The organism is Methylobacterium sp. J-092 (genome assembly GCF_022829325.1).
Lineage (GTDB): Bacteria > Pseudomonadota > Alphaproteobacteria > Rhizobiales > Beijerinckiaceae > Methylobacterium.
This window is the reverse complement of sequence record NZ_JAKSXU010000032.1, coordinates 1-44,890: the sequence shown is the minus strand read 5'-3', so window position 1 is coordinate 44,890 and position 44,890 is coordinate 1. Positions and strand designations below refer to the sequence as shown.

The 44,890-nt window shown below is 70.1% G+C and carries 42 protein-coding genes and 2 pseudogenes; 21 read left to right on the top strand and 23 right to left on the bottom strand.

All coding sequences use genetic code 11. The annotated features are described in order from the left end of the window. From MKK60_RS01025 to rnd, 3 genes and pseudogenes are all read right to left on the bottom strand, one after another. Positions 1-191: pseudogene (locus MKK60_RS01025) on the bottom strand (PQQ-dependent dehydrogenase, methanol/ethanol family); the annotation flags it as partial. A 684-nt stretch (positions 192-875) separates the two neighbouring features. Continuing rightward, positions 876-1,166, bottom strand: a complete 291-nt coding sequence (locus MKK60_RS01020) for a hypothetical protein (protein ID WP_243983536.1) — start codon at positions 1,164-1,166, stop codon at positions 876-878. Positions 1,167-1,293: 127 nt separating this feature from the next. Continuing rightward, a complete protein-coding gene (rnd, locus tag MKK60_RS01015; protein ID WP_147728090.1) occupies positions 1,294-2,448 on the bottom strand; it encodes a ribonuclease D in 1,155 nt (384 codons plus the stop codon). Between the two features lie 230 nt (positions 2,449-2,678). On the opposite strand from rnd, the gene aspS reads away from it, so the two are divergent. The 4 genes from aspS (at position 2,679) to MKK60_RS00995 (ending at position 6,959) form a co-directional block, all read left to right on the top strand. Then, a complete protein-coding gene (gene aspS / locus MKK60_RS01010) occupies positions 2,679-4,610 on the top strand; it encodes an aspartate--tRNA ligase (protein WP_243983535.1) in 1,932 nt (643 codons plus the stop codon). A 68-nt stretch (positions 4,611-4,678) separates the two neighbouring features. After that, positions 4,679-5,548 carry a glycosyltransferase family 2 protein gene (locus tag MKK60_RS01005; RefSeq protein ID WP_243983534.1) on the top strand — a complete coding sequence of 290 codons (870 nt, stop codon included), beginning with the start codon at positions 4,679-4,681 and terminating at the stop codon, positions 5,546-5,548. Beyond that, entirely contained in the window at positions 5,545-6,624 is a 1,080-nt protein-coding gene (locus tag MKK60_RS01000; RefSeq protein ID WP_243983533.1) for an acyltransferase family protein, read from the top strand. The genes MKK60_RS01005 and MKK60_RS01000 overlap by 4 nt, the downstream gene beginning before the upstream one ends. Further along, a complete protein-coding gene (locus MKK60_RS00995) occupies positions 6,621-6,959 on the top strand; it encodes a hypothetical protein (RefSeq protein ID WP_147859283.1) in 339 nt (112 codons plus the stop codon). The genes MKK60_RS01000 and MKK60_RS00995 overlap by 4 nt, the downstream gene beginning before the upstream one ends. On the opposite strand, the gene MKK60_RS00990 is transcribed toward MKK60_RS00995, so the two are convergent. Then, entirely contained in the window at positions 6,929-7,180 is a 252-nt protein-coding gene (locus MKK60_RS00990) for a DUF3297 family protein (protein WP_147726094.1), read from the bottom strand. The two genes, MKK60_RS00995 and MKK60_RS00990, sit on opposite strands and share 31 nt — an antisense overlap. A 53-nt stretch (positions 7,181-7,233) precedes the next feature. Next, complete coding sequence (locus tag MKK60_RS00985) at positions 7,234-7,854, bottom strand: CatB-related O-acetyltransferase (RefSeq protein WP_243983532.1); 621 nt, start codon at positions 7,852-7,854, stop codon at positions 7,234-7,236. A gap of 54 nt (positions 7,855-7,908) precedes the next feature. Between MKK60_RS00985 and MKK60_RS00980 the strand changes: the two genes are divergently transcribed. Both MKK60_RS00980 and MKK60_RS00975 read left to right on the top strand, forming a co-directional pair. Then, positions 7,909-10,239 (top strand): NADP-dependent malic enzyme, encoded by a 2,331-nt coding sequence (locus MKK60_RS00980; RefSeq protein ID WP_147726093.1) that lies wholly within the window; start codon positions 7,909-7,911, stop codon positions 10,237-10,239. 65 nt (positions 10,240-10,304) lie between these two features. Then, positions 10,305-11,750 carry an acetamidase/formamidase family protein gene (locus MKK60_RS00975; protein WP_243983539.1) on the top strand — a complete coding sequence of 482 codons (1,446 nt, stop codon included), beginning with the start codon at positions 10,305-10,307 and terminating at the stop codon, positions 11,748-11,750. 42 nt (positions 11,751-11,792) lie between these two features. On the opposite strand, the gene ppx is transcribed toward MKK60_RS00975, so the two are convergent. The 4 genes from ppx to MKK60_RS00955 all read right to left on the bottom strand — a co-directional run bounded on the left by ppx (position 11,793) and on the right by MKK60_RS00955 (position 17,799). Further along, positions 11,793-13,334: an exopolyphosphatase gene (gene ppx, locus MKK60_RS00970; protein WP_147726092.1), complete on the bottom strand. Its 1,542-nt coding sequence runs from the start codon at positions 13,332-13,334 to the stop codon at positions 11,793-11,795. A gap of 109 nt (positions 13,335-13,443) precedes the next feature. Beyond that, complete coding sequence (locus MKK60_RS00965) at positions 13,444-15,804, bottom strand: RNA degradosome polyphosphate kinase (RefSeq protein ID WP_243983538.1); 2,361 nt, start codon at positions 15,802-15,804, stop codon at positions 13,444-13,446. Positions 15,805-15,949: 145 nt separating this feature from the next. After that, the gene (locus MKK60_RS00960; RefSeq protein ID WP_243938414.1) at positions 15,950-16,660 is read right to left on the bottom strand and encodes a hypothetical protein; all 711 of its coding nucleotides are present in this window, start codon (positions 16,658-16,660) and stop codon (positions 15,950-15,952) included. A 47-nt stretch (positions 16,661-16,707) separates the two neighbouring features. After that, on the bottom strand, positions 16,708-17,799 hold the full coding sequence (locus MKK60_RS00955; RefSeq protein WP_243938412.1) for an AI-2E family transporter: 1,092 nt from the start codon (positions 17,797-17,799) through the stop codon (positions 16,708-16,710). A 182-nt stretch (positions 17,800-17,981) separates the two neighbouring features. Between MKK60_RS00955 and purM the strand changes: the two genes are divergently transcribed. Continuing rightward, on the top strand, positions 17,982-19,049 hold the full coding sequence (purM, locus tag MKK60_RS00950; protein WP_243983531.1) for a phosphoribosylformylglycinamidine cyclo-ligase: 1,068 nt from the start codon (positions 17,982-17,984) through the stop codon (positions 19,047-19,049). Continuing rightward, positions 19,049-19,705: a phosphoribosylglycinamide formyltransferase gene (gene purN, locus MKK60_RS00945; protein WP_243983530.1), complete on the top strand. Its 657-nt coding sequence runs from the start codon at positions 19,049-19,051 to the stop codon at positions 19,703-19,705. The genes purM and purN overlap by 1 nt, the downstream gene beginning before the upstream one ends. A 54-nt stretch (positions 19,706-19,759) precedes the next feature. On the opposite strand, the gene MKK60_RS00940 is transcribed toward purN, so the two are convergent. Further along, a complete protein-coding gene (locus MKK60_RS00940) occupies positions 19,760-20,122 on the bottom strand; it encodes a hypothetical protein (RefSeq protein WP_243983529.1) in 363 nt (120 codons plus the stop codon). A gap of 178 nt (positions 20,123-20,300) precedes the next feature. Continuing rightward, entirely contained in the window at positions 20,301-20,723 is a 423-nt protein-coding gene (gene ndk, locus MKK60_RS00935; RefSeq protein ID WP_243983528.1) for a nucleoside-diphosphate kinase, read from the bottom strand. Positions 20,724-20,953: 230 nt separating this feature from the next. Between ndk and MKK60_RS00930 the strand changes: the two genes are divergently transcribed. Then, positions 20,954-21,460, top strand: coding sequence for a DUF2147 domain-containing protein (locus tag MKK60_RS00930; RefSeq protein ID WP_147841661.1), 507 nt, complete (start codon positions 20,954-20,956; stop codon positions 21,458-21,460). A gap of 64 nt (positions 21,461-21,524) precedes the next feature. Here MKK60_RS00930 and MKK60_RS00925 read toward each other — a convergent pair whose 3' ends face one another. Beyond that, the gene (locus MKK60_RS00925) at positions 21,525-22,160 is read right to left on the bottom strand and encodes a glutathione S-transferase N-terminal domain-containing protein (protein ID WP_243983527.1); all 636 of its coding nucleotides are present in this window, start codon (positions 22,158-22,160) and stop codon (positions 21,525-21,527) included. A gap of 243 nt (positions 22,161-22,403) precedes the next feature. On the opposite strand from MKK60_RS00925, the gene MKK60_RS00920 reads away from it, so the two are divergent. The 6 genes from MKK60_RS00920 (at position 22,404) to MKK60_RS00895 (ending at position 27,113) form a co-directional block, all read left to right on the top strand. Further along, on the top strand, positions 22,404-22,703 hold the full coding sequence (locus MKK60_RS00920; RefSeq protein WP_243983526.1) for a hypothetical protein: 300 nt from the start codon (positions 22,404-22,406) through the stop codon (positions 22,701-22,703). A gap of 59 nt (positions 22,704-22,762) precedes the next feature. Beyond that, positions 22,763-23,203, top strand: coding sequence for a DUF4345 domain-containing protein (locus tag MKK60_RS00915; protein ID WP_243983525.1), 441 nt, complete (start codon positions 22,763-22,765; stop codon positions 23,201-23,203). Continuing rightward, positions 23,200-25,233 (top strand): FUSC family protein, encoded by a 2,034-nt coding sequence (locus tag MKK60_RS00910; RefSeq protein WP_243983524.1) that lies wholly within the window; start codon positions 23,200-23,202, stop codon positions 25,231-25,233. Before MKK60_RS00915 ends, MKK60_RS00910 begins: the two co-directional genes overlap by 4 nt. Before the next feature lie 25 nt (positions 25,234-25,258). Further along, on the top strand, positions 25,259-25,453 hold the full coding sequence (locus MKK60_RS00905; protein ID WP_147729829.1) for a DUF1656 domain-containing protein: 195 nt from the start codon (positions 25,259-25,261) through the stop codon (positions 25,451-25,453). Further along, positions 25,453-26,511 carry an HlyD family secretion protein gene (locus tag MKK60_RS00900; RefSeq protein WP_243983523.1) on the top strand — a complete coding sequence of 353 codons (1,059 nt, stop codon included), beginning with the start codon at positions 25,453-25,455 and terminating at the stop codon, positions 26,509-26,511. Before MKK60_RS00905 ends, MKK60_RS00900 begins: the two co-directional genes overlap by 1 nt. A 104-nt stretch (positions 26,512-26,615) precedes the next feature. Then, positions 26,616-27,113, top strand: a complete 498-nt coding sequence (locus MKK60_RS00895) for a DUF3280 domain-containing protein (protein WP_243983522.1) — start codon at positions 26,616-26,618, stop codon at positions 27,111-27,113. Positions 27,114-27,560: 447 nt separating this feature from the next. Here the strand turns inward: MKK60_RS00895 and gatB are convergent, their stop codons facing one another. The 5 genes from gatB to MKK60_RS00870 all read right to left on the bottom strand — a co-directional run bounded on the left by gatB (position 27,561) and on the right by MKK60_RS00870 (position 31,598). Then, entirely contained in the window at positions 27,561-29,033 is a 1,473-nt protein-coding gene (gene gatB / locus MKK60_RS00890) for an Asp-tRNA(Asn)/Glu-tRNA(Gln) amidotransferase subunit GatB (protein ID WP_147841655.1), read from the bottom strand. 64 nt (positions 29,034-29,097) lie between these two features. Continuing rightward, the gene (locus MKK60_RS00885) at positions 29,098-29,400 is read right to left on the bottom strand and encodes a hypothetical protein (protein WP_147727685.1); all 303 of its coding nucleotides are present in this window, start codon (positions 29,398-29,400) and stop codon (positions 29,098-29,100) included. After that, a complete protein-coding gene (gatA, locus tag MKK60_RS00880) occupies positions 29,397-30,887 on the bottom strand; it encodes an Asp-tRNA(Asn)/Glu-tRNA(Gln) amidotransferase subunit GatA (protein WP_243983521.1) in 1,491 nt (496 codons plus the stop codon). The genes MKK60_RS00885 and gatA overlap by 4 nt, the downstream gene beginning before the upstream one ends. Positions 30,888-30,984: 97 nt before the next feature. Next, the gene (gatC, locus tag MKK60_RS00875; protein ID WP_243939033.1) at positions 30,985-31,272 is read right to left on the bottom strand and encodes an Asp-tRNA(Asn)/Glu-tRNA(Gln) amidotransferase subunit GatC; all 288 of its coding nucleotides are present in this window, start codon (positions 31,270-31,272) and stop codon (positions 30,985-30,987) included. Positions 31,273-31,406: 134 nt separating this feature from the next. Continuing rightward, positions 31,407-31,598 carry a hypothetical protein gene (locus tag MKK60_RS00870; protein ID WP_243983520.1) on the bottom strand — a complete coding sequence of 64 codons (192 nt, stop codon included), beginning with the start codon at positions 31,596-31,598 and terminating at the stop codon, positions 31,407-31,409. Positions 31,599-31,715: 117 nt separating this feature from the next. Between MKK60_RS00870 and MKK60_RS00865 the strand changes: the two genes are divergently transcribed. Together MKK60_RS00865 and ruvX are read left to right on the top strand one after the other, a co-directional pair. Then, positions 31,716-32,297, top strand: a complete 582-nt coding sequence (locus MKK60_RS00865; RefSeq protein ID WP_147727684.1) for an SMI1/KNR4 family protein — start codon at positions 31,716-31,718, stop codon at positions 32,295-32,297. A gap of 22 nt (positions 32,298-32,319) precedes the next feature. Beyond that, on the top strand, positions 32,320-32,811 hold the full coding sequence (gene ruvX, locus MKK60_RS00860) for a Holliday junction resolvase RuvX (RefSeq protein WP_147727677.1): 492 nt from the start codon (positions 32,320-32,322) through the stop codon (positions 32,809-32,811). A 29-nt stretch (positions 32,812-32,840) separates the two neighbouring features. Here the strand turns inward: ruvX and dprA are convergent, their stop codons facing one another. Genes dprA through MKK60_RS00840 form a run of 4 tightly spaced genes read right to left on the bottom strand, consistent with a single transcriptional unit; the run spans position 32,841 to position 36,933 of the window. Further along, positions 32,841-34,019 (bottom strand): DNA-processing protein DprA, encoded by a 1,179-nt coding sequence (dprA, locus tag MKK60_RS00855; protein WP_243983519.1) that lies wholly within the window; start codon positions 34,017-34,019, stop codon positions 32,841-32,843. A gap of 21 nt (positions 34,020-34,040) precedes the next feature. Then, positions 34,041-34,673 (bottom strand): glycerol-3-phosphate 1-O-acyltransferase PlsY, encoded by a 633-nt coding sequence (plsY, locus tag MKK60_RS00850; RefSeq protein ID WP_243983518.1) that lies wholly within the window; start codon positions 34,671-34,673, stop codon positions 34,041-34,043. Next, the gene (locus MKK60_RS00845) at positions 34,670-35,980 is read right to left on the bottom strand and encodes a dihydroorotase (RefSeq protein WP_243983537.1); all 1,311 of its coding nucleotides are present in this window, start codon (positions 35,978-35,980) and stop codon (positions 34,670-34,672) included. The genes plsY and MKK60_RS00845 overlap by 4 nt, the downstream gene beginning before the upstream one ends. 5 nt (positions 35,981-35,985) lie before the next feature. After that, on the bottom strand, positions 35,986-36,933 hold the full coding sequence (locus MKK60_RS00840; protein ID WP_147727857.1) for an aspartate carbamoyltransferase catalytic subunit: 948 nt from the start codon (positions 36,931-36,933) through the stop codon (positions 35,986-35,988). Positions 36,934-37,076: 143 nt separating this feature from the next. Here MKK60_RS00840 and MKK60_RS00835 point away from each other — a divergent pair, with 143 nt between their 5' ends. The 3 genes from MKK60_RS00835 (at position 37,077) to topA (ending at position 41,807) form a co-directional block, all read left to right on the top strand. Further along, positions 37,077-37,931 (top strand): cytochrome b/b6 domain-containing protein, encoded by an 855-nt coding sequence (locus MKK60_RS00835; protein ID WP_243983517.1) that lies wholly within the window; start codon positions 37,077-37,079, stop codon positions 37,929-37,931. After that, the gene (locus MKK60_RS00830; RefSeq protein ID WP_147727858.1) at positions 37,928-38,839 is read left to right on the top strand and encodes a molybdopterin-binding protein; all 912 of its coding nucleotides are present in this window, start codon (positions 37,928-37,930) and stop codon (positions 38,837-38,839) included. The genes MKK60_RS00835 and MKK60_RS00830 overlap by 4 nt, the downstream gene beginning before the upstream one ends. A 205-nt stretch (positions 38,840-39,044) precedes the next feature. Beyond that, entirely contained in the window at positions 39,045-41,807 is a 2,763-nt protein-coding gene (topA, locus tag MKK60_RS00825; RefSeq protein WP_243983516.1) for a type I DNA topoisomerase, read from the top strand. A 51-nt stretch (positions 41,808-41,858) separates the two neighbouring features. Here the strand turns inward: topA and MKK60_RS00820 are convergent, their stop codons facing one another. After that, positions 41,859-42,044, bottom strand: coding sequence for a hypothetical protein (locus MKK60_RS00820; protein WP_147843597.1), 186 nt, complete (start codon positions 42,042-42,044; stop codon positions 41,859-41,861). 278 nt (positions 42,045-42,322) lie between these two features. Here MKK60_RS00820 and parE point away from each other — a divergent pair, with 278 nt between their 5' ends. Further along, positions 42,323-44,443 (top strand): DNA topoisomerase IV subunit B, encoded by a 2,121-nt coding sequence (gene parE / locus MKK60_RS00815; RefSeq protein ID WP_243983515.1) that lies wholly within the window; start codon positions 42,323-42,325, stop codon positions 44,441-44,443. A gap of 155 nt (positions 44,444-44,598) precedes the next feature. Here parE and MKK60_RS00810 read toward each other — a convergent pair. Then, a pseudogene (locus MKK60_RS00810) lies at positions 44,599-44,865 on the bottom strand (porin family protein); the annotation flags it as partial. Positions 44,866-44,890: the final 25 nt, after the last annotated feature.

Sequence of the window (44,890 nt, the reverse complement as noted above, 5' to 3'; positions counted from 1 at the left end):
GCCACCTGGAGGTTCTTGACGTTGCCCGCGTTGATCTGGTCGAGCTTCGAATAGCGCGTGTTGGCGTAGTCGACCGTCTGCAGCACCTGCTCGGCCGGGTTCGCCAGATGCTTCATCAGATCGTCGTTCGCGATCGCCGGGGCGGCAACCGCAAGGCTCGCGCCAAGCGCGAGAAGATGAACCGCTCTCATGTGTGTTCCTCCGACAAGTCTTGATGCCTTCCGGACACGACGCAGACCGCGTCGAGAAGACCTGACCTGACTCTTTGCGACAGGGATCGATTTGCTTCGGTAGCGGGCAGGAAATCGACGACTTTGGGTCGCCGAGCCAGAGGCCGCCATCCCTGAGGCGGCCCCCTCGAAACCGAAGCTTGAATGAACTCTAAGAGATTTTTGAGCCTCGTCAACTCGGTTCGGGCGCCTCCGATAGGGTTGTGCGCAAGTCGCCGCACCCTCGCGGGAAGACCAGGGTCGTTGACGCGCCGCAAAAACTTATTGTGCATCGCACAAAAAGAGGTCATGCCCAGGTGTTGTGCTTCGGCATGAGCGGCAAACACATGCGCCGTTTGCAGCTTGAGCTTCGACATTCGCGTTTTTCATGCGTTCGGTGCACGGTGCGCTGCCGTTTCGCGCGGCATGACGCGGCATCGCCTTGGCAATGGGCAGATGCGCTGCAAAATCCGGTCGCGACACCGCTGAGGATGCTTCGCGGTCAAGCTTCGGTGATTTCCTGCCGCTTCTGCGCGCTCTGGTCGCATGAAACCGCCGTCGGCGACCCAGAACGGCATTTTTCTGCGCCGACCGATGTCGAGAATCGCCGTCTCAACGGTGATCATCCGGGAAGGAGGATTGCCTCGCGGGCCGGCCGCGACGATCTCAGGCGAGGGTCCCGACGGCGCTGGTGCTCTCGAACTCGGCGGCGTCGCCGACGAGGTCGGTGAGCGAGATCGCGAGGGTCCGGCCGGTCTTCAGGCGCAGGGTGGAGTCCGGGATCAGCCAGATCGGGCGCAGGCCGGCATGGCTTCCGTGAAGGCTGCCATGGGCCGTGACGACGGATGCCCGCCGTTCCACGATCACCCGGTAGCGGACGCGGACGGTTCCGCAGCCCTCCGCCGAGACGGTGCCCCGCCCGGTCAGCGTCTGGAGGACTTCGTTGGGTTCGTGCATCGGATGCGACGTGGGGCCCTGGGACGTTTCGGCAATCGCATTGCCATTTAGTCCCGGTCCGTCCCCGTGTCACGGGTTCGCCTGCGATGGTCTCACGTCGATGACCGGATGCCGGCCGATCGCCGGTTCAGGCCAGCGACCGCACCACGATGCGCCCGCCCTCGGCGGAGAGCGCGAGGCGACCGTGCTTCAGGTCGAGCGCCTTGCTGCCGAAGAGCTCGCGGCGCCAGCCCTGGAGAAGCGGCACGTCGGCCGCGTCGTCGTCGGCCACCGCTTCGAGATCGTCCACCGTGGCGATGATCTTCGGCGCGACGCCCTCGGTCTCGCACACCGCCTTCAGAAGCACCTTGAGCAACTCGACCAGCGCCCCGTTGCCGCCGCTGCGGCCGCGGCCGCGCTCGGGCAGCGCGATCTCGCCGACGTCGCGGGCGAACCCGCGCTCGACGGCGGCGAGGATGTCGGTACCGGTGCGCGAGCGCTCGAAGCCCGCCGGGATCGAGCGCAAGCGGCCGAGCGCCTCGACGCTGCGCGGCGCCGAGGTCGCGACGTCGATCACCGCCTCGTCCTTCAGGATGCGCCCGCGCGGCACGTTGCGCGTCTGCGCCTCGCGCTCGCGCCAGGCCGCGACCTCCATCAGCACCGCGATCTCGCGCGGCTTGCGCATCCGCCCCGACAGGCGGCGCCAGGCCTGAGCCGGGTCGGCGCGATAGGTGTCGGGCGAGGTCAGCACCGCCATCTCCTCGTCGAGCCACTGCCCGCGGTCGTCGCGCACGAGGTCGGCGACCAGCTTCTCGTACACGGTCACCAGATGGGTGACGTCCGACAGGGCGTAGGAGAGCTGCGCGTCCGAAAGCGGGCGCCGCGACCAGTCGGTGAAGCGCGAGGACTTGTCGATCTTCGCCTTGGCCACATCGTTGACCAGCTGCTCGTAGGACACCGAGTCGCCGTAGCCGCAGACCATTGCCGCGACCTGGGTGTCGAAGAACGGCTGCGGCAGCAGCCCGCCCATCAGCCAGATGATCTCGAGATCCTGGCGGGCGGAATGGAACACCTTCACCACGCCCTCGTCCGCCATCAGGTCGACGAAGGGCTGGAGGTCGATGCCGTCCGCCAGCGGATCGACCAGCACGCCGGTCCCGTCCGGCGCCGCCATCTGGATCAGGCAGAGCTTGGGGTAATAGGTCGTCTCGCGCATGAACTCCGTGTCCACGGTGACGAAGCTCTGCGCGGCGAGGCGGTCGCAGGCGTCGCGGAGCGCCTGCGTCGTACTGATCAGATCCATGCCCCCGGCTATATCGGAGGTTTCTTGTAAAGGGGAGCCGGATGCGCCGGCATCCCCATCGATCCTCAGGTTCGACGTCCCCGAGGACCTGCGCCGTCTTCGCTGGGCCCGCGGTTCCGCCGGGCATCCGCGACGGCGATGCTCGGCACCCGGCCGCCCGGTCCTGCGGCGCGCCTTGACTTCGCCCCCCTCGCGTGAATGGTGCCGCGCTTCCATTCCAAGGTTTTGCGATGCACCGTTACCGGACCCATACCTGCGGGGCGCTGCGCCCATCCGATGTCGGCACATCCGTCCGCCTCTCCGGCTGGTGCCACCGCATCCGCGACCATGGCGGCGTGCTCTTCATCGACCTGCGCGACCATTACGGGCTGACGCAGTGCGTGGTCGATTCGGATTCGCCGGCCTTCAAGGCGGCCAACACCGTGCGCTCGGAATGGGTCGTGCGCCTCGACGGGCGCGTCCGCACCCGGCCGGCCGGGACCGAGAACGCCGAGCTGCTGACCGGCGCGGTCGAGGTCTACATCGACGAGCTCGAGGTGCTGGGCGCGGCCGCCGAGCTGCCGCTGCCGGTCTTCGGCGACCTCGAGTACCCCGAGGAGACCCGCCTGCGGTACCGCTTCCTCGACCTGCGCCGCGAGAAGCTGCACGCTAACATCATGAAGCGCGGCGCGATCGTCGACTCGCTGCGTCGGCGCATGCGCGAGGGCGGGTTCTTCGAGTTTCAGACGCCGATCCTCACGGCATCGAGCCCCGAGGGCGCACGCGACTACCTCGTCCCCTCCCGCGTCCATCCCGGGAAATTCTACGCGCTGCCGCAGGCACCGCAGCAGTTCAAGCAGCTGACGATGATCGCCGGCTTCGACCGCTACTTCCAGATCGCGCCCTGCTTCCGCGACGAGGATGCGCGCGCGGACCGCTCGCCGGGCGAGTTCTACCAGCTCGACATCGAGATGAGCTTCGTCACCCAGGAGGACGTGTTCCAGGCGGTCGAGCCGGTTCTGCACGGGGTGTTCAAGGAGTTCGCCGGCGACAAGCGCGTCACCGAGGTGTTTCCGCGCATCACCTACGCCGACGCGATGCTGAAGTACGGCGTCGACAAGCCCGACCTGCGCAACCCGCTGCTCATCGCCGACGTCACGGCCGAGTTCGCCGAGGACGCGGTCGAGTTCAAGGCGTTCAAGGGCGTGATCAAGTCCGGCGGCGTGGTCCGCGCGATTCCCGCGACGGGGGCGGCGACGCAGCCACGCTCGTTCTTCGATAAGCTTAACGAGTTTGCCCGCTCGGAAGGGGCGCCGGGCCTCGGATATATTATATTTGAGGAAGGGGCCGACGTGCCTCCCCTTACGGATATTGAGAAAGAACACATACAATTAAGGACCGCATATGATTTTGGCGATGAAGTTGACCTCTCAGCGATAGATTATGAAGAGGTTTTCGAGAAATATCGCCACATGATCGGGCGCGGCCCGATTGCTAAGTTTATTCCGCGTGACGTTCAGTTAAAATTAGCATTGAAAGTTGGTGCAGGGCCCGGCGACGCGGTCTTCTTTTCCGCCGGCACCGAGGCGAAGGCCGCGGCGCTCGCCGGCAAGGCACGCATCCGCATCGGCGACGACCTCGGCCTGTCCGACAAGGACCAGTTCGCGTTCTGCTGGATCACCGACTTCCCGATGTTCGAATGGAACGAGGACGAGAAGCACATCGACTTCTCGCACAACCCGTTCTCGATGCCGAACTTCGACCACGACGCCTTCCTGGCGCTCGGCGAAGGCGACGACGCCAAGATCCTCGACATCAAGGCGTTCCAGTACGACATCGTCTGCAACGGCATCGAGCTGTCGTCGGGCGCGATCCGGAACCACAAGCCCGAGATCATGGAGAAGGCCTTCGCGATCGCGGGCTACGGGCGCGACGTGCTCGAAGCCAAGTTCGGCGGCATGCTCAACGCGCTGCGCCTCGGCGCCCCGCCGCACGGCGGCATCGCGCCGGGTGTCGACCGCATCGTGATGCTGCTCTGCGAGGAGCCGAACATCCGCGAGGTGGTGCTGTTCCCGATGAACCAGCGCGCCGAGGACCTGATGATGGGCGCTCCCTCCGAGGCAACCCCGAAGCAGCTTCGCGAGCTGCACATCCGCCTGAACCTACCTGAGAAGAAGGCGTGACCCCACGCGTCCTTCCCTCCCCCCGCAGAGGGGGGAGGGAAAAGCGGTCGCCCCGGGGAGTCCGTTAAGTGCCCAGCCTCGTCGCCGTCGTCGTCGCGCATGACAGCGCCGAGGCTCTGCCGGCCTGCCTGTCGGCGCTCGCGGCCGAGCATGTGCCGGCGATCGTCGTCGACAATGCGAGCCGCGACCGATCGGCGGAGATCGCGGAGGCAGCCGGCGCGCAGGTGGTCCGCAACGCTCGGAACGAGGGCTACGGCCGCGCCAACACCCTCGGCGTCCGCGTTGCCGCGCAGGCCCGCTACGTGCTGATCCTCAACCCCGACGTGATCCTGCGGCCGGGCACGGCCGACGCCCTGCTCGCCGCCGCCGAGCGCTGGCCGGAGGCCGGATTGTTCGCGCCGCGCATCGTCGAGCCGGACGGCCGGTTCTTCTACCAGCCGCGCTCCCTGCTGGCGCCGTACCTCACCAACCCGCGCGGGCGCCGCGACCTGCCCGCGGGCGATGCCTGCGCGCCGTTCCTGTCCGGCGCGTGCGTGATGATCGAGCGGACGTTCTTCCTGGCGCTCGGTGGCTTCGACGAGCGGATCTTCCTGTTCTACGAGGACGACGACCTCTGTCGCCGCATCGCCGATGCGGGCCGCGCCCTCGTCCACGTGCACGGCGCCGAGGTCCTGCACGGGCGCGGGCGTTCCTCGGCGCCGGAGCGCGGCCGGGTGTTCCGCACCCGCTGGCACCAGGCGTGGTCGCGCGCCTACGTCGCCCGCAAGTACGGGCTCGCCGACCCCATCCTGCCGGGGCTCGCGGCCAACGCGCTCAAGGCCTGCCTGTCCCTGCTGGTCCTGCGGCGTGCCGGCGTCGAGCGCTACGGCGGCTCGGCCGCGGGCGCCTGGGCCGCGCTGCGGGGCCGGTCCGCGCTGGCCCGCGAGGGCCTCGAATGACCCGCGCCGCGACGGTGGCGGACGCGCTGGCCCGCCCGCACAACGGCTTCTCCGGCCTTCGCCTGGCGCTCGCGCTGGCGGTGGTGGTCTCGCATGCCTTCAGCGTCACCAGCGGCAACGCCCTCGACGAGCCGCTGGCGCGGGCGACCGGCTTCACTCTCGGCGAGCACGCGGTGAACGGCTTCTTCGCGGTGTCGGGCTTCCTCGTGACGATGAGCTTCGACCGGCGCGGCCTCGTCGACTACCTCATCGCCCGGACCCTGCGCATCCTGCCGGGGCTCGTCGCCGCGACGCTGCTGGTCGCCCTCGTCCTCGGCGCCGCGATGAGCACGCTGCCGCTCGGCCAGTATCTGCGCGATGGCGGCGTCTGGCGCTTCGTGCGGGGCACGCTGACCACCTTCAAGAGCAATGCGTCGCTGCCGGGCGTCTTTCCCGACAACCCGTATCGCAGCCCGCTCGGCACGGTCTGGACCCTGAAATACGAGACCCTGTGCTATCTGGGCGTCGTCGCTGCCGGCCTCGTCGGCGCGTTGCGGGCGCGCTGGACGGTGCCGCTGATCGCCGCCGGCTTTGCGATCGCGCTCCTGATCGCTGATGCGAAGCATCCCGACCTGCCGAAGGGCCTCGAGACGGCGTTGCGGCTGCCGCTGATCTTCGCGATCGGCGCGGCGCTCTACGCCGGAAGGGCATCCGTGCGCCTCTCGGTCGTCCCGCTCGCGATCCTGGCGCTGGCCTGCCTCCTGGCGCGCCACACCCCGCTCTACCGCACGCTGCTGTTTACGGCGGAAGGCTACGGCGCAATCTGGCTCGGGCTGTCGCCCTGGCTGGCGCGCAAGGCCTTCGACCCGGCCGCGGACCTCTCCTACGGGATCTATCTCTACGGCTGGCCGGTGCAGCAGAGCCTGCATGCTTCGTGGCCCGGTGCTTCCCCGGCGCTGCTGCTGATCCCGGCGCTCGCGCTCACGATCCCGGTGGCCGCGGCCTCGTGGTACGCCATCGAGCGGCCGGCGCTGCGGCTGAAGACGCGGACCCTGGGACGCCGCGCCCTCGGCACCATCGAGCCGGCCGGTCCGTGACCGGCTCGGGCGCACGCGCCCTGCCCCCGGCCGCGGCGCTCGCGCACGCGGCACGGCTTCTCGCCGAGCACGGTTTCCGGGTGACCGCGCGCAACGAGCGCGGTGACAGCCTGTACCTCCAACGCGCGGGATGCGGCTTCGCCCTGCGGCTCTCGAACCACGCCCGGACGGCCAAGCAGCGGCAACGCCGCACCGACGTGCTGGCGAGCCTCGTGGTCCGGGATGCGCGCAGCCCGGAGCAGGTCGCGGCCCTGGTCGCGGGTACCCTGCGCGATTTCGACCTGGCTCGCGGCCGGCGCGAGGCTCAGGCCTCGGGTGCGGCGTCGCGGAAGTAGGGCTCGACCGTGCCCTTGAGCTTCACCGTCATCGGGTTGCCGGCGCGGTCCAGGGTCTTGCCGGCGCTGAGGCGGACCCAGCCCTCGCTGACGCAATATTCCTCGACGTTGGTCTTCTCGACCCCCTTGAAGCGGATGCCGATGCCGCGTTCCAGAATGGTTTCGTCGTAGAACGGGCTGTTCGGGTTCACGGCGAGGCGGTCGGGGGGCGTCTGGGACATCGGTCGGACCTTCGGGCGGGCGCTCAAGTGCGATCGGCCCGCGGGTAAGGGATTCAGGCAGGCGGTGCAACGGCGCGGGCGGCGGCGATCAGCTCGGGGATGCGCCCGCTCTGCAGCAGCGGCACCAGCGTCGACACCGCCGCATGCGGCAGGTCCCACCAGGCGCAGGCGACGAGATCCGCCACCGTCGCCGCGTCGAAGCGGGTGCGCACGACCCGGGCCGGGTTGCCGGCGACGATTGCGTAGGGCGGCACGTCGCGCGTGACCACGGCGTGCGCCGCCACCACCGCGCCGTGCCCGACCGTGACCCCGGACAGGATCAGGCAGCCCGAGCCGAGCCAGACGTCGTGCCCGATCGACACGTCCCCGCGCGAGGCGTGGTACCCGGCCGGCGCGTCCGCCCCCGGCCACAGCCCGCGCATCGCGGCGAAGGGATAGGTCGAGGCCCAGTCGAGGCGATGGTCGCCGCCGAGCAGGATCTCGACCTTGTCGGCGATGGAACAATAGCGGCCGATCGTCAGCCTCCGCCCGGATTCGGCGAATCGCACCTTCGGGCGACCGTACGAATAGGCACCGATGGAGAATCCGTGGGCGCGCACCAGCTTTTCCAGGTGGATCCGCGTCTCGTTGTTCGGGTTGCGCCCGCTGCGCAGCCGGTGCAACAGGGCCTTCATGCGAGGGCGTTCGGCGCCACACGACGTACGCGCCTGATCGAGGGAGAATGGGCCATGGGCGACAACATGTCCGAGGATCTCAAGTCAGGGGCTCTCGTCTATCACCGCCTCCCGCGCCCCGGAAAGCTCGAGATCCAGGCGACCAAGCCGCTCGGCAACCAGCGCGACCTGGCGCTGGCCTACTCGCCCGGCGTCGCCGCCGCCTGCGAGGCGATCGCGGCCGACCCGCAGGAGGCCGCGACCCTCACCATCCGCCAGAACCTCGTCGCCGTGCTCACCAACGGCACCGCCGTGCTCGGCCTCGGCAACATCGGCCCGCTCGCCTCGAAGCCGGTGATGGAGGGCAAGGCGGTCCTGTTCAAGAAGTTCGCCGGCATCGACGTGTTCGACATCGAGGTCGACCAGCTCGACGTCGCCAAGCTCGTCGACGTGGTGTGCTCGCTGGAGCCGACCTTCGGCGGCATCAACCTGGAGGACATCAAGGCGCCGGAATGCTTCGAGGTCGAGGAGCAGTGCCGCGCCCGGATGAACATCCCGGTCTTCCACGACGACCAGCACGGCACCGCGATCATCGTGGCGGCGGCCGTGCTCAACGCGCTCGAGCTCGCCGGCAAGCAGCTGTCGGACGTCCGCATCGTCACCTCGGGCGCCGGCGCGGCGGCCCTGGCCTGCCTCAACCTGCTGGTCTCGCTCGGCGCGACCCGTGAGAACATCACGGTCACCGACATCAAGGGCGTGGTCTACAAGGGCCGCACCGAGCTGATGGACCGGTGGAAGGACGTCTACGCCCAGGAAACAGAGGCGCGGACGCTGGCCGAGGTCATCCCCGGCGCCGACGTGTTCATCGGCCTCTCGGCCGGCGGCGTGCTCAAGCCCGAATACCTCGAGAAGATGGCCGAGAAGCCGCTGATCATGGCGCTGGCCAACCCCTATCCCGAGATCATGCCCGACCTGGCACAGGAGAAGCGCCCCGACGCGATGATCTGCACCGGGCGCTCGGACTTCCCGAACCAGGTCAACAACGTCCTGTGCTTCCCCTACATCTTCCGCGGCGCGCTCGACGTCGGCGCGCGCAGCATCAACGAGGAGATGAAGAAGGCGGCGGTGAAGGCCATCGCCGCGCTCGCCCGCGAGACCCCCTCCGACGTGGTGGCCCGTGCCTATGGCGGCGAGGCCCGGCCGTTCGGGCCGCGCTCGCTGATCCCGAGCCCGTTCGACCCGCGGCTGATCCTGCGCATCGCGCCGGCCGTCGCCCAGGCGGCGATGGATTCCGGCGTCGCCGGCCGCCCGGTCGAGAACATCGCGGCCTACGCCGAATCCCTCGATCGGTTCGTCCACCGCTCCGGCTTCATCATGAAGCCGCTGTTCTCCAAGGCGAAGGAGAATCCCAAGCGCGTGATCTACGCCGAGGGCGAGGACGAGCGCGTGCTGCGCGCGGTCCAGGCCATCGTCGAGGACGGCGTCGCCAAGCCGATCCTCGTCGGCCGCCCGCGGGTGGTCGAGACCCGGCTCAAGCGCTTCGGCCTTTCGATCCAGGAGGGCCGCGACTTCGAGCTGATCGATCCGGAGGACGATCCGCGCTACCGCTCCTACGTCCAGACCTACCTCGACATCGCCGGGCGCCGCGGCATCACGCCGGATGCGGCCCGCACGCTGGTGCGCACCAACACCACGATCATCGGCGCCATCGCCGTGCGCCGCGGCGAGGCCGACGCGCTGATCTGCGGGCTCGAAGGCCGGTTCGAGACGCGCCTGCGCATCATCCGCGACATCATCGGGCTGTCGCCCGGCGTGACGCAATGCGCCGCGATGAGCCTGATCGTCACGAAGAAGGGCGCCTACTTCCTCGCCGACACGCATGTGCGCCAGGATCCGAGCGCGGAGGAGATCGCCGAGCTCGCCGTCGCCTGCGCCGGGCACGTCACGCGCTTCGGCATCACCCCGAAGATCGCGCTGCTCAGCCATTCCGACTTCGGCCAGTCCGACACGCCCTCGGCGATGAAGATGCGGGCAGCTCTGGGCCTGATCAACGACCGTGCGCCCGAGCTTCAGGTCGACGGCGAGATGCAGGCCGATTCCGCGCTGTCCGAGATCGTCCGCGATCGGGTGCTGCCGGGCTCGCGCCTGAAGGGCGCGGCCAACGTGCTGATCTTCCCGAACCTGGACGCGGCCAACATCGCCTACCAGTTCGCCAAGGTGCTCGCCGACGCCCTCCCGGTCGGCCCGCTGCTGATCGGCCCGGCCAAGCCCGCCCACATCCTGACGCCGTCGGTCACGGCGCGCGGCATCGTCAACGTGACGACCGCGGCGGTGGTCGAGGCCCAGGCGGGCGGCGGCCAGATGCTCGACTCGGCCGAGCCCGGCGCGGGCATGCTGTCGGAATAGCGGCCCGGGACTCTGGCCGTGTCCTTGCATTTCCCGATCCGAGTGGGATGCCGGGGGTCGAGACGATGTGCCAGGGCGACGATCCGAACTGCGCGGCGTTCGCGGAGCACCGCCGCCGCTTCCTCGGCGATCTCGCGCCCGAGCGACGCGCCTTCCTGAAGAGCGGCTTCGTCGCCACGGGCGGCGCTGCCGCGCTCGCGGCCGGCGGCTTGTCCCTGGTCACGCCCGCGCTCGCCCAGACCAGCGCGGCGCGCGGACCGCGGCAGGCGACGCACCAGATGCTGCCGGCCAACGCCGACACGGTGCACTGGGGCTACTTCAGCAAGAATCTGAAGCCGCAGGTCGAGATCGCGTCGGGCGACTTCGTCACGATCGAGACCCTCACGCACCAGGCCAGCGACGATGCCGAGCGGATGATCCAGGGCGATCCGGGTGCCGAGAGCGTCTATCTGTGGACCAAGGACAAGAAGGGCGTCGCGCGGCGCGGGGCGGGCCCGGAGGATGCCAAGCTCGGGCCGGGCGGCGGTCTCGGCGTCCACATCTGCACCGGCCCGGTGGCGATCCGCGGAGCCGAGCCGGGCGACGTGCTGGAGGTCCGCATCCTCGACGTCGCGCCGCGGCCCTGCGCCAACCCGAAGTTCAAGGGCCTGGCGTTCGGAAGCAACGCCGCCGCCTGGTGGGGCTACCACTACAAGGACCTCATCACCGGCGACCGGCCGCGCGAGGTGGTGACGATCTACGAGGTCGACGCCACCGGCACGCGCGACTGGGCGAAGGCGGTCTACAGCTTCCGCTGGCCCGGCGTGACCGACCCGAACGGGATCGCGCACCCGACGATCGACTATCCGGGGCTGCTGGTCGATCACACCGAGACCGAGCGCAACTTCGACGTCCTGAAGGGCATCCGCGTGCCGATCCGCCCCCATTTCGGCACGATGGGACTGGCGCCGGCCGAAGCCGACATGGTGAACTCGATCCCGCCGAGCTACACCGGCGGCAACATCGACAACTGGCGCATCGGCAAGGGGGCGACGATGTACTATCCGGTCGCCGTGCCGGGTGCGCTGTTCTCGGTCGGCGATCCGCATGCCAGCCAGGGCGATTCGGAACTCTGCGGCACCGCGATCGAGTGCTCGCTCACCGGCACGTTCCAGTTCGTGCTGCACAAGAAGCAGGACCTGCCCGGCACCGCGCTCGAGGGCCTCGACTTCCCGATGATCGAGACGCGCGACGAGTGGGTCCTCTCGGGCTTCAGCTATCCGAACTACCTCAAGGACCTCGGGCCGGCCGCGCAGGACGCGATCTTCCAGAAGTCCTCGATCGACCTCGCGATGCGCGACGCCTTCCGCAAGATGCGGCAGTTCCTGATGCACGCGAAGGGACTGACCGAGGACGAGGCGATCTCGCTGATGTCGATCGCGGTCGATTTCGGCATCACGCAGGTGGTCGACGGCAACTGGGGCGTCCACGCCATCGTGAAGAAGGCGATCTTCGCCGAGCGAACGGCTTGAGCCCCGACCGGAGCGCCACGCTCCGGTCCCGTACCCGGATTGTCACCCGACGCGGACGCGCCCTTCCAGGCCGGCGATGCGGGCGAGGCCCCGGACCCGGTTGAGCAGGCGGTCGCCGTTCAGCGCGTCCCATTCGGGCGGCAGGCTCAGGACGACGCGGCCGTCCTCGATGCTGAGCGGCATGCGGCGGAGCGCGCCTTCCATGCCGGCGGTCATCGGGAAGGCGACGCGCAGCAGCGCGCCGATGAGGCGGGCGCGCTCGAACAGGCGCGGGCCCGCGAGCGCCCGCAGCATCGGGTTCGCCTTCTCCGGGGCGACGCCCTCGTGGCGGAAGTAGATCGCCAGGGCGAGGAAGCCGCGGCCGGGATGGTCGATGCCGACGAAGGCCGCGTTCTGGATGATCGCGATGCTCTGCTCGCCGCGGTAGTCGGGATGCGCCCGCCAGCCGATGTCGGACAGGAGGCAGGCGGCGTGGCGCAGCCGGCGCTCGTCGGCGGTCTCCGGCCCGTCCAGCGCCGCCACGAACCGGTCGGTCCAGGCGATCAGCTCGTCGGCGTGGCGCGGCGAACGCGCGCGCAGCTGATTCAGCTCGGCGCAGGAGGCGAGCAGCGGATCGAGCGCCCGGGTCTCGCGGTCGACCTGCTCGTAGAGCAGGCCCTCGCGCACGCCGGAGGCCGAGATCGCGACCTCGCGCGGGCGGCCGACGCGGATGATCTCCTCCAGCACCACCGCGCCGTAGGCCAGGAGCGGTCGCCGCGCCTCGGAGATCGCCTCGACGTCCTGCAGCGTCGCGGCGTCGGATTGCTCGACAACTTGGAGGAAGCTCAGCTCGTCCGTCGGCTCGACGCTGTAGCCGTGCATCACGTGGACGGGATATTGCCGCGCGGCCTGGTGCAGGCGGGCGAGCGCCCGCCAGGTGCCGCCGACCGCGTAGAAGGTGCGGCCGCGCAGGGTCTCGAGCTGCGGCGCGGCCTTCTTCATGTGCTCGCGCACGATCTTGCCGGCCTTCTTCAGCGAGCCGCCGGAGAGGTCCTGCAGCGCGAGGCCGCCGAGCGGCATCGTCACGCCCTGCCCGACCACGGCGCCGCGCACGTCGACGAGTTCGAGCGAGCCGCCGCCGAGGTCGCCGACGACGCCGTCCGGCGCATGGAAGCCCGAGACCACGCCGAGCGCCGACAGCTCGGCCTCGCGCCGCCCCGACAACAGCTCGATGCGCGTGCCGCAGGCCGCCTCGGCGGCCTCGAGGAAGGCGGGCCCGTTGGAGGCGTCGCGGGCGGCGGCGGTGGCGAGGACGAACAGCCGCGAAACCCGCATGGTCTCGCACAGCACCCGGAAGCGGGCGAGCGCGGCGAGCGCCCGGCGCACCGCCTCGTCGTTGAGGCGGCCGGTGGTGAGGACGTTGCGGCCGAGCCCGCACAGGACCTTCTCGTTGTAGAGCGGCGTCGGGGCCCGGCTCAGGCCGTCATAGGCGACGAGGCGGACCGAGTTCGAGCCGATGTCGATGATCGCGACGGGCGCGTTGACCAAGGCCGGCTCCCGGTCGGCGGAATGGGCGAGCGTGAGGTTGGCGCGATGGGGACCCAAGCAACGACCTCGCTGTATGATACCGATCGGCTCGTCGAACGCACGTCTGGATGACCCGGCGGCGCGATCCGCACCGCCCGATCCGTGTATCCGGCCGGGGGCCGGACGATCAGCCCCGCTGCGCGCGACGGCTGAGAGCCCGCGGGCTCGACTTCTTCGACGACTTGCCGCGGCCGGACAGGCTCGGGTTCGTCATGAAGTACTTGTGCGCGTTGAACGGTTCCTCGCCCTCGGCGGGGTGGATGCGCTCGGCGCCGCCCGATGCCAGTACACGCCAGCTCTGGCGGTTGTCGAGAAGGTTGGCCAGCATGATCTGGTCGAGAACCTGTTGATGGACCGTCGGGTTGCTGATCGGCAGCAGCGACTCGACGCGGCGGTCCAGGTTGCGGCTCATCAGGTCGGCCGAGGAGATGTAGACCGTCGCCTTCGGGTGCGGCAGCCCGACGCCGTTGCCGAAGGCGTAGATGCGCCCGTGCTCGAGGAAGCGCCCGACGATCGACTTCACGCGGATGGTCTCCGACAGGCCCGGCACGCCCGGCCGCAGGCAGCAGATGCCGCGGACCACGCAGTCGATCTGCACGCCCTCCTGCGAGGCATCGTAGAGCGCGTCGATGATCTGCGCGTCGACCAGCGAGTTGCACTTGATCCAGATCGCGGCCGGCCGGCCCGCCCTGGCGTGGGCCGCCTCCGCCTCGATGTCGGCCAGCAGCCGCGCCTTGGCAGTCAGCGGCGAGACCGACATCCGCTCCAGCTGCGCCGGCTCCGCGTAGCCGGTGATGAAGTTGAAGATCCGCGAGACGTCGCGCGCCACCGCCGGGTCGGCGGTGAAGAACGAAAGGTCGGTGTAGATGCGGGCGGTGATCGGGTGATAGTTGCCGGTGCCGACGTGGCAGTAGGTCACGAGCTTGTCGCCCTCGCGCCGCACCACCATCGACAGCTTGGCGTGGGTCTTCAGCTCGACGAAGCCGAACACCACCTGCGCGCCGGCCTTCTCGAGGTTGCGCGCCCAGCGGATGTTGGCCTCCTCGTCGAAGCGCGCCTTCAGCTCGACCAGCGCGGTGACCGACTTGCCGAGCTCGGCGGCCTCGGCGAGCGCCGCGACGATCGGCGAGTTCGACGAGGTGCGGTAGAGCGTCTGCTTGATCGCGACGACGTTCGGGTCGCGCGCGGCCTGGGCCAGGAACTGCACCACCGAATCGAACGATTCGTAGGGGTGGTGGACGCAGAAATCCTTCTGGCGGATCGCCGCGAACACGTCGCCGCCGCTCTCGCGGATGCGCTCGGGGAAGCGCGGATTGTACGGCTTGAACTTGAGGTCGGGCCGGTCGATCCCGACGATCTGCGACAGCTCGTTGAGCGCCAGCATGCCCTCGACGATGAACACCGCGTCCGTGCCGATCTCGAGCTCGTCGCAGACGAAGCTGCGCAGGTCCTCCGGCATGCCGGACTCGACCTCGAGGCGGATGACGATGCCGCGGCGGCGCTGCTTCAGCGCGGTCTCGAAATGCAGGACGAGGTCCTCGGCCTCCTCCTCGATCTCGAGGTCCGAATCCCGGATCACCCGGAAGGCGCCCTGCCCCTTCACCAGGTAGCCCGGGAACAGGCGCCCGGTGAACAGCACGATCACCTGCTCGATGGCGATGAAGCGCGCGACCGTGTCGTCCTCGATCGCCGGAAGCCGCACGAAGCGGTCGAGCACGCCCGGCATGCGGATCAGCGCGCGCAGCACGCGGCCGTCGCGCGGACGCATCAGCATCAGCGCGATGGTGGTGCCGAGGTTCGGGATGAACGGGAACGGGTGGGCCGGGTCGATCGCCAGCGGCGTCAGCACCGGGAAGACGTGGTTGAGGAAGTACTCCTCCAGCCACGCGGCGTGCTCCGGGCGCAGGGCGTCGGGCTCGACCAGGGCGACAACGCCGTCGAGCTCCTCGCGCAGCTCGCGCCAGCGCGCCTGCTGGTCCTCCGCGAGCTTCGACACGCCGGTGCCGATGCGCGCGAGCTGCTCGGACGGCGACAGCCCGTCCTGCGACGGCAGCGTCAGCCCGGCGCGGACCTGATCGTGCAGGCCGGCGACGCGGACCATGAAGAACTCGTCGAGGTTGTTGGCCGAGATCGAGAGGAAGCGCAGCTTCTCCAGCAGCGGATGCGACGGGTTCGCGGCCTCTTCGAGGACGCGCCGGTTGAACTGCAGCCACGACAGCTCGCGGTTGACGAAGCGCTCCGGCGAAAGCCGCAGGGCGCGGCCGGCCTCGAGGATCGTCTCACGCGCGGCCTTGTCGTCGTCGGCCGCCGGCGGCTCGGGGATCTCGGCGGTGGTCGGCCACTCGTCGCCGGCTGCCTCGGATGCTGAGGGACGGCGCGAGGTCCGTGCGGATGCCGGCGCCCGGCGCGGCGCGCGCTTCGGCGCCGCGTCGTCTCCGGCTTCGGTGACGTCGTCCGCACGATCGAGGGCGTCCACGTTCGATTCGATGTCCGACAACCCTGCCACTCCTCACCTGCCGCCTGTCGCGGCGTCCCTAACATGGGTGCTCTGCCGGAATGCGACACTGCCGTGACGGTCGGCGACGGGCGAGCCCGTTCCTCGGCGATGGCCGGCGGCGTCCGACCGATCGCGATCAGTCGTCCTCGTCGTCGCCGCCATCCGCGATCCCGAGGCGTTCGAGGACCGCGAGCGCCAGCGGCCGCGTGATGCGGCGGCCGCGGCCGAGGGCGTCGCGGTCGAGCTCGGTCACCACCTCGCGGGCGCGCCCGAGGGAGCGGTCGATGCGCAGGGCGACGGCGTCGATCACCCGGAGATCGACCACGAGCTGCCGATCGACGAACAGCTTGACGATGACCGCGCGCAGCAGCGCGTCGTCGGGCTCGCGGATCGCGACGCCCGGCGCCAGCCTCAGGCGCGAGCGCAGGTCGGCCACCGTCAGGCCGATCTGGTCGATCGCCGCGCCGCTGGTCAGCAGCACCGGGCATTTTCGCTCGCGGGCGAGGTTGAGCAGGTGGAACAGGGCGGCCTCGTCGCGGCCCGGGCGGTCGATGTCCTCGATCACCAGGGCGCCGTTCGAGATGCAGTGGGTCACGGTCTCCGCCGTGACCTCGGCCGCCGGCACGGTCCAGGCATGGGCCCGCGTCGCCCAGATCGAGGCGAGATGGCTCTTGCCGCTGCCCGGCGGGCCGGTGAGCACGAGCACGGTGTCCGGCCAATCGGGCCAGGCCTCGATCGACGCGTAGGCGGCCTCGTTGGCCGTGCCGACCAGGAAATCCTCGCGGCCGTAGCGCGGATCGAGCGGCAGGTCGAAGGCCAATTGCTTCGGGGGGGCGTTCTCGCGCATGCGGCGCCCAGGGTGACCGTGCCGGCCCGACAGTCAAGCGCCAAGGCTCAAGGCCGCGGCACCTCGATCAGCACCGGCTGCTCGGCGTGGTAGAGCCGGCTCTGCAGGTAGCGCGACAGGGCGAAGCGCACGACGACGCCGATCGAGGCCGCAACCGGCACCGCGAGCAGCAGCCCGAGGAAGCCGAACAGCGAGCCGAAGGCGAGCAGCGCGAACATCAGCCAGACCGGATGCAGGCCGACGGATTCGCCGACGAGCTTGGGCGCGATCACGTTGCCCTCGAGGAACTGCCCGACGAGGAACACGCCCACCGTCAGCCCGAGATGCAGCCAGTCCGAGCCCGGCCAGAACTGCACCAGCGCGACGCCGACCGAGAGCAGGAAGCCGGTGAGTGTGCCGACATACGGGATGAAGGTGAGGAAGCCGGCGATCAGCCCGATCAGCACGCCGAAGTTCAGACCGACGAGCCAGAGGCCGACCGCGTAGAAGGTGCCGAGGATCAGGCAGACCAGCGTTTGGCCGCGGACGAAGCCGATGATCGCCCGATCGATCTGCGCGGCGAGCCGGCGCACCGTCGTGCGGTGGCGCGGCGGCACCCAGGTGTCGAGCGTCGCGATCATCCGGTCCCAGTCGACGAGGATGTAGAACGCGACCACCGGCGTCACCACCAGCAGCGAGATCACCGAGATCACGGCCTGCGAGCCGGACCAGATCGACTTGAGGAAGGCGAGCAGCCACGCGCCGCCCTGCGTCGCGAGGGTCCCGACGGAGGATTGCAGCTCGTTGACCACGTCGGCGCCGCCGAGCCGCTGCAGCACCGGGCCGGCCCGCTCGGCGATGATGCCCTGCAGCCGCCCGATCATGCCGGGCAGGCTGTTGATCAGCGCCGCCACCTGATTGGCGGCGAGCGGCACCAGGATCAGCAGCGACACGATCAGGCCGGCGACGAACATCGCCAGGATCAGCAGGCTCGCCGTCAGCCGACCGAGGCCGAGGCGCTCGAGCCGGTCGGCCAGCGGATCGAGCAGGTAGGCGAGCGCGATGCCGGCCACGAAGGGCAGCATCACCTCCCGCAGCAGGTAGACCACGATGCCGAGGGCGACGAGCGCCGCCAGACCGATCACAGCCCTGCCGCGCATCGACGCCCTCCCCTGCGAACTCGCGTGGGGACAGTGGGAAGGCGGTTCCGAACGGTCAAGGCGGCCGCCGGTGCCCGCCCTGCCACGGAGCGGCCGCAGCGCGTCATTTTCTTGTGGCCCAACGGGTTCGGTCGGCGCGAATCTCGGCTAAAGCAGCCCCGGACCACAGGAACGGAACGCCGATGACGGCCAAGACCACGAACGGGCTGACCTACGCGCATGCGGGCGTCGACATCGATGCCGGCAACGCGATGGTCGAGACCATCAAGCCGCTGGTGCGCGCCACGCGCCGGCCCGGCGCCGACGCCGAGATCGGCGGGTTCGGCGGCCTGTTCGACCTCAAGGCCGCGGGCTTCAAGGACGCGATCCTGGTGGCCGCCAACGACGGCGTCGGCACCAAGGTGAAGATCGCGATCGAGACCGGTCGGCACGACACGATCGGCATCGACCTCGTGGCGATGTGCGTTAACGACATCATCGTCCAGGGCGCCGAGCCGCTGTTCTTCCTCGACTACTACGCCACCGGCAAGCTCGTGCCGGGCGTCGGCGCCGACATCGTCCGCGGCATCGCCGAGGGCTGCCGCCAGGCCGGCTGCGCCCTGATCGGCGGCGAGACCGCCGAGATGCCGGGCCTCTACGACGGCGCAGACTACGACCTCGCCGGGTTCTCGGTCGGTGCGGCCGAGCGCGGCACCCTGCTGCCGAAGCCCGGCATCCGCGCCGGCGACGCGGTGCTCGGCCTGCCCTCTTCCGGCGTGCACTCGAACGGCTTCTCGCTGGTCCGCCGCATCGTCGCGCGCACCGGCCTGGCCTGGGACGCGGCCGCGCCGTTCGCCACCGGAAGGACGCTGGGCGAGGCGTTGCTGGAGCCGACGCGGATCTACGTGAAGCCGCTGCTCGCGGTGCTGAAGGCGACCGACGGGATCAAGGCGCTCGCCCACATCACCGGCGGCGGCTTCCCGGACAACCTGCCCCGCGTCCTGCCCGACGACGTCGGCATCACGATCGACCTCGACGTGGTCCGCCCGCCGCCGGTCTTCGGCTGGCTCGCGCGGGAGGGGGGCGTCGCCGAAGCCGAGATGCTGCGCACCTTCAACTGCGGCATCGGCATGGTGCTGGTGGTCGCCGGGGACCGCGCCGGGGCGGTGATTCGGGCCCTCGCCGAGGCCGGCGAGGCACCGGTGCGGCTCGGGGCGATCACCGCCCGCGGCCCGGAGCCCGTCGCGTTCACCGGCCGCCTCGCGCTCTGATGTCGGCGGGGCCCAGAACGCGCGTCGCGATCCTGATCTCGGGCCGCGGCTCGAACATGGTCTCGCTGATCGAGGCGGCGAAGGCGCCGGATTACCCGGCCGAGATCGTGCTGGTGCTCTCGAACCGGCCGGAGGCCGGCGGCCTCGCCCATGCGCGTTCCGTCGGCATTCCGGCGCACGCGATCGACCACACCACGTTCTCCGACCGCGCGACCTTCGACGCCGCGCTCGACGCCGAGCTGCGCGCGGCCGACGTCGAGCTGGTGTGCCTCGCCGGCTTCATGCGGATCTTCTCGGCGGGCTTCGCCGAGGCCTGGGCCGGGCGGATGATCAACATCCACCCGTCCCTGCTGCCGCTGTTCAAGGGCACGCACACCCACGCGCAGGCGCTCGCCGCCGGCGTCCGCCTCCACGGCTGCACGGTGCATTACGTGGTGCCGGAACTCGATGCCGGCCCGATCGTGGCGCAGGCGGCGGTCCCGGTGCGTTCGGGCGACGATCCCGACAGCCTCGCCGCGCGGGTGATCGTGCAGGAGCACAGGCTCTACCCGGCAGCGCTCGCGCTGGTGGCGGGGGGGCGTGCCCGGTTAGAGGGCGAGCGCGTCGTGATCGACGACGATCGCGGCGCGGCCGACGCGGCCCTGCTGAGCCTGTAGCGTTCCGCGCCTTCCCTCCCCGCAGAGGGGAGAGGGAAGGCCTCGTACTTGTTTCTAGACCGGCCGCTGCAGCTTGCACGAATCCAGTGCGTTCAGCGCCTTGGCGCGGGCGGAATCGTTGAAGTAGCCGGTGGCGCGGTAGGCCTCGATCTCGGACTCGTCGAGCGAGCGCATGGTCTGCTTCGCGTAGCAGCCGCAGGGGCGCTCCAGCGAGGCTTCCGGCGCGTTGGTGATGCGGGCCTGGACCACGGCGCAGGCGTGGCGCACGCGGCCTTCGAGGTTGGTCTTCGGCACCGTGCGCAGCGCCGGGTCGGGCTGGTACTGATCGAACGGCGCGGAGGACCCGCTGGCGAGGGCGGCGGTCGCGGCGAGCGAGAGCAGGCCGGCGGCGATCAGGGACAGGCGGCGGGTCGTCATGGCAGGTCCATTGGCGAGATCTGGAAATCCGACGCCGTTGGACTCTCTGGCCGCCTGCTTCGTCAATGACGGTGCGGCCACACCGCCCTCCATTCCGGGCGATGTGGCGTTCTACCGAGCCGAAGGCGTCCCCGGTGTGTTCCGGCGACCACCCTCGGGCACGCGGTTCCCGCGTTCCTCAGCCGACGATGTCGGAATCCTGGAAGAACTGCGCGATTTCCATCTTGGCGTTGTCGGCACTGTCCGAGCCGTGGACGGTGTTCTCGCCGACCGATTCCGAGAAGGTCTTGCGGATGGTGCCCTCGGCGGCCTGGGCCGGGTTCGTCGCGCCCATCACCTCACGGTACTTCGCGACGGCGTTCTCGCCCTCGAGCACCTGAACCACCACCGGGCCCGAGGTCATGAAGATCACGAGCTCGCCGAAGAACGGGCGCTCCTTGTGGATCTCGTAGAACTTCTCGGCCTGGGCCTGGCTCATCTGGATGCGGCGCTGGCCGACGATCCGCAGGCCCGCCTTCTCGATGACCGCGTTGACGGCGCCGGTGAGGTTCCGCTTGGTCGCGTCGGGCTTGAGGATGGAGAAGGTGCGCTCGGTGGCCATGGTCAGTCCGCTTCGGATGAAAATAAAATACGCCAGCAAGCGCGTCGCGAAAAACGCTTTGGCGCCGGGCTTATAGCGAGGGCGCCGGACACCCTCAACCCGAGCCTGCCCGATGCTTGGCCATGGCAACGCTGCAACACTGCCGAAAAATCGCCCGAATGCGGTGGCTGAGTGATCTCACGAACTCCACCCGCCCCGCGCCGTCAGGCGCCAGCTTCGGAGCTACCTGCATGCGTCTCGCCCTCGCCGCCACCCTCCTCCTCGCCGGCATCGCCTCGGCGCACGCCCAGTCGAGTAAGGATCCCTCCGGCACCTGGCTCACCGAGGACGGCCGCGCGAAGATCCGCATCGACCGCTGCGGCGCCGGCCAGGCTCAGGTCTGCGGCAAGGTGGTATGGCTCAAGGTCGCCACCACGGAAGCCGGCGCGCCGCGCACCGACATCAAGAACCCCGATCCGAAGAAGCGCTCGCGCCCCGTACTCGGCCTGCCGCTGATCGAGGGCCTGCAGCCGGACGAGGCGAAGTTCTCCGGCAGCATCTACAACATCGAGGAAGGCAAGATCTATCAGGTCAGCCTCGAGCGCGAGAACGCCTCGGAGCTGTCGGTCTCGGGCTGCCTGCTCAAGGTGCTGTGCGGCTCGCAGACCTGGACCAAGGTGCCGGACGTGAACCAGCAGGCCGCGAATGTCGGCGCCGAGCCGGCGCCGCAGAAGCCGGCCAAGCCCGCCGCCAAGTAGGCGGGACCACTCCCCTGCGGACGCCGTCGATGGCGGCGTCCGATCAGCATGCCGGCGCACCCGATCAGATCGCGGAGAGGCCTCTCTGCACGGCGGACCGTGCCAGGACCCGGTCGAGCCACGCCTTCACGTTCGGCAGCGCCCCGAGGTCGACGCCCTGCTTGCCGGTGAACTTCGCCCACGGCACCGTCGCCATGTCGGCGATGGAGTAGTCCCCGGCGAGGTACTCGCGATCCGCCAGCCGCCGGTCGAGCACGCCGTAGAGCCGGTTGGTCTCGGCGGTGAACCGCTCGATCGCGTAGGGGATCTTCTCCTTCGCGTAGATCTTGAAATGGTGGGTCTGGCCGAGCATCGGCCCGAAGCCGGCGCATTGCCAGAACAGCCACTCGTCGACCGCGACGCGCGCCCGCTCGTCGGCCGGATAGAAGCGCCCGGTCTTGCGCCCGAGGTATTGCAGGATCGCGCCGGATTCGAAGATCGAGACCGGCTCGCCGCCCGGCCCGTCGTGATCGACGATCGCCGGGATCTTGTTGTTGGGCGAGATTTCGAGGAACGCGGGCGCCATCTGCTCGCCCTTGGCGATATCGACCGGGACGACCCGATACGGCAGGCCGCACTCCTCCAGCATGATCGGGATCTTCCAGCCGTTCGGCGTGCTCCAGGTGTGGAGTTCGATCGGTTTGCCGGTCACGGCCGCCATCGCTTGCCTTCGCTCTCAACGGATCGGCCAGCCGTCACGACGGGCCCCGTCTGCCGACGGTAGCTACCTCGGAACTCGGCGCGTACTCAAGGGCGCCCGATCACCGCTCACGTTTTCGAGAGATCACCGGGTCGCCTGTTGCCGCTCGGTCGTTCGGCCTTGTCCTCGGCCAAGCTTGGCGATGTGGTGGGGCGAGGTAGCGCACGTCGCGATTCGACGTGCCGCCCCGGAGGGTCCGCCGTCATGTTCGCCCGTTTCATCGCGATCGCCGCCTTCGCCGTTCCGCTGGCCCTCGCACAGCCGGTCCTGGCCAAGGATCCGCCCGCGGCCAAGCCGACCGAGACGCCGATGGCCGCGCCGGCCGCGCCAGCGGCCAAGCCCGACGCCGCCCCGAGCGCGGGGCAGATGGCGGCGCGCCAGCGCCAGAAGACCTGCGGCGCGCAGTGGCGGGCGCTAGCCGACGCAGAGAAGGTGTCGCAGGGTCCGAAGTGGCCGCAATACTGGAGCAAGTGCAACAAGCGCCTGAAGGGCGAGAAGGCCTGACGGATCGTCCTGCGTTCCGGCGGGTTGTGCGTTCTGGTACCCAAGCGTAACCGAACGCGATGATGACGGAACTACAGGCGCTGCAGCGCACGGTGGCGGTGGCGGCGATCGTTCCGATCGCGGCCGGATTGTATGGCGTGGTCTTCGGCATGAACGGCCTGGAGGCCGGCCTGCCCGACATCTCGGCCGACAGCCATTTCCGCTACCTGTCCGGCCTGCTCACCGGCATCGGCATCCTGTTCCTGACCTGCGTCGCCGGGATCGAGGAGAAGGGCCGGCTCTTCCGGTTCCTCACCCTCGTCGTCGTGCTCGGCGGGCTCGCGCGCCTGCTCGGCCTGTGGCTCACCGGCGTCCCGTCGCTGACGATGCTCGCGGCGCTCGGCATGGAGCTCGGCGTCACGCCGCTGCTCTGCCTGTGGCAGGCGCGGATCGCCGGGCGGGCGCGGGACGCCGCCGCGATCGTGGAGACAGGGGCCGCCCCCGGCACGCCTGGGCGATGAGCGAGGCCGCCACCGAAACCACGCCCTGGCTCGGCCGGATGGTCGACCGGCTCGACGCGATCGTGCCGAAGCCGGCCGCCTGGGCCTTCGCCCTCCGGATCTGGCTGGCGATGATGCTGGCGCTCTACGCCGCGTTCTGGTTGCAGCTCGACAGCGCGTCGTCGGCCGCCACCGGCGTGGCGATCCTGGCGCAGCCGAAGCGCGGGCAGGCGATCTCGAAGGCCGCCTACCGCTTCCTCGGCACCGTGATCGGCGGCATCGTCGCGATCGTGTTCATGGCGCTGTTCGCGCAGGACCGGGTGACGCTGCTGGTGGCGTTCGCGGTTTGGATCGGGGTCTGCGTCTTCATCGCCCAGTACCTGCAGGACACCCGCGCCTACGGCGCGATGCTGTCCGGCTACACCGTAGCGATCATCGCGCTCGCGCATATCGATGCGCCGCAGACGACGTTCGACGCGGCGGTCGGGCGCCTGGCCGCGATCACGGTCGCGATCGTCACCATCACCTTCATCAACGACGCCCTCGCCTCGCCGAGCACGTGGCGAACGTTGCTGCCGACGCTGGCCTCGGCCTACGCGGGCACCAAGACCTTCGCCCGCGAGGCGTTCACCTCGGGCGATCCCGGGGCGCTGCGGACCGCCGCGCTGATCCGGACGATCGCGCCGATGCGGGCGGATGCCAGCGCGATCGCCGGCGAGCTCGACGACGGCCCCTACCGGGCGGCCGGCGCCCGCAGCGCCATCGCGGCGCTCTACGTGATGGCGGCGGCGAGCCGTGCCGCGGCGAACGCGGCCGCGTCCCTGCGCCATCCGAGCTCGGCGGTCGAGGAGGCGATCGGGCTGTGCCGCGAGGTCGCGTCCGGCGGGGTCGGCGAACCGGATGCCGGCCGCCTCGACCGGATCGATGCACGCCTGCGCGACCTCGTCGATGCGGCGGTCCGCAATGGGCGCCGGCCGCTGGACGAGCTGGTGGCGCTCCAGCGCTGCCTCGACTTCGTCAACGCCGCGACCTTCGCCGACGACGGCCTGCGCGCCCTCGCGGACGGCCACGTGCCGCTGCGCGACGTCAAGCTTCCGACCCACCGCGACTTCCCCGTGGCCCTGCGCGCCGCGTTGCGGGTGGCGATCGGCTTCGGGCTCACAGCCGCCTTCATGGTCCTCTCGGGCCTGCCGCAGACCTCGTTCGCGCTGGTCCAGGTCGCCTCGACCTGCGCGCTGTCCTCGACCGCGCCCGATCCGAAGAAGTTCGCCGTCGGCGTCCTCATCGGCATGCCGCTGGCCTCGCTGTTCGCCGGCATCGTGCTGTTCGGCTTCCTCAACGGGAACCAGGGTTTCCCGTTGCTCGCGATCGCGATGATCGTGCCGGTGTTCGTCGCCTGCTTCCTATCGCTGAACCCGTCCACCTTCGGCATCGGCTTCATCGCGCTGGTGTTCACGCCCGTGCTGATCGCGCCCGAGAACCCGCAGAGCTACGACCCGCAGACCTTCCTGATGAACGCGGTGCTGGTGATGGCCTCCGCGGTCATCCTGTTCCTCGCCGTCCGGCTGGTGCTGCCGATCTCGGCCTCGCAGCATCGCGCCTTTGCCCTCGATTCCGCCAAGCGCGCCCTGGCGGAAGCGCTGGCGGGCGAAGGCGGCGACGCGACCACCCGGACCAGCCTGAACGCCGACCGCTTGTTCCAGTTCGCCGGATACACCTCCGGCAGCCGCGCCGTGCGGCACATGGCGATGGTGCACGCCTTCGCCCTGTCGCAGCTCGAATCCGCGGCGGCGCGCGCCCACGCCCAGATGCGGCTGCTGACCGGCACCGAGGCGATGCGTGCCCCCGTCGCGAAGGGCCGCGAGGCTTTGGCGCGCGGCGATGCCTGGCGCCTGCAGGACGCGGCCCGCGACCTCCTCCGCGCCGCCGCCGATCACGAGCGCGGCACGCGCATGACGGTCGCGCGCGCGGCGACCGACCTGGTGGCCGCGGCACGCGTTATCGAGCGTCATCGGCGCTTCCTCGTGCGCCTCGACATGCCCGGTTTTTGAAACGAAGGGGTCTCGGAAGGCGACGATGCGTCACGAACTGCAAATCGGCGGGATCTTGGTCTCGCCCTTCGTCGCCTATGCGCTCGGCGCCTTCGCGATCCTGATCGCGCTACGCTTCGTCTTCGCGCGCATCCGCTTCAGCCGCTACGTCGCCAACCCGCCGCTCGCCGAGGCCGGGATCTACGTCTGCGTGCTCGCCCTCCTGATCGTGTTGCTGTGATGGCCGACGAGGACGACCCCAAGGCCTCGACGGCCGATCGCGCGGACGCGACGCGCGCCGACCCGCCGGCGCTCGCCGACGACCGCCCGGCCCGTGCCCGGCGCGGGCGCATCGGAAAGGTCCTTCGGCTCGCCGCGACCGGGGTGATCCTGTTGCTCGCCTTCCTCGCCGCGGCGGTGGTCTGGTCGTACTACGTCACCGCGCCGTGGACGCGCGACGGGCGGGTGCGGGTCCAGGTCGCCAGCATCGCGCCGCAGGTGTCGGGGCAGATCGTCGAGCTTCGCGTCGGCGACAACCAGACCGTGAAGCGCGGCGACGTTCTCTACGTGATCGATCCGTTCGACTTCGAGGTGAACGTCGCCTCGGCCGAGGCCGAGGTGAAGAACCGCGAGGCCGACCTTTCCGTCAAGAACGCCCAGTCGGCGCGGCGGCAGGCGCTGACCACGGTCTCGACCTCCGTCGAGGAGAAGCAGCAATACGCGGGCACCGCCAAGATCGCCGAGGCGTCCTTGGAGACCGCCAAGGCGCAGCTGTCGCAGGCCAAGATTAACCTCGCGCGCACCCAGGTGAAGTCCACCGTCAACGGCCGGGTGACCAACCTGCTGCTGCGCACCGGCGACTACGCCTCGACGGGCACCTCGAACATCTCGGTGATCGACACGGACTCGTTCTGGGTCGACGGGTATTTCGAGGAGACCAAGATGGAGAACATCCATGTCGGCGACCCGGCCGAGATGGCGCTGATGGGCTATTCCGGGCACCTGCGCGGCACGGTCGAGAGCATCACGCAGGGCATCTCCACCGCGAATGCGGCACCGAGCACGCAGGGCCTCCCCAACGTCGATCCGGTCTACACCTGGGTGCGGCTGGCGCAGCGGGTGCCGGTGCGGATTCGCATCGGCCACGTGCCGCCGGGCGTTCCCCTGGTGGCCGGCATGACCGCGACGGTCGTCGTCGGCGAGGGCGGCACGCCGCCGCCGGCCTGGTTCATGAATCTGCGCCGGCGCATCACCGGCGAGCCGGCGCCGACCCGGGAGGCGGAGGCCGAGAAGCGCTGAGGCCGGCGCCGTCCGAGCCCGCCGGGCCGTGTTGCAGAGAACCGCGGCCTGCCGCGTTGTCCCTGTACCGGCGCGCCCGGATGCGCGGGCTCGCGAGGAACGCCATGACACGCCGCCCCCTGCACGCCCTGATCACCGTCGCCGGGCTGGCGCTGGCCGCGACCGGCGCCCGGGCCGCGCCTGCCAAGGCGGCGATGTTCGACGTCCAGTTCGCGAACCTGTCGCCCGTCGCCCCCGACGCGGCCGAGACGGGGCGCCTGAAGCGCATCGGCACCGAGTTTCGCGACCTTCTGCAGAACAAGGGCCTGTTCACGGTGGTCTCGGCCGAGCCGGTCCGCGAGGAGGTCGCCAGGAGCGCGGACCTGCGTCCCTGCAACGGCTGCGCCGTCACCGTCGCGAAAAGGCTCGGGGCCGACACCGCGATCACCGGCGAGGTCCAGAAGGTCTCGAACCTGATCCTCGACCTCGATGTCTACGTGAAGCCGGTCGCCGACGACGCGCCGAAGCAGGCCTGCAGCGTCGACCTGCGCGGCAACACCGACGAATCGTTCGATCGCGCCGTGCCCCACATGGTCGAGAACAACATGAGCGCCGGGCCGTAGGACCGGTCGATCCCAAGGATCTCGCAGAGCTTGCGACGCCGACCCGATCGATGTCGCGACGCATCGAGAGATCGCCCTTCATCATCCAGGCAATCTTTTGCGGTGCGATCGACTATTCGCACATGCGAAGACTGGAAAGAGCAGCCGAAATGCACGCTTGACGTCGTGGTCTGTCGGGATCAGTCTATCTCCGTGCTTCGCCGATGGCGAAGCCGAGGCCGACCGGTGGGGTGAGCCTTCCGCCGGAGCAGGCAGGAGGAGACGAGCATGACTCCACCGCAGCGCGACGCCGCCACGACGACTTCGTGACCCGTTCGGCCCGAGGTCCAGCGGCATCAGACGGACGACGGACGGAAGCGGCCTCAGGGGCGCAGAAGCGGCCGGCACGGCTCGCCTTCGAATGCGCGAAATGCCCCGGCTCGGCCGCTTCCGCCCGGTTCTGAGATTCTACTCGATCCCGAGCTTGCTCTTGAGCAGGGCGTTGACCGCCGCCGGGTTCGCCTTGCCGCCGGTGGCCTTCATGGTCTGGCCGACGAACCAGCCGAGCAGCGTCGGCTTCTCCTTCGCCTGCTGAACCTTGTCGGGATTCTTGGCGATGATGTCGTCGACCGCCGCCTCGATCGCGCCGGTATCGGTGACCTGCTTCATGCCGCGGGCCTCGACGACCGCGCGCGGGTCTCCGCCTTCCGTCCAGACGATCTCGAACAGGTCCTTGGCGATCTTGCCCGAGATGACGCCCTCGCCGATCAGGTCGATGATCCGGCCGAGCTGGTCGGCGGAGACCGGCGTCGCGTCGATGCCGAGGCCTTCCTTGTTGAGGCGGCCGAACAGCTCGTTGATCACCCAGTTCGCGGCCGCCTTGCCGTCGCGCCCGCGCGCCACCGCCTCGTAGTAGTCGGCCGACGCCCGCTCGGCCACGAGCACGTTGGCGTCGTAGGCGCTGAGCCCGAAATCGGCGACGAAGCGCGCCTTCTTGGCGTCCGGCAGCTCGGGCAGGCCCTCGGCGAGGGCGTCGACGTAAGCCTGGTCGAACTCGAGCGGCAGCAGGTCCGGATCGGGGAAGTACCGGTAGTCGTGCGCCTCTTCCTTGGAGCGCATCGAGCGGGTCTCGCCCTTGGCCGGGTCGTACAGGCGGGTCTCCTGGGAGATCGTGCCGCCATCCTCGATGATCGCGATCTGGCGCCGCGCCTCCGACTCGATCGCCTGGCCGATGAAGCGGATCGAGTTGACGTTCTTGATCTCGCAGCGGGTGCCGAGCGGCTGGCCGGGACGGCGCACCGAGACGTTCACGTCGGCGCGCAAGCTGCCCTTCTCCATGTCGCCGTCGCAGGTGCCGAGGTAGCGCAGGATGGTGCGCAGCTTGGTCACGTAGGCGCGGGCCTCCTCGGAGGAGCGCAGATCCGGCCGCGAGACGATCTCCATCAGCGCGACGCCGGACCGGTTGAGGTCGACGAAGCTCTGGGTCGGGTTCTGGTCGTGCAGCGACTTGCCGGCATCCTGCTCGAGGTGCAGCCGCTCGATCCCGACGGTGATCGACTCGCCGTCGAGCAGGTCGACGACGACCTCGCCCTCGCCGACGATCGGGTCCTTGTACTGCGAGATCTGGTAGCCCTGCGGCAGGTCCGGGTAGAAGTAGTTCTTCCGGTCGAACACCGAGCGGTGGTTGATCCGCGCCTTCAGGCCGAGGCCGGTGCGCACCGCCTGGGCCACGCATTCCTCGTTGATCACCGGCAGCATGCCGGGCATCGCCGCATCGACCAGCGAGACGTGGTCGTTCGGCTCGGCCCCGAACTCGGTGGAGGCGCCGGAGAACAGCTTCGAGCGGCTGGTGACCTGGGCATGGATCTCCATGCCGATCACCACCTCCCAGTCGTGCTCGGCGCCCTTGATGAGCTTCTTCGGGTTCACGGGAGCCGTCATGCTCGGACTTTCATGCAACGGGGCGCCGGGGCGCCGCGGAGTGTCGTGGCGGTGCGGGGACCGGTCAAGGCGCGTGCGGCCGCAGGATCCGCCGGGCTGTGAAGCCGAGGATCGACCACAGGATGGCCGCGCCCACCCGCACCGGGAAGAAGGTCGGCCCGTCGTGGCTGACCGGCGCCGGCCACGGGATGCCGATCGCGGTGACCGCCCAGGAGAACAGCACCGCGGCGACGAAGCCGGCGATGACCGCGACGAACAGCTTGCCGAACTGATCGGCCGACCAGCCGAGATAGAGGCAGACCGCGATCAGGACCGGGTCGAACCCGGCCCAGATCCAGACCGTCCAGGGATAGTAGGGGACCGTCACCACCAGGCCTTCGGCAGGACCGTGCGTCCGGCGGCGCGCTCGATCACCTCGGCGGTGGCGAACAGGGTCTCCTCGTCGAAGGGGCGGCCGATGAGCTGGAGCCCGAGCGGCAGGCCCTGGCCGTCGAGGCCGGCCGGCACCGCGATGCCGGGAAGACCGGCCATGTTCACCGTCACGGTGAAGACGTCGTTGAGGTACATCTCGACCGGGTCGGCCGAGGCCTTCTCGCCGATGCCGAAGGCGGCGGACGGCGTCGCCGGCGTCAGGATCGCGTCGACACCGGCCGCGTAGGCCTCCTCGAAGTCGCGCTTGATCAGCGTGCGGATCTTCTGGGCGCGGACGTAGTAGGCGTCGTAGTAGCCGGCCGAGAGCACGTAGGTGCCGATCATGATCCGGCGCTTGACCTCGCGGCCGAACCCCGCCGCGCGGGTGTTCTCGTACATCGCGGCGATGTCCTTGCCGGGCACCCGCAGGCCGTAGCGCACGCCGTCGTAGCGGGCGAGGTTCGAGGAGGCCTCGGCCGGCGCGACGATGTAGTAGGCCGGCAGCGCCAGCTTGGTGTGGGGCAGCGAGATCTCGCGGATCGTCGCGCCGGCATCCTTCAGCCAGGCGGCGCCGTCGTCCCAGAGCTTCTGGATCTCGGCGGGCATGCCCTCGACCCGATACTCCTTCGGGATGCCGATAGTCAGGCCCTTCACCCCGCGCGAGACCGCGGCCTCGAAATCCGGCACCGGGAGATCGACGCAGGTGGTGTCGCGCGCGTCGGGGCCAGCCATCGAGCCGAGCAGGATCGCGCAGTCGCGCACCGTGCGCGCGATCGGGCCGGCCTGGTCGAGAGAGGAGGCGAAGGCCACCGTGCCCCAGCGCGAGACGCGGCCGTAGGTCGGCTTGATGCCGACGGTGCCGGTGAAGGCGGCCGGCTGCCGGATCGAGCCGCCGGTGTCGGTCGCGGTGGCGCCGAGGCAGAGATGCGCGGCGACCGCCGCCGCCGAGCCGCCCGACGAGCCGCCCGGGACGATCTTGGCGTCGGAGAGGACGCCCATTTCCTGCCGGCGCCACGGCGAGATCACGTCGCCGTAGGCGCTGGTCTCGTTCGAGGAGCCCATCGCGAACTCGTCGAGGTTGAGCTTGCCCAGCATCACCGCGCCGTCGCGCCAGAGGTTGGCCGAGACGGCGGATTCGTAGTGCGGCTCGAAGGTCTCGAGGATCCTGGAGCCCGCGGTCGTGACGACGCCCTCGGTGCAGAACAGGTCCTTGATGCCGAGCGGCAGCCCTTCGAGCGGGCCGGCCTCGCCCTTGGCGATCCTCGCGTCGGAGGCGTCCGCCATCGTCAGGGCGCGGTCGGGCGTCTCCAGCAGGTAGGCGTTGAGGACCCGCGCCTTCTCCAGCGCCGCGATGTGCGCCTGCGCGATCTCGCGGGCGGAGAAGGTCTTGGCCTTCAGGCCGTCGCGCGCCTCGGCGAGGCTGAGTTCGTTGAGGTCTGTCACGCTGTTCGTCCTCGGCCGTTCGGCCGCGATGCGGGTCGGGGGCGTTCCGTCGGGCGGGGCCGGCGGGCGCGGCAGGCGTCCTTCGCGGAAGGGCCGCCTACTCGACGACTTTCGGGACCAGGAAGTAGTGGTCCTCCGTCTCGGGCGCGTTGGCGACGACGTCGACCGCGCGGCCGCCGTCGGTGACCACGTCCATGCGCTTCTTCATCGCCATCGGCGTCACCGAGGTCATCGCCTCGACGCCGGTCACGTCGACCGCGCCGAGCTGCTCGACGAAGGCGAGGATGGCGTTCAGCTCGCCCTGCAGCGGCGCGACCTCGTCTTCGGCGACCGCGATGCGGGCCAGATGCGCGATGCGCCGGACTGTCTTCTCGTCGACCGACATGCTGCCTGTTCGTCTCGGCTGTTCGTCCCGAAGGACCCGGCGCGCCGCGGCGGAGATGCGCCGCGTCGGCCCGGTCCCTCGACGGTCCGGGCGCTATAGCACCGGGCTTCGCGACGCCGCAACGCGCCGGGGCGTCAGGTGACGACGTGGTTCGGCGTCACCGTCGTCTCGACCACGATGCCGGCCGGGCGGATCGGGAAGCACGCGGCCAGGGTGAAGCCGAGCACCAGGACCTCGAAGGCGACGAGCAGCATCACCTTGTGCCGCCGCGGCAGCGGGCGGCGAGGAGGGGACGCGTGGGGGACGAGAGAACCGATGGCGCGCACGATTGCCTCCGCTGCGGGCTTAACGAAACCTTAACCATCGTTATGAGGGAAGCGCTGCGTTGTCGGCCACGGCAAACTCGCGACGCGGTTAACGGCTGTGGATGGAGCGTGAGCGCGATGTGGAACACGGTGTTCGAGCGGCTTCATCCGGGCGCACGCTCGAGCGACGCCGAGATCGCGCGGGCGGAGGCCGAGCTCGGCTTCGCGCTGCCCGAATCGTATCGCAGCTTCTGCCGTGACTGCGGCGCCGGCCTCGCCAACGGCCATTTCCGGATCGCCACGCCCCTGCCCTACCCGGCGGCCGACCTGGTGACGCGGGCGGAGATCATCGCCGACAGCATCAACGCGGCGATCGCGGCGCTCTCGGCCGCCGACGCGCCGCACCGGTTCGCGATCGAGGACAACGACCTGTCGCGGCTCGCACGCGCCTGCTTCTTCGGCGAAGGCGAGGACGGCAGCTTCCTGTTCTGGGACGTCGCCGGCGCGGGCGAGTACCCGATCTGGGTGATGGCCGCGGATCTCGAAACCGTCCGCTTCGGCGGCGACAGCCTCGACGCGTTCTTCCGGCGCACGCAGGGCCTGACGATCCTCGACGTGCTCGGCGACGGCACCCCGCCGCTGGCCTCGACCTTCGAGGGCATCGAGGCGGCGGTGATGGCGCGGGCCGGCGAGGCGAGCCCGCCCGGCGAGCCGGCATAGGGCGCGAGCGGAACGGGATACGATGGACGAGGACACGTTACGCGCCTTCGCCGAGGCCTCGCGCGGCGGCCCCCGGCTGATCGGCATCGATCTCGGCACCAAGACGATCGGGCTCGCCCTGTCGGATCTCGGCCGCCAGATCGCGTCGCCCCTGGAGACGATCAAGCGGGTGAAGTTCACGCCCGACGTCGCGCGGCTGCGCTTCCTCTGCGAGCAGCACGCGGTCGGCGGGCTGGTGATCGGGCTGCCGCTCAACATGGACGGCAGCGAGGGCGTGCGGGTGCAATCGACGCGCTCGTTCGTGCGCAACCTCAAGCCGCTCCTCGACCTGCCGGTCCTGTTCTACGACGAGCGCCTTTCGACCGCCGTCGTCACGCGTGCGCTGATCGCGGCCGACACCTCGCGGGCCAAGCGCGGCGCGCTCGTCGACAAGCTCGCCGCCGCCTACATCCTGCAGGGCTGCCTCGACCGGATGCGGGGGCTGGTCGAGTCCGAGGACGACGACCCGTTCTGAGCGCTTGCGCGCGTCTCGCCGGCTGCGGCTCAGCCGATCAGCGACACCATCCCGCTGCCGTGCCGCTCGATCCGCCCGTCGAGCTCGAGCTCAAGCAGCGTGGTCTGGACGCGGCGCACGGAGAGCCCGGTGGCACGCGCAAGCTCGTCGGTGCCGACCGGCGTCGGGCTGAGCGCGGCGACGAGCGTCTCCCGGTCGCTCACCGGCTCTGCCGGTTCCGGCGCCTCGAACGGCGCAGCCGGCATCGGCGCGGCGCCGTCATCGAGGTCGATCTCGTCCCAGAAGTCCGGCTGGTCGGCGAGGTCCGGTCGCGGGAGCGCCGGCACCCGGTCGGGGTCGTTGCCGCGTTCGATCAGCGGTGCGATGGCGGCGAGGACGTGCTCGACCTCGGCGACGAGCGTCGCCCCCTGGCGGATCAGGTCGTTGGTGCCCTCCGCCCGCGGGTCGAGCGGAGAGCCCGGCACCGCGAAGACCTCGCGACCCTGCTCGAGGGCGAAGCGCGCGGTGATCAGCGAGCCCGAACGGCGTGCCGCCTCGACCACCACGGTGCCGTAGGCCAGCCCCGAAATGATGCGGTTGCGCCTCGGGAAGTCGCGCCCGCGCGGCACCCAGCCCATCGGCATCTCGGCGATCACCGCCCCGCCCGCCTCCAGGATCGCCTCGACGATGCCGGCATGGTTGGCCGGATAGATCTTGTCGTGGCCGCCCGCGAGCACCGCGACGGTGCCGGTCGCGGCGGACGCCTTGTGCGCGCGGGCGTCGATCCCGCGGGCCAGGCCGGAGACGACGACGAGCCCCGCTTCGCCGAGACCGCGCGCCAGCCGCTCGGTGAAGGCGAGCCCGGCGGCTGAGGCGTTGCGCGAGCCGACGATCGCCGCCGCCGGCCTTGAAAGCGCGTCGGCGGATCCGCGCACCGCGACGAGGGGCGGCGCGGAATCGGCCGCCTGAAGGATCTTCGGGTAGCCCGCCTCGCCCATCGCGACGATGCGGGCACCGAGGCGGCACGCTGCCGCGATTTCCGCCTCGGCCTCGGCGCGCGCCGGCGGCACGAGGCGCCGTCCCCGGCGCGCGGTCAGGTCCGGCAGGGCCGCGAGGGCGCCGGCCGCGCCGCCGAAGCGGCTGATCAGGCTGCGGAACGTGCGCGGCCCGACCCCTTCGGTTCGGATCAGGCGGAGCCAGTCGAGCCTTTGTGCGTCGGTGAGCTGCACGGGCCTTCCCCCGAAGGGGTCTCAGCCCTTCTGACCGATCCGTCCCTCGGTGCCGTCGACCAGCCGGCGGATGTTGGGCGCGTGCTTCCACCATAACAGCAGGCCGAGGACGAGGAAGAGGCCCGCGCGCGCCGGATCGTTCAAGGCCCACAGAATGATAGGGGTCGCGGCCGAGGCTGCGAGCGCCGCGAGCGACGAGTAGCGCAGGGCGAAGGCGAGGCCGAGCCAGATCGCCGCGAAGGCGAGCAGCGCCGGCGGGCTTAGGGCGAGCAGCACCCCGAGGAAGGTCGCGACGCCCTTGCCGCCCCTGAACCTGAGCCAGACCGGGAAGAGATGCCCGAGAAAAGCGCCGAGCCCGGCCGCGAGCGCCGGCCACGCGCCGGTCCCGTCGCTGGTGCCTTGGCCGAACCGCTGCGCGATCAGCACCGCCGCGGTGCCTTTCAGGGCATCGCCGAGCAGCGTCGCGGCGGCGAGCCCCTTGCGGCCGGTGCGGAGCACGTTGGTCGCGCCGATGTTGCCCGACCCGATCGCCCGCACGTCGCCGAGGCCGGCAAGCCGCGTGAAGACGAGCCCGAACGGGATCGAGCCGAGGGCGTAGCCGAGCGCCAGGCAGCCGAGGACGACCGGCCAGGCGATGTCCGACAGCGCGCTCATGCGGCCGCCGCGAGGTCGGCCGAGCGGTGGACGATCCGGCCGCCGACGAGCGTCAGCACCGCGGCGCCCTGCATCCGCGCCTCGTCGAACGGCGAGTTCTTCGAGCGCGACTTCAGGGTCCGCTTGTCGAGCACGTAGGGCACGTCCGGATCGATCAGCACAAGGTCGGCCGGGGCGCCGACCGCGAGCCGACCGGATTCGCGCCCGAGGATGCGCCCCGGATTCGCCGACAGCGCCGCGAGCAGGCGCGCGAGCGTGACGTCGCCGGCGCGCACGAGGCGGAGCGCGGCGCCGAGCAGGGTCTCGATCCCGAGCGCGCCGTCGGCAGCCTCGGCGAAGGGCAGGCGCTTGGTCTCGACGTCCTGCGGGTTGTGATCGGAGACGACGACGTCGATCACGCCCTCGTTCAGCGCCGCCGCCAGCGCCTGCCGGTCGGCCTCGCCGCGCAAGGGCGGCGAAAGCTTGCAGAAGGTGCGGTAGTGCCCGATGTCGCCCTCGTTCAGGACGAGGTTGTTGATCGAGGCGCCGCAGGTCACCGGCAATCCGTCGTGCTTGGCCCGGCGCACGATCTTGACCGAGTCGGCGCAGGAGATCATCGCCGCGTGGTAGCGCGCGCCGGTGAGGCGGACGAGGCGGAGGTCGCGCTCCAGCATCATCGTCTCGGCCTCGCGCGGGATGCCCATCAGCCCGAGCCGCGAGGCCAGCTCGCCCTCGTTCATCACGCCCTCGCCGACGAGGTCGGGCTCCTCGACGTGCTGCATCAGTAGCGCGCCGAAGTCGCGGGCGTAGGTCATCGCCCGCCGCATCACCTGCGCGTGCGTGACGGCGCGGAGCCCGTCGGTGAAGGCGACGGCGCCGGCTTCCTGGAGCAGGCCGAACTCGGTCATCTCGTGGCCGGCAAGCCCCTTGGTGATCGCCGCCGCCGGCAGGACGTTGACGCAGGCCGTGTCGCGGGCGCGGCGCAGCACGAAGTCGACGATCGCCGGCCCGTCGATCACCGGATTGGTGTCCGGCATGCAGACCAGCGTCGTGACCCCGCCGGCTGCCGCCGCGGCGCTGGCGCTCGCCAGGGTCTCGCGGTGCTCGGCGCCGGGCTCGCCGACGAAGGCGCGCATGTCGATCAGGCCCGGCGCCAGCACGTGGCCGGCGCAGTCGATCGTCCGCGCGCCCTCCGGCAGGCCGGGCGCCGCGCCCCAGGCGATGTCGGCGATGCGGCCGTCGCGGATCAGGACATGGCCCGGCCCTTCGCGGCCGTCGGCCGGGTCGAGGAGGGTGGCGTTGGTGAGGATCTGAGCTTGTTCGGTCATGGCCATCACGCGTTCGGCAGATGCGAGGCCAGCGCTTCCATCACCGCCATGCGCACGGCGACGCCCATCTCGACCTGCTCGCGAATCAGCGACTGCGCCCCGTCGGCGATGTCGGAGGCGATCTCGACGCCGCGGTTCATCGGGCCGGGATGCATCACCAGGGCGTCGGGAGCGGCGAGCGCGAGCTTGTCGGCGTCGAGGCCGAAATAGCGGAAATACTCCTTCACCGAGGGCACGAACGAGCCGTTCATGCGCTCGCGCTGCAGGCGCAGCATCATCACGATGTCGCAGCCGTCGAGGCCCTTGCGCATGTCGGTGAAGACCTCGACGCCGAAGCGCTCGATGCCGGCGGGCAGGAGCGACGACGGGGCGATCACGCGGACGCGCGCACCCAGCGCCTGCAGCAGGATCAGGTTCGAGCGCGCGACGCGGCTGTGCAGCACGTCGCCGCAGATCGCGACGCGAAGCCCCTCGATCCGCCCCTTGTTGCGGCGGATGGTCAGCGCGTCGAGCAGCGCCTGCGTCGGGTGCTCGTGGGCGCCGTCGCCGGCATTGACCACCGAGCAGTCGACCTTCCGCGCGAGCAGGTGCACGGCGCCGGCCGAATGGTGGCGCACCACGATGATGTCGGGCCGCATGGCGTTCAGCGTCGCCGCGGTGTCGATCAGCGTCTCGCCCTTCTTCACCGAGGACGAGGCCACCGACATGTTCATCACGTCGGCGCCGAGGCGCTTGCCGGCGAGCTCGAACGAGGATTGCGTGCGGGTCGAGGGCTCGAAGAACAGGTTGATCTGGGTGCGACCGCGCAGCGTCGCGCGCTTCTTCTCAACCTGACGGGAGATCGCCACCGCCGCGTCCGCCCGGTCGAGCAGCCCCTCGATGTCGGGGCGCGACAGGCCCTCTATCCCGAGGAGATGCCGGTGGGGATAGTTCGGGTGCGTCGGCTGGCTCATCGCCTCGCGTGATAGGTCGCGCCCGATGCGACGGCAAGCGCGCGGCGCGGTACCGGGCTGGCAACTTTCGGCGGCGGCGATACGTAACCAGCCGAGACGAGGCGGCGAAGTGGTCGCCACTCGGACAATCAGGTGACACTCCCTTGGCAGCTTCCCCGGCGATTCCCTCCGGCACCGCGACGCCCCGCCGCGAGGCGATCTACCGGCATCCGCTGGTGATCCGCGTCGCGCACTGGCTCAACGCCGCCTCCCTGCTGATCCTGCTGATGAGCGGGCTGCAGATCTTCAACGCGCATCCGGCCCTGTACTGGGGCGCGAAGTCGACCTTCGACACCCCGGCGCTGGCGATCACCAGCGACACCGACGCCAAGGGCAACGCCCGCGGCATCGTGACGATCGGCGGCCGCACCTTCGACACCACCGGCGTGCTCGGGCTCTCGAAGGACCAGGGCCAGATGACCGACCGGGCCTTCCCGTCGTGGAGCACGATCCCCTCGGGGCAGGATCTCGCCACCGCGCGGCGCTGGCACTTCCTGTTCGCCTGGGCGCTGGTGATCAACGGGGCGATCTACCTGCTCTACGGGCTGGTGTCGGGGCAGCTTCGCCGGCGGGTGATCCCGGACGGCGACCAGATCCGCGACTTCGGCGGCTCGGTGCGCGAGCATCTCACGCTGCACTTCCCCAAGGGCGAGGAGGCCAAGCGCTACAACGTGCTGCAGAAGCTGACGTACCTCGCCGTGATCGCCGGCCTTCTGCCGGTGATGGTGCTGGCCGGCCTCGCGATGTCGCCGGGCATGGATGCCGCCTGGCCCTGGCTGGTCGACGTGTTCGGCGGCCGGCAGTCGGCGCGCACGATCCACTTCATCGTGGCCAACCTCCTGGTGCTGTTCGTGATCGTGCACGTGGTGCTGGTGCTGGTCTCGGGCTTCTGGAACAACATGCGCGGCATGGTCACCGGCTGGTTCGCGATCGAGAAGGACGGAGCGACCCCGCGATGAGCAACCTCGACCGCCGCCGCTTCCTCACCACCGTCGCCGCGCTCGGCGGCACCGCGATGCTCGCCGGCTGCGACCGCTTCGCCGGGTCCGCCTACGGCCCGCGGACGCTGAAGGCCGGCGAGGACGCCAACCTGTTCGTGCAGCGCCTGTTGCTCTCGAACGCCTCGCTGGCGAAGGAATTCCCGGATTCCGAGATCTCGGCGGTGTTCAAGCCGAACGGCACGATCGACCCGCCGGACAAGGCCTACAAGGCGCTTGCGGCCTCGAACTTCTCGACCTTCAAGCTCGAGGTCGGGGGCCTCGTCGAGCGACCGCAGAGCTTCGGCCTCGCCGACCTCCGCGCGCTGCCGTCGCGGACGCAGACGACCCGGCACGATTGCGTCGAGGGCTGGAGCTGCATCGGAAAATGGTCCGGCGTGCCGCTGGCTGAGGTGCTGAACCGCGCCGGGCTGAAGCCGCAGGCGCGCTACGTCGTGTTCCACTGCGCCGACACGCTCGAATATGCCGGCGGCGGCCTCGAAGGCGGCAAAGACGGCGCGTTCCTGCAGCCGGAGAACCCGAGCGCGGTGCGCCACGTCCAGGTGGCGGCCGCGGGCAACGATGCCGACGCCTGGGGCGGTGCCCCGGCCGAGGAGCCCGAGGAGACGCGCACGCCGATCCGCTACTACGAGAGCATCGACCTCACCGACGCCTTCCACCCGCAGACGATCCTCGCCTACGACCTCAACGGAAAGCCGCTCCCGGTCTCGAACGGCGCGCCCCTGCGCCTGCGGCTCGAGCGGCAGCTCGGCTACAAGCAGGCCAAGTACGTGATGCGGATCGAGGTAGTCGAATCGCTGGCCAGGATCGGCGACGGCCAGGGCGGCTACTGGGAGGACCGCGGCTACGAATGGTACGCCGGCATCTGAGACCGGCCCCCTCCCCCGCAAAGGGGGGGAGAATGCCCACCCGTACGCGCCTCGCGGCAGGCGCCCCGAACAGCCCCCCATTTGACAACCCGCGGGGCATGAACCACTTCATGCCCCGCGCAGGTCCGGCCCGGCCGCGGCGCGAAACCCAACAATTGGTGCGTTCCTGCCGCTGCTCGGGCTTTGACGAGAGGCTGTTTCGTCCATGAAAGTCGTCGTCGTCGAGTCGCCGGCCAAAGCCAAGACCATCAACAAGTATCTTGGCCGCGACTATGAAGTCATCGCCTCGTTCGGGCACATCCGCGACCTTCCGGCCAAGGACGGGTCGGTCGATCCCGAAGCCGATTTCAACATGATCTGGGAGCTCGACGCCCGCGGCTCGAAGCAGGTGTCCGAGATCGCCCGCGCCGTGAAGGGCGCGGACAAGCTGATCCTGGCGACCGACCCGGATCGCGAGGGCGAGGCGATCTCCTGGCACGTGCTGGAGGCGCTGACCGCCCGCAAGGTGCTGAAGGGCATCCCGGTCGAGCGCGTCACCTTCAACGCGATCACCAAGGCGTCGGTCGAGACGGCGATGCGGCAGCCGCGCCAGATCGATCAGGCGCTGGTCGACGCCTACCTGGCGCGCCGGGCGCTCGACTACCTCGTCGGCTTCAACCTGTCGCCGGTGCTGTGGCGCAAGCTCCCCGGCGCCCGCTCGGCCGGCCGCGTGCAGTCGGTGGCCTTGCGGCTCGTCTGCGAGCGCGAGGTCGAGATCGAGCGCTTCAAGCCGCGCGAGTACTGGTCGCTGGTCGCGACCCTCTCGACCGCCGACGGCGGCGTGTTCGAGGCTCGCCTCGTCGGGGCCGACGGCAAGCGCATCCAGCGCCTCGACGTCGGCAATGGCGAGGATGCGGCCGCGTTCAAGCGCGACCTCGAGCTCGCGACGTTCCAGGTGGCCTCGGTCGAGGCGAAGCCCGCCAAGCGCCATCCGCAGCCGCCCTTCACGACGTCGACGCTGCAGCAGGAGGCGTCGCGAAAGCTCGGGATGGCGCCGGCGCAGACCATGCGCGTCGCCCAGAAGCTCTACGAGGGTGTCGACATCGGCGGCGAGACGGTGGGCCTGATCACCTACATGCGGACCGACGGCGTCGACATGGCGCCCGAGGCCATCGCCGACGCGCGCCGGGTCATCGGCCGCGAGTTCGGCGACAAGTACGTCCCGGGCGTGCCGCGCCGCTACAGCGCCAAGGCCAAGAACGCGCAGGAGGCCCACGAGGCCGTGCGCCCGACCGACATGGGCCGGCTGCCGAAGCAGGTCGCGCGGATGCTCGATCCCGAGCAGGCCAAGCTCTACGACCTGATCTGGACGCGGACCGTCGCCAGCCAGATGGAGTCGGCCGAGCTGGAGCGCACCACGGTCGACGTGACCGCCAGCGTCGGCCCGCGCCGGATCGACCTGCGCGCCACCGGTCAGGTCGTGAAGTTCGACGGCTTCCTCACCCTCTACCAGGAGGGCAAGGACGACGAGGAGGACGAGGACGGCAAGCGCCTGCCGCCGATGACGGCCGGCGAGGCGCTGAAGCGCGAGCGCATCGCCTCGACCCAGCACTTCACCGAGCCACCGCCGCGCTTCTCCGAGGCCAGCCTCGTCAAGCGCATGGAGGAGCTCGGCATCGGCCGGCCCTCGACCTACGCCGCGGTGCTCCAGACCCTGCGCGACCGCGAATACGTCAAGATCGAGAAGAAGCGCCTGCAGCCCGAGGACAAGGGCCGGCTCGTGACCGGCTTCCTCGAGAGCTTCTTCAAGCGCTACGTCGAGTACGACTTCACCGCGGACCTCGAAGGCCAGCTCGACCGGGTCTCGAACGCCGAGATCGATTGGCGCGACGTGCTGCGCGACTTCTGGCGCGACTTCTCGGCCGCCGTCGGCGGCACCAAGGAGCTGCGCGTCACCGAGGTGCTGGAGGCGCTGAACACGCTTCTCGGCGACCACATCTTCCCCGAGAAGGCCGACGGCTCGAACCCGCGCACCTGCCCGACCTGCGGCTCGGGCCAGCTCTCGCTGAAGCTCGGCAAGTTCGGCTCCTTCGTCGGCTGCTCGAACTACCCGGAATGCAAGTTCACCCGGCAGCTCTCGGCCGCGGGCATTGAGGGCGAGGGCGACGGCTCATCGCCGGACGGCAGCCCGCCCGGCACGCGGGTGCTCGGCAACGATCCGGTGAGCGGATTGCCGGTGACGATCCGCGACGGACGGTTCGGCCCGTTCGTCCAGCTCGGCGAGGCCTCGACCGAGAAGGACGCGGCCAAGCCTAAGCGCTCGTCGCTGCCGAAGGGCGTGACGCCGTCGATGGTCGACCTGGAGAAGGCGCTGCGGCTGCTGTCGCTGCCGCGCGAGGTCGCCCGTCACCCGGAGACCGGCGAGCCGATCCTGGCCAATCTCGGCCGGTTCGGGCCCTACGTCCAGCACGGCAAGACCTACGCGAACCTGGGCAAGGACGACGACGTGCTCGAGGTCGGCGCCAACCGGGCGATCGACCTGATCGTCGCCAAGGAACAGGGCGGCGGCCGCGGCCGCCCGTCCTCGGATCCCGGCCGCCCGATCGGCAAGGACGAGGCGACGGGTCGCGAGCTGGTGGTGAAGGCCGGCAAGTACGGCGCCTACGTCACCGACGGCGAGGTCAACGCGACCCTGCCGAAATCGATGGCCGCCGAGGCGCTGACGCTCGCCGAGGGCATCGACCTCGTCAACGCCAAGCGCGCGGCCGGCGGGGGCAAGCCGAGCCGCGGCCGCAAGGCCGCGCCGGCGCGGGGTGCGAAGGCCACGGCGCGCAAGCCGGCAAAGGCGGCCAAGGACGGCGAGGTCGGGACGGTGAAGACCGGTTCCAAAACCTCCGCCAAACCCGCCGCGAAGAAGCCCGCCACGCCGAAGGCCGCTGCGGGCAAGGCCGCTGCGAAGCCGGCCGCGAGCAAGAAGGCCAGCGGCTGAACCGCCGGCGGCGCGGCTTGCCGGCGGTCCGCGTCAGGCGCGTCGCGGGTCTCAGACGAGGTAGCTGATCGTCGCGGCGAAGGCCGTCGCGAAGGTCGCCAGGGCGATCGTCGTCGGATTGACGAAGGCCGCGCGAGAGACGGGCGCAGCGTCCTGCTCGCATCCGAAGGCTTGCCCGGCGGCGCGCTCGAGGCGGGCGAGGATCAGGGTTCGGGCTTCGATCGAAGCAGTCGTCATCGTCGGCGTCCCAGCCCTCGTTACGGCAAAGATCTTGTGATATAATGCATGATCATGCCGCCGGTTCCGCGCGAAATTGCAGCGTGAGGCGATCTTAACCGGATCTGCGCATCACCCCGATGACGGTTGCATCGCAGCGTTTGGAGGGTTCGCGCTGCACATGCGAAGCTGCATAGCGGATTCGGCCTGCGATCGCCTTTGATGTTTCCGTTTTGTTCCGGTATCGTGAGCGGATGAAAGCCCATGCGAGACGTGACCCGAAGCCTGGAGCCCGTCGGTTGAGCGACGCCCCCATCGACCTGTTCGGGCCGGGCGCGAAGGCCGCTGCCCATTCTTCGCTAGCCCATTCTTCGCCGGCCAAGCCTTCGGCCACGGATCCCTCGCCCGCCGCGCCCCTGCCCTCGTCCGAGCGCCGGCGCAAGCCGACGGCGCCGATGGCGGCGCTCGAGCCGCTCGCCGGTCCGGAGGCCGGCTACACCGCATCCGACATCGAGGTGCTGGAAGGGCTGGAGCCGGTGCGGCGCCGGCCCGGCATGTATATTGGCGGCACCGATGAGCGGGCGCTGCACCACCTGTTCTCGGAGGTGATCGACAATTCGATGGACGAGGCGGTGGCGGGCCACGCCAGCTTCATCGAGGTCGAGCTGGAGGAGACGGGCGCGCTCGTCGTCACCGATAACGGCCGCGGCATCCCGATCGACCCGCACCCGAAGTTTCCCGGCAAGTCCGCGCTCGAAGTCATCATGACGACGCTGCATGCGGGCGGGAAGTTCGACTCGAAGGTCTACGAGACCAGCGGCGGCCTGCACGGCGTCGGCATCTCGGTGGTGAACGCGCTGTCCGACCTCCTGGAGGTCGAGGTCGCGCGCAACCAGACGCTCTACCGCCAGAGTTTTTCGCGCGGTCATGCGCAGGGCGGGTTGGAAACCGTCGGGCGGGTGCAGAACCGGCGCGGCACGCGCATCCGCTTCCATCCCGACTCGCAGATCTTCGGCTCGCTGGCGTTCGACCCGCGCCGCCTGTTCAAGATGGCGCGCTCGAAGGCCTACCTGTTCGGCGGCGTCGAGATCCGGTGGCGGTGTGCGCCGGCGCTGATCGAGGGCACCGACATCCCGGCCGAGGCGGTGCACCGCTTCCCCGGCGGCCTGCGCGACTACCTCGCCCGCGACATCGAGGGCAAGGAGCTCGTCACCGACGCGATTTTCTCCGGCAAGATTACAAAGCCCGGCTCGCACGGCTCGCTCGAATGGGCCGTGGCCTGGATGGTCCACGACGACGGCGTCTCCGCCTCGTACTGCAACACCATCCCGACGCCCGAGGGCGGCACCCACGAATCTGGCCTGCGCGTCGCGCTGCTGCGGGCGCTGCGCGAGCACGCCGAGCGGGTGAACCAGGCCAAGCGCATGACGGCGGTGACCACCGACGACGTGATGGCGACCTGCGCCTCCATGCTGTCGGTCTTCATCCGCGAGCCGGAGTTCCAGGGCCAGACCAAGGACAAGCTCGCCACCGTCGAGGCGTCGCGCATCGTCGAGACCGCGATCCGCGACGCCTTTGACCATTGGCTCGCCGCGTCGCCGGCCCAGGCCAACAAGGTGCTAGACTGGGTGATCGACCGGGCCGAGGAGCGCCTGCGCCGACGCCAGGAGAAGGAGGTTGCGCGCAAGACCGCGACGCGCAAGCTGCGGCTCCCCGGCAAGCTCGCCGATTGCTCGGCCGCCGGCACCGCGGGCTCGGAGATCTTCATCGTCGAGGGCGACTCGGCCGGCGGCTCGGCCAAGCAGGCGCGCGACCGGGCCACGCAGGCGATCCTGCCGCTGCGCGGCAAGATCCTGAACGTTGCCTCGGCCAGCCGCGACAAGCTCGGTGCGAACCAGCTCATCGGCGACCTGACCCTGGCGCTCGGCTGCGGCACGGGCGGTCAGTACCGCGACGAGGAGCTGCGCTACGATAAGGTGATCATCATGACGGACGCCGACGTCGACGGCGCCCACATCGCCTCGCTGCTGATCACCTTCTTTTACCGGCAGATGCCGAAGCTCATCGACAAGGGCCACCTCTACCTCGCGATGCCGCCGCTCTACCGGCTGCAGCAGGGCACCAAGACGGCCTACGCCCGCGACGACTCGCATAAGGAGCAGCTGATCAAGACGGTGTTCAAGAACGGCAAGGTCGAGATCAGCCGCTTCAAGGGGCTGGGCGAGATGATGCCGGCGCAGCTGAAGGAGACGACGATGGACCCGAAGAAGCGCATCCTGATGCGCGTCGCCGTCCTCGACGAGGCGCGCGAATCGACCGGCGACGCGGTCGAGCGCCTGATGGGCAACAAGCCGGAAGCCCGCTTCACCTTCATTTCCGAGCGAGCCGCCTTCGCCGAGAAGACCGACCTCGACATCTGAGCGGCCCGGCACGGCGGTCCGATCGGAGCCCGGCCGCGAGGCCGGGCTTTTTCATGCCCGCGATCCGACGACGAAAAAAGCCCGGCCTTTCGGCCGGGCTTCTCGGGTCGGGTCGAACCGCGGCTCTGGGCGAGCCGCGGCGGATCCGGCAGGTCCTAGTACGAGCCGAACTTGTAGTTCAGGCCGGCGCGCACGACAGCGAACTCGGTGCTGTTGTTGCGTTTCAGGCCGCTCTGCACGACGGTCACGCCCGGCGAGGTTAGCGTCAGGGTGCCGGTCGAGTTGGAGGCGAAGGGGCCGTTGTTGCGGCCCCCCTTGTCGAGGTTCACGTACAGGCCTTCGACCTTCAGAGTCACCGCAGAGGAGCGGAAGAAGTTCAGGAAGGGGTAGGTCGTCAGGGCGTACTGGCGTCCGGCACCAGCGTCCTAGGCGGTGTGAGAGGCGTGT

What these genes read in the sequence shown, in the direction of transcription:
- MKK60_RS00910 (WP_243983524.1), top strand. Translation starts at nt 23,200, where the DNA reads ATGAGCGAGGCCGCCACCGAAACCACGCCCTGGCTCGGCCGGATGGTC.
- MKK60_RS00820 (WP_147843597.1), bottom strand. Translation starts at nt 42,044, where the DNA reads ATGACGACTGCTTCGATCGAAGCCCGAACCCTGATCCTCGCCCGCCTC.
- ndk (WP_243983528.1), bottom strand. Translation starts at nt 20,723, where the DNA reads ATGGCCACCGAGCGCACCTTCTCCATCCTCAAGCCCGACGCGACCAAG.
- MKK60_RS00840 (WP_147727857.1), bottom strand. Translation starts at nt 36,933, where the DNA reads ATGAGCCAGCCGACGCACCCGAACTATCCCCACCGGCATCTCCTCGGG.
- MKK60_RS00925 (WP_243983527.1), bottom strand. Translation starts at nt 22,160, where the DNA reads ATGGCGGCCGTGACCGGCAAACCGATCGAACTCCACACCTGGAGCACG.
- topA (WP_243983516.1), top strand. Translation starts at nt 39,045, where the DNA reads ATGAAAGTCGTCGTCGTCGAGTCGCCGGCCAAAGCCAAGACCATCAAC.
- MKK60_RS00955 (WP_243938412.1), bottom strand. Translation starts at nt 17,799, where the DNA reads ATGCGCGGCAGGGCTGTGATCGGTCTGGCGGCGCTCGTCGCCCTCGGC.
- MKK60_RS00915 (WP_243983525.1), top strand. Translation starts at nt 22,763, where the DNA reads ATGATGACGGAACTACAGGCGCTGCAGCGCACGGTGGCGGTGGCGGCG.
- plsY (WP_243983518.1), bottom strand. Translation starts at nt 34,673, where the DNA reads ATGAGCGCGCTGTCGGACATCGCCTGGCCGGTCGTCCTCGGCTGCCTG.
- MKK60_RS00990 (WP_147726094.1), bottom strand. Translation starts at nt 7,180, where the DNA reads ATGTCCCAGACGCCCCCCGACCGCCTCGCCGTGAACCCGAACAGCCCG.
- MKK60_RS00985 (WP_243983532.1), bottom strand. Translation starts at nt 7,854, where the DNA reads ATGAAGGCCCTGTTGCACCGGCTGCGCAGCGGGCGCAACCCGAACAAC.
- MKK60_RS01020 (WP_243983536.1), bottom strand. Translation starts at nt 1,166, where the DNA reads ATGCACGAACCCAACGAAGTCCTCCAGACGCTGACCGGGCGGGGCACC.
- MKK60_RS00830 (WP_147727858.1), top strand. Translation starts at nt 37,928, where the DNA reads ATGAGCAACCTCGACCGCCGCCGCTTCCTCACCACCGTCGCCGCGCTC.
- MKK60_RS00845 (WP_243983537.1), bottom strand. Translation starts at nt 35,980, where the DNA reads ATGACCGAACAAGCTCAGATCCTCACCAACGCCACCCTCCTCGACCCG.
- MKK60_RS00865 (WP_147727684.1), top strand. Translation starts at nt 31,716, where the DNA reads ATGTGGAACACGGTGTTCGAGCGGCTTCATCCGGGCGCACGCTCGAGC.
- MKK60_RS00975 (WP_243983539.1), top strand. Translation starts at nt 10,305, where the DNA reads ATGTGCCAGGGCGACGATCCGAACTGCGCGGCGTTCGCGGAGCACCGC.
- gatB (WP_147841655.1), bottom strand. Translation starts at nt 29,033, where the DNA reads ATGACGGCTCCCGTGAACCCGAAGAAGCTCATCAAGGGCGCCGAGCAC.
- MKK60_RS00900 (WP_243983523.1), top strand. Translation starts at nt 25,453, where the DNA reads ATGGCCGACGAGGACGACCCCAAGGCCTCGACGGCCGATCGCGCGGAC.
- purM (WP_243983531.1), top strand. Translation starts at nt 17,982, where the DNA reads ATGACGGCCAAGACCACGAACGGGCTGACCTACGCGCATGCGGGCGTC.
- MKK60_RS00920 (WP_243983526.1), top strand. Translation starts at nt 22,404, where the DNA reads ATGTTCGCCCGTTTCATCGCGATCGCCGCCTTCGCCGTTCCGCTGGCC.
- MKK60_RS00905 (WP_147729829.1), top strand. Translation starts at nt 25,259, where the DNA reads ATGCGTCACGAACTGCAAATCGGCGGGATCTTGGTCTCGCCCTTCGTC.
- MKK60_RS00930 (WP_147841661.1), top strand. Translation starts at nt 20,954, where the DNA reads ATGCGTCTCGCCCTCGCCGCCACCCTCCTCCTCGCCGGCATCGCCTCG.
- ruvX (WP_147727677.1), top strand. Translation starts at nt 32,320, where the DNA reads ATGGACGAGGACACGTTACGCGCCTTCGCCGAGGCCTCGCGCGGCGGC.
- MKK60_RS01000 (WP_243983533.1), top strand. Translation starts at nt 5,545, where the DNA reads ATGACCCGCGCCGCGACGGTGGCGGACGCGCTGGCCCGCCCGCACAAC.
- MKK60_RS00895 (WP_243983522.1), top strand. Translation starts at nt 26,616, where the DNA reads ATGACACGCCGCCCCCTGCACGCCCTGATCACCGTCGCCGGGCTGGCG.
- rnd (WP_147728090.1), bottom strand. Translation starts at nt 2,448, where the DNA reads ATGGATCTGATCAGTACGACGCAGGCGCTCCGCGACGCCTGCGACCGC.
- MKK60_RS00980 (WP_147726093.1), top strand. Translation starts at nt 7,909, where the DNA reads ATGGGCGACAACATGTCCGAGGATCTCAAGTCAGGGGCTCTCGTCTAT.
- aspS (WP_243983535.1), top strand. Translation starts at nt 2,679, where the DNA reads ATGCACCGTTACCGGACCCATACCTGCGGGGCGCTGCGCCCATCCGAT.
- purN (WP_243983530.1), top strand. Translation starts at nt 19,049, where the DNA reads ATGTCGGCGGGGCCCAGAACGCGCGTCGCGATCCTGATCTCGGGCCGC.
- MKK60_RS00960 (WP_243938414.1), bottom strand. Translation starts at nt 16,660, where the DNA reads ATGCGCGAGAACGCCCCCCCGAAGCAATTGGCCTTCGACCTGCCGCTC.
- MKK60_RS00940 (WP_243983529.1), bottom strand. Translation starts at nt 20,122, where the DNA reads ATGACGACCCGCCGCCTGTCCCTGATCGCCGCCGGCCTGCTCTCGCTC.
- gatC (WP_243939033.1), bottom strand. Translation starts at nt 31,272, where the DNA reads ATGTCGGTCGACGAGAAGACAGTCCGGCGCATCGCGCATCTGGCCCGC.